The organism is Halomicronema sp. CCY15110, assembly GCF_016888165.1.
Taxonomy (GTDB): domain Bacteria; phylum Cyanobacteriota; class Cyanobacteriia; order Phormidesmidales; family Phormidesmidaceae; genus Halomicronema.
The window spans coordinates 1-57,671 of the sequence record NZ_JACSWC010000441.1 but is presented as its reverse complement, the minus strand read 5'-3'; the positions used below and the strand labels follow the sequence as shown (position 1 = coordinate 57,671).

Annotated in this window: 45 protein-coding genes (1 of these 45 running past the window's edge); 22 read left to right on the top strand and 23 right to left on the bottom strand. The window is 54.7% G+C overall.

Going from position 1 to position 57,671, the window contains the following annotated elements; all coding sequences use genetic code 11:
* The 3 genes from hpsE to JUK32_RS27045 form a co-directional block, all read right to left on the bottom strand.
* On the bottom strand, window positions 1-617 hold the 5' portion of the coding sequence (gene hpsE, locus JUK32_RS27055; protein WP_204142001.1) for a hormogonium polysaccharide biosynthesis glycosyltransferase HpsE. It extends 337 nt beyond the left edge of the window; the window shows 617 of its 954 coding nt (coding positions 1-617); it begins with the start codon at window positions 615-617; its stop codon lies beyond the left edge, outside the window.
* 599 nt (window positions 618-1,216) lie between these two features.
* On the bottom strand, window positions 1,217-1,651 hold the full coding sequence (locus tag JUK32_RS27050; protein ID WP_204142000.1) for a YggT family protein: 435 nt from the start codon (window positions 1,649-1,651) through the stop codon (window positions 1,217-1,219).
* A gap of 396 nt (window positions 1,652-2,047) precedes the next feature.
* Window positions 2,048-2,746, bottom strand: a complete 699-nt coding sequence (locus JUK32_RS27045; protein ID WP_239113154.1) for an AAA family ATPase — start codon at window positions 2,744-2,746, stop codon at window positions 2,048-2,050.
* Between the two features lie 107 nt (window positions 2,747-2,853).
* Here JUK32_RS27045 and JUK32_RS27040 point away from each other — a divergent pair, with 107 nt between their 5' ends.
* The 7 genes from JUK32_RS27040 (at window position 2,854) to JUK32_RS27010 (ending at window position 11,136) form a co-directional block, all read left to right on the top strand.
* Entirely contained in the window at window positions 2,854-4,086 is a 1,233-nt protein-coding gene (locus JUK32_RS27040; RefSeq protein WP_204141999.1) for a glycosyltransferase family 4 protein, read from the top strand.
* Window positions 4,083-4,997: an NAD(P)-dependent oxidoreductase gene (locus tag JUK32_RS27035; protein WP_204141998.1), complete on the top strand. Its 915-nt coding sequence runs from the start codon at window positions 4,083-4,085 to the stop codon at window positions 4,995-4,997. Before JUK32_RS27040 ends, JUK32_RS27035 begins: the two co-directional genes overlap by 4 nt.
* Complete coding sequence (locus tag JUK32_RS27030; protein WP_204141997.1) at window positions 4,994-6,007, top strand: glycosyltransferase family 4 protein; 1,014 nt, start codon at window positions 4,994-4,996, stop codon at window positions 6,005-6,007. The genes JUK32_RS27035 and JUK32_RS27030 overlap by 4 nt, the downstream gene beginning before the upstream one ends.
* Before the next feature lie 119 nt (window positions 6,008-6,126).
* Window positions 6,127-6,519 carry a nuclease A inhibitor family protein gene (locus tag JUK32_RS27025; RefSeq protein ID WP_204141996.1) on the top strand — a complete coding sequence of 131 codons (393 nt, stop codon included), beginning with the start codon at window positions 6,127-6,129 and terminating at the stop codon, window positions 6,517-6,519.
* Window positions 6,520-6,648: 129 nt separating this feature from the next.
* The gene (rpiA, locus tag JUK32_RS27020; RefSeq protein WP_204141995.1) at window positions 6,649-7,356 is read left to right on the top strand and encodes a ribose-5-phosphate isomerase RpiA; all 708 of its coding nucleotides are present in this window, start codon (window positions 6,649-6,651) and stop codon (window positions 7,354-7,356) included.
* 120 nt (window positions 7,357-7,476) lie between these two features.
* Entirely contained in the window at window positions 7,477-8,658 is a 1,182-nt protein-coding gene (locus JUK32_RS27015; RefSeq protein WP_204141994.1) for an aldo/keto reductase, read from the top strand.
* 336 nt (window positions 8,659-8,994) lie between these two features.
* A complete protein-coding gene (locus JUK32_RS27010) occupies window positions 8,995-11,136 on the top strand; it encodes a flavin-dependent dehydrogenase (RefSeq protein WP_204141993.1) in 2,142 nt (713 codons plus the stop codon).
* A 179-nt stretch (window positions 11,137-11,315) separates the two neighbouring features.
* Here JUK32_RS27010 and JUK32_RS27005 read toward each other — a convergent pair whose 3' ends face one another.
* The 3 genes from JUK32_RS27005 to JUK32_RS26995 form a co-directional block, all read right to left on the bottom strand.
* Window positions 11,316-13,256: an AMIN domain-containing protein gene (locus tag JUK32_RS27005; RefSeq protein ID WP_204141992.1), complete on the bottom strand. Its 1,941-nt coding sequence runs from the start codon at window positions 13,254-13,256 to the stop codon at window positions 11,316-11,318.
* 268 nt (window positions 13,257-13,524) lie between these two features.
* Window positions 13,525-13,962 (bottom strand): protein tyrosine phosphatase family protein, encoded by a 438-nt coding sequence (locus tag JUK32_RS27000; protein WP_204141991.1) that lies wholly within the window; start codon window positions 13,960-13,962, stop codon window positions 13,525-13,527.
* Between the two features lie 9 nt (window positions 13,963-13,971).
* On the bottom strand, window positions 13,972-14,754 hold the full coding sequence (locus JUK32_RS26995) for an MOSC domain-containing protein (protein WP_204141990.1): 783 nt from the start codon (window positions 14,752-14,754) through the stop codon (window positions 13,972-13,974).
* A 240-nt stretch (window positions 14,755-14,994) separates the two neighbouring features.
* On the opposite strand from JUK32_RS26995, the gene JUK32_RS26990 reads away from it, so the two are divergent.
* On the top strand, window positions 14,995-15,651 hold the full coding sequence (locus JUK32_RS26990; protein WP_204141989.1) for a PEP-CTERM sorting domain-containing protein: 657 nt from the start codon (window positions 14,995-14,997) through the stop codon (window positions 15,649-15,651).
* 179 nt (window positions 15,652-15,830) lie between these two features.
* Here the strand turns inward: JUK32_RS26990 and pyk are convergent, their stop codons facing one another.
* Window positions 15,831-17,612: a pyruvate kinase gene (gene pyk / locus JUK32_RS26985; protein WP_204141988.1), complete on the bottom strand. Its 1,782-nt coding sequence runs from the start codon at window positions 17,610-17,612 to the stop codon at window positions 15,831-15,833.
* A 565-nt stretch (window positions 17,613-18,177) separates the two neighbouring features.
* On the opposite strand from pyk, the gene crtR reads away from it, so the two are divergent.
* The 4 genes from crtR (at window position 18,178) to JUK32_RS26965 (ending at window position 22,843) form a co-directional block, all read left to right on the top strand.
* Entirely contained in the window at window positions 18,178-19,095 is a 918-nt protein-coding gene (crtR, locus tag JUK32_RS26980; protein WP_204141987.1) for a beta-carotene hydroxylase, read from the top strand.
* Between the two features lie 122 nt (window positions 19,096-19,217).
* Entirely contained in the window at window positions 19,218-19,895 is a 678-nt protein-coding gene (locus tag JUK32_RS26975) for a DUF2301 domain-containing membrane protein (protein ID WP_204141986.1), read from the top strand.
* 175 nt (window positions 19,896-20,070) lie between these two features.
* Window positions 20,071-21,288, top strand: coding sequence for a DNA-processing protein DprA (gene dprA / locus JUK32_RS26970; protein ID WP_239113152.1), 1,218 nt, complete (start codon window positions 20,071-20,073; stop codon window positions 21,286-21,288).
* A 145-nt stretch (window positions 21,289-21,433) separates the two neighbouring features.
* On the top strand, window positions 21,434-22,843 hold the full coding sequence (locus JUK32_RS26965) for a 1-acyl-sn-glycerol-3-phosphate acyltransferase (protein ID WP_204141985.1): 1,410 nt from the start codon (window positions 21,434-21,436) through the stop codon (window positions 22,841-22,843).
* Here the strand turns inward: JUK32_RS26965 and JUK32_RS26960 are convergent.
* The 5 genes from JUK32_RS26960 to sppA form a co-directional block, all read right to left on the bottom strand.
* Window positions 22,815-23,408 (bottom strand): DUF1802 family protein, encoded by a 594-nt coding sequence (locus JUK32_RS26960; RefSeq protein ID WP_204141984.1) that lies wholly within the window; start codon window positions 23,406-23,408, stop codon window positions 22,815-22,817. The two genes, JUK32_RS26965 and JUK32_RS26960, sit on opposite strands and share 29 nt — an antisense overlap.
* Window positions 23,409-23,468: 60 nt before the next feature.
* On the bottom strand, window positions 23,469-24,209 hold the full coding sequence (locus JUK32_RS26955; RefSeq protein WP_204141983.1) for an HAD family hydrolase: 741 nt from the start codon (window positions 24,207-24,209) through the stop codon (window positions 23,469-23,471).
* 99 nt (window positions 24,210-24,308) lie between these two features.
* The gene (locus JUK32_RS26950) at window positions 24,309-25,292 is read right to left on the bottom strand and encodes a 30S ribosomal protein S1 (protein WP_204141982.1); all 984 of its coding nucleotides are present in this window, start codon (window positions 25,290-25,292) and stop codon (window positions 24,309-24,311) included.
* A 530-nt stretch (window positions 25,293-25,822) separates the two neighbouring features.
* Window positions 25,823-26,242: a chorismate mutase gene (aroH, locus tag JUK32_RS26945; protein ID WP_239113151.1), complete on the bottom strand. Its 420-nt coding sequence runs from the start codon at window positions 26,240-26,242 to the stop codon at window positions 25,823-25,825.
* A 415-nt stretch (window positions 26,243-26,657) separates the two neighbouring features.
* A complete protein-coding gene (gene sppA / locus JUK32_RS26940; protein WP_204141980.1) occupies window positions 26,658-27,509 on the bottom strand; it encodes a signal peptide peptidase SppA in 852 nt (283 codons plus the stop codon).
* Window positions 27,510-27,737: 228 nt separating this feature from the next.
* Here sppA and JUK32_RS26935 point away from each other — a divergent pair, with 228 nt between their 5' ends.
* Both JUK32_RS26935 and JUK32_RS26930 read left to right on the top strand, forming a co-directional pair.
* A complete protein-coding gene (locus JUK32_RS26935; RefSeq protein ID WP_204141979.1) occupies window positions 27,738-28,754 on the top strand; it encodes a DMT family transporter in 1,017 nt (338 codons plus the stop codon).
* Between the two features lie 615 nt (window positions 28,755-29,369).
* Window positions 29,370-30,674 carry a S41 family peptidase gene (locus JUK32_RS26930; RefSeq protein WP_204141978.1) on the top strand — a complete coding sequence of 435 codons (1,305 nt, stop codon included), beginning with the start codon at window positions 29,370-29,372 and terminating at the stop codon, window positions 30,672-30,674.
* Between the two features lie 179 nt (window positions 30,675-30,853).
* Here JUK32_RS26930 and JUK32_RS26925 read toward each other — a convergent pair whose 3' ends face one another.
* Window positions 30,854-31,957: an ElyC/SanA/YdcF family protein gene (locus tag JUK32_RS26925; RefSeq protein ID WP_204141977.1), complete on the bottom strand. Its 1,104-nt coding sequence runs from the start codon at window positions 31,955-31,957 to the stop codon at window positions 30,854-30,856.
* 227 nt (window positions 31,958-32,184) lie between these two features.
* On the opposite strand from JUK32_RS26925, the gene larB reads away from it, so the two are divergent.
* The gene (gene larB / locus JUK32_RS26920) at window positions 32,185-32,973 is read left to right on the top strand and encodes a nickel pincer cofactor biosynthesis protein LarB (protein WP_204141976.1); all 789 of its coding nucleotides are present in this window, start codon (window positions 32,185-32,187) and stop codon (window positions 32,971-32,973) included.
* A 33-nt stretch (window positions 32,974-33,006) separates the two neighbouring features.
* Here the strand turns inward: larB and JUK32_RS26915 are convergent, their stop codons facing one another.
* The 5 genes from JUK32_RS26915 to JUK32_RS26895 all read right to left on the bottom strand — a co-directional run bounded on the left by JUK32_RS26915 (window position 33,007) and on the right by JUK32_RS26895 (window position 37,511).
* Window positions 33,007-33,495: a GNAT family N-acetyltransferase gene (locus tag JUK32_RS26915; protein WP_204141975.1), complete on the bottom strand. Its 489-nt coding sequence runs from the start codon at window positions 33,493-33,495 to the stop codon at window positions 33,007-33,009.
* A gap of 12 nt (window positions 33,496-33,507) precedes the next feature.
* A complete protein-coding gene (locus JUK32_RS26910; RefSeq protein ID WP_204141974.1) occupies window positions 33,508-33,804 on the bottom strand; it encodes a hypothetical protein in 297 nt (98 codons plus the stop codon).
* A gap of 73 nt (window positions 33,805-33,877) precedes the next feature.
* The gene (locus JUK32_RS26905; protein ID WP_204141973.1) at window positions 33,878-35,422 is read right to left on the bottom strand and encodes a bifunctional aminoglycoside phosphotransferase/ATP-binding protein; all 1,545 of its coding nucleotides are present in this window, start codon (window positions 35,420-35,422) and stop codon (window positions 33,878-33,880) included.
* Window positions 35,423-35,491: 69 nt separating this feature from the next.
* Window positions 35,492-36,118, bottom strand: a complete 627-nt coding sequence (locus JUK32_RS26900; RefSeq protein WP_204141972.1) for a 50S ribosomal protein L25/general stress protein Ctc — start codon at window positions 36,116-36,118, stop codon at window positions 35,492-35,494.
* Window positions 36,119-36,173: 55 nt separating this feature from the next.
* Complete coding sequence (locus tag JUK32_RS26895) at window positions 36,174-37,511, bottom strand: adenylosuccinate synthase (RefSeq protein WP_204141971.1); 1,338 nt, start codon at window positions 37,509-37,511, stop codon at window positions 36,174-36,176.
* Between the two features lie 304 nt (window positions 37,512-37,815).
* On the opposite strand from JUK32_RS26895, the gene JUK32_RS26890 reads away from it, so the two are divergent.
* The 3 genes from JUK32_RS26890 (at window position 37,816) to JUK32_RS26880 (ending at window position 41,434) form a co-directional block, all read left to right on the top strand.
* Entirely contained in the window at window positions 37,816-38,877 is a 1,062-nt protein-coding gene (locus JUK32_RS26890; RefSeq protein ID WP_204141970.1) for an adenosine deaminase, read from the top strand.
* A 177-nt stretch (window positions 38,878-39,054) separates the two neighbouring features.
* On the top strand, window positions 39,055-40,863 hold the full coding sequence (aspS, locus tag JUK32_RS26885; RefSeq protein WP_204141969.1) for an aspartate--tRNA ligase: 1,809 nt from the start codon (window positions 39,055-39,057) through the stop codon (window positions 40,861-40,863).
* 172 nt (window positions 40,864-41,035) lie between these two features.
* Window positions 41,036-41,434: a DUF6464 family protein gene (locus JUK32_RS26880; RefSeq protein WP_239113149.1), complete on the top strand. Its 399-nt coding sequence runs from the start codon at window positions 41,036-41,038 to the stop codon at window positions 41,432-41,434.
* Between the two features lie 204 nt (window positions 41,435-41,638).
* Here JUK32_RS26880 and JUK32_RS26875 read toward each other — a convergent pair whose 3' ends face one another.
* Together JUK32_RS26875 and JUK32_RS26870 are read right to left on the bottom strand one after the other, a co-directional pair.
* Entirely contained in the window at window positions 41,639-42,385 is a 747-nt protein-coding gene (locus JUK32_RS26875) for a circadian clock KaiB family protein (protein ID WP_204141967.1), read from the bottom strand.
* Between the two features lie 12 nt (window positions 42,386-42,397).
* A complete protein-coding gene (locus tag JUK32_RS26870; protein ID WP_204141966.1) occupies window positions 42,398-43,612 on the bottom strand; it encodes a type IV pilus twitching motility protein PilT in 1,215 nt (404 codons plus the stop codon).
* A 296-nt stretch (window positions 43,613-43,908) separates the two neighbouring features.
* Between JUK32_RS26870 and rpsB the strand changes: the two genes are divergently transcribed.
* The 3 genes from rpsB (at window position 43,909) to JUK32_RS26855 (ending at window position 46,875) form a co-directional block, all read left to right on the top strand.
* Window positions 43,909-44,697 carry a 30S ribosomal protein S2 gene (rpsB, locus tag JUK32_RS26865; RefSeq protein ID WP_204141965.1) on the top strand — a complete coding sequence of 263 codons (789 nt, stop codon included), beginning with the start codon at window positions 43,909-43,911 and terminating at the stop codon, window positions 44,695-44,697.
* 59 nt (window positions 44,698-44,756) lie between these two features.
* Window positions 44,757-45,416, top strand: coding sequence for a translation elongation factor Ts (tsf, locus tag JUK32_RS26860; RefSeq protein ID WP_204141964.1), 660 nt, complete (start codon window positions 44,757-44,759; stop codon window positions 45,414-45,416).
* A gap of 328 nt (window positions 45,417-45,744) precedes the next feature.
* A complete protein-coding gene (locus JUK32_RS26855; protein ID WP_204141963.1) occupies window positions 45,745-46,875 on the top strand; it encodes a hypothetical protein in 1,131 nt (376 codons plus the stop codon).
* Window positions 46,876-47,238: 363 nt separating this feature from the next.
* On the opposite strand, the gene gcvH is transcribed toward JUK32_RS26855, so the two are convergent.
* The 3 genes from gcvH to JUK32_RS26840 form a co-directional block, all read right to left on the bottom strand.
* Window positions 47,239-47,634, bottom strand: a complete 396-nt coding sequence (gcvH, locus tag JUK32_RS26850) for a glycine cleavage system protein GcvH (RefSeq protein ID WP_204141962.1) — start codon at window positions 47,632-47,634, stop codon at window positions 47,239-47,241.
* An 80-nt stretch (window positions 47,635-47,714) separates the two neighbouring features.
* Window positions 47,715-48,815 (bottom strand): glycine cleavage system aminomethyltransferase GcvT, encoded by a 1,101-nt coding sequence (gene gcvT, locus JUK32_RS26845; protein ID WP_204141961.1) that lies wholly within the window; start codon window positions 48,813-48,815, stop codon window positions 47,715-47,717.
* Window positions 48,816-49,001: 186 nt separating this feature from the next.
* Window positions 49,002-50,288, bottom strand: coding sequence for a Glu/Leu/Phe/Val dehydrogenase (locus tag JUK32_RS26840; RefSeq protein WP_204141960.1), 1,287 nt, complete (start codon window positions 50,286-50,288; stop codon window positions 49,002-49,004).
* Window positions 50,289-50,580: 292 nt separating this feature from the next.
* On the opposite strand from JUK32_RS26840, the gene JUK32_RS26835 reads away from it, so the two are divergent.
* Complete coding sequence (locus tag JUK32_RS26835; RefSeq protein ID WP_204141959.1) at window positions 50,581-57,444, top strand: PAS domain S-box protein; 6,864 nt, start codon at window positions 50,581-50,583, stop codon at window positions 57,442-57,444.
* Window positions 57,445-57,671: the final 227 nt, after the last annotated feature.

Sequence of the window (57,671 nt, the reverse complement as noted above, 5' to 3'; positions counted from 1 at the left end):
ATATGGACGATGGCTTCAAGATCTTCCCCGCCAATTAATGAGGCTCCTATCCTTCCAGACAAAGAAAGACGATCTGGCACATGCTTCAGCCATATTTCTTTTTTCACTACTAAGCCTGCACCGGGTGGTAACATTCGTCTTTCTGGTAAATATTGAAAGGGCTTCCGTCCTTTTTCGACGACTGCTAACAAGTGTTTGACTTTATTTAAGTATGATGGCGGCGATGCCCCAAATTTTCCGTGAATTTGACCTCCGAAAGCCCCGACCTGAGGATGTGTTTCCGCAAACGAAATAGCTCTATTAACCCAATTCGGGAACAATAAGTTATCGTCATCTACAAAAGCCACTAAATCTGCAACAGCTTCCTTTAAAGCTCTTGTTCTCGCAAAAGCAAGCCCTTGTTTTTGTTCGGCCACATATCTCACATTGCAAATTCCCTGAAAGGCTAACTGGTGCTCTTGCACGACCTTAGGAGTACTGTCTTTACTTGCATTATCAACTATTAAGATTTCCCAGTCTTCTGGTGTTACATCCGTTTGTTTTGCTAAACACTCGAAAACCTTTGGCAAACGTGACTCGCCGTTATATGTACACACAGAGATGGTGATTTTGGTCATTCCTATTGCCTCTACATATTATTAGTTGGAATCTCGGTTTTGTAGAAACTACGACCTTTAGTAAGCTTTGGCGTTAAGGAAATATGTGTCGCTCTAGACATTCTAAACGTAGATACAGCGGTTCCTGAGTCTGTGAGGTACAGTTCAAGTCTTGAAGTCCTTTTCACGCTTGAGTTTCAGCTCTAAATTAGTACCTCACCCAGCGGGAAACGCTATAGAGTTTCTCCAAAAAATTGGGCTGCTGCTCGCACAAGAAAGACTACGCTTGGCATCCTTTATGTAAAAGATGTCAAGCGTAGTCTTATAAGCGGGAACAATCTCGGGACGATTGCATTTCGAGTGAAGAGATTGCCACAGGGATTTAGCTTCTATCGTATCCCAGGCGATTCAAATCCCACAACGTTTTCTGCTCGGTCGAGGTGCGAATGTAGAGCAATTTTTGTTAAGAATAGTAAATCCCAGGCTAGGAACAACACCAGAGTAAGTGGTGGGTCCTAGCCGTGTAAGGACGTATTTGAATGATTGACCAAGTATCCGATATTACCAAGCATGATGTTTAGTTTGCTTGGCAGACGATAGCTATATGCTCTGCCTCTACGTCATCTGTGGGTGGGGGCGGGGCCTTGGAAATAGTTAACTAAGGCGATCGCTAACCCACCAAGTAAGCCATAAACGGCCATCGCTACCAGGATGTTTAAGTCAAAAATGCGTGAGGCATCCGAGTTTGTGGGACTGATAAACAAGGTGGAAAAAGGTCTCATGAACGGAGCCGACAAATTCATCATGAAGCTAGCGAACATATTGTCCAAATTGGCGAGCGATATTCGCAGTAAAAAGCGAATCGCCAACAAAATTTCTAGCGCTCCAACGAGCAAAGCAATCGAGTTACGGATCCAAGCTAGGGTGCGATAGCGATTAGCGGCTTTTAATCGCTGCTTTTCTTGCTGCAGGTGTAGCGCTTCACGTTCTTGTTGCAGTTTTTGTCGTTGTTCGCGTTCAGCAGAGTTTTGGGGACCATTGGGGGGCTGATTCATGATGCTTTATAAGAAGTGTAATGATTGACAAATGGATTGAATTTGAGCGTTAGTCGATTTGATATTAGCGGAGAACATGTCATCGGTAGTCGCCATAAACGGTTTCTAGTAGCACTTTTCGAGTGCCGCCGCTTTTCAAGTACCGCTGCTTGCGCCATGGTTCTACTCACAGGGCTTTTGACAGTGTCGAGACGAGGGCTGAGCGAAGCTGCAGTCCAGATTGATGGATCACTTGGGCGGCTGATCGCACATAAGTTCGTGCCCTGCGTCATCCCATATCTTCAAGAAACTCAAGTGACTAAGGAGCAGCGATATATTCACCAGCATAAGAATTCTAGGGGACGCCATCGGATTTTTTAGGGTTTCTCTACATTCCCAGGAAACCGAGGGCCTGCTTTAGTCACGGGTTGATGCCGGGGGCTGTGTGGGCGATCGCCAGCGGGTGATTTCTTGGCCCAATTGCTCGAATTCAGTGGAGGCTTCGATCGCTGATTTCCCGGCCAAATCAAAGACTGTGGCCCGTTGCCCAAAGGTATCAGCTACGACTTGGCGCTGGTGAATGATGGTTTCAAAGGTTGGCACTTTGGCTTTTTTGAGAATGGCGATCGCTTCCTCCTTGAGGCGAGTACCCTTCACCGCTCGCGATAGCAACACCCGGGCGTCAGGGAGACCTTGGCGGGCTTTACGAATTTTCCAGGCGAGACGAATGGCATCTGCCGCGCTGCGCAAATCGACGCCCGTGGGCTGGCAAGGAATAATCGCCAGATCGGCACAGGCCAGGATCGCTTTAGTGGCATCGGACAAGCCCGCTGGCCCATCGATAATGCAGTAGTCATATTGCGGGGCAAGGTTGGGTACCTGCTGGCGCAATGCTTGCGATGATTGGACGACCTGATAGGGAATCTGAACGTCGATCAGTCCCTTAAGCCAGATCGAAGACGATCGCTGGGCATCGGCATCAATCACGCAGACGGTGTGCCCCTGACGCTGGAGCCAATAGGCCAAATGCACTGAAGTGGTGCTCTTGGCACATCCCCCTTTTTGATTGACTACGGCCAAAATCGTCACGGACTCACCACTCGCTAGATGCTGCATATGTACTGCATTATGTGGGGCGATCGCAATATTCAGGTCAACGAATCGTCGCAGTCAGCATGTCGCTGACTGGCTGGGGCCTGACTCAGCCACTGAACTGTGCGACCGTGTCTAGACTGATCTCTGAGCTAAACGGGGAAAACCCTAGTGGGCATGGCAAAATTAGCTGTACTTTGGCCGCCGCCGCCCGCTTACCATCGATATTAGTTATTGAACGTGCTCGATTAATTGTGAGAATTTTGTTTGTGATTACCCGCGCCGATACCGTGGGCGGGGCTCAGGTGCATGTGCGGGATCTGGCGCAAGCCTTGATACGCGATCGCCACCAAGTCTTAGTCGTGACCGGACAAGCGGGCGACTATACCCAAACGTTGATCGAGCGGGGGATTCCACAAACGTCCATTGCTCACTTTGGTCGAGCCATCAATCCGTTGCCTGATGTCCAAACCCTCTGGACGCTGCGGCAGATTATGCGCACCTTCCAGCCGGATCTGGTGAGCACCCACTCTAGCAAGGCGGGGCTACTGGGCCGCCTCGCCAGTCGATTCAACCGGGTGCCCTGCCTGTTCACCGCCCATGGCTGGGCGTTTACCCCCGGTGTGCCGGCTCGACGGCGACAACTCTATCGGGCCATTGAGCGATTGGCAGAACCCTGGGCCGCCAAAATCATTTGCGTCTCTGAATACGATCGCCAACTCGGCCTCCAGTGCGGCATGAGTGCCCACCGCCTGATCACCGTGCATAACGGCATGCCCCAAGTGGCGAATCAGTACCGGGCTGAGCCCAGTCGCAGTGAACCGGTCGTGATGACGATGGTGGCCCGGTTTGATCAGCAAAAAGATCATGGCACCCTGATTCGGGCACTGGTTGGGGTTCCCGGTCTCCAACTCAACCTAATTGGGGATGGCCCCACGTTGCCGACGATGCAAGCGCTCGTAGCGGACTTAGGGCTGACATCGCAGGTGAAATTTCTCGGCTTTCGCGCCGATATTGCCGCCTGTCTCGCCGAATCTCAGATTTTCGTGCTCATTTCTCATTGGGAAGGCTTTCCTCGCACCATCATCGAAGCCATGCGGGCGGGGCTGCCAGTAGTCGCCACCCAAGTGGGCGGCGTTGCCGAAGCGGTACTGGATGGGGTGACGGGGTTTTGCATTCCCCCTGAGGATGAGACAATGCTGCGGCAGCGGTTGCAGCAGCTCATGCAAGCTGCCTCGTTACGGCAAGACATGGGGGCGGCTGGTCGCCAGCGATATCAAACACAATTTACGTTTGAGCGGATGTATACCGAAACGTATCAAGTTTATGAATCTGTATTGTCAGGCAGTGGGGCCACTTCATGAAGACGCCGCTGCTGCTGACGGGGGGCACTGGCTTCATGGGGCAATTGCTGGTGCAGGCTCTGGGTCGCGAAGTGCCGGAGCAAGCGATCGTCTGTGTGACTCGGTCAGCTGACGGCCATGAACAATTGCGGGCGTTGCACCCGCAGCTCACGTTTGTGATGGGGGATACCGCGATCGCGAGCAGTTGGGACGCCGCCCTTATCCAATATCAACCGGAAACCGTCATGCATTTGGTGCAACTGCGGCAGGTGCCGACCCTGTTAGCCAGTTTGCAGCGCGCTCAGTTGACCCCGCGCCTCATCATCATTGGGACGACGGGCGTGTACTCTCGCTACAACCAATATTCCCAGGAATATCGCGAAGCGGAAGCGGGTTTGCAGCGGTATGGCGGGGCCTATTGTTTGTTCCGCCCCACCATGATTTATGGCTCCCCCCGAGACAAAAACTTGCATAAGCTCATTCGGTTTTGCGATCGCTACGGGGGCTTTCCGGTCTTCGGGTCGGGACAGAGCTTATTGCAACCCGTCCATGCCGGTGATTTGGCCCAAGCCCTGCTAACCGCTTACTTAAATCCAGACATCACCGGAGGGTACGATCTCAGCGGCGGTAGCGTCGTTAGCTTTTTGGAATTACTAGCCCTCGTCGAAAAACTTTTGCAGAAGCCCGTGCGCCCGCTCAAAATTCCCTACAATCTGGGCGTATGGTCAGCCACCCTACTGGAATCGGTACTGGGGCGGCGATCGCCCGTGCGACGCGAACAAATTTTGCGCTTGCAGGAAGATAAGGCCTATTCCCATGACGCAGCGACCGCAGCCTTTGGCTATCAGCCGCGATCGCTCGAAGCGGGTCTGACCGAAGAAGTCGAATTGCTGCGAGCCTCAGGACTCATCAAACCGTCAGGCAAAACATGATCGGGATCTTGCTATCTATCGGTGTTAGTGGCAGCGCCGCCTGGGCGTTGACCGGATGGTTGCGCCAGCGCTTTCGTCAGAACTGGTTAGATGTGCCCAACGATCGCAGTTCCCACACGCAACCGACGCCACGCGGGGGGGGCTTGGGTTTCTGTGTCGCCTTCCTCGGTAGCATGCTTCTGGCTTGGTTGGGACATCTGCTGTGGCCGCTGCTATTTGCCCCGTTAAGCCCCCCACCGCTAGCAGTGGCGGCGGTCATGCTGCCACTGGCGATCGTCGGGCTGGTGGATGATCGCTACAACCTGTCGGCGAAAATTCGTTACGCGGTGCAATTAGGATCAGCGGCGATCGCCCTCCTCTGTTTTGGCCCCCTGCCCCCACCGGACTTTTCCCTGACGCCACTGCCGGGAATTTTGCTGGGCAGCATCACCCTCATTGGCTTTACGGCGTTGGTCAATTTCTACAACTTTATGGATGGGTTGGATGGCTTGGTGGCGAGTGTCACCGCTGCCCAGTTGGCATTTCTGGCGGTGTATTTGCAACAACCGCTGTGGTGGCTGATGGTGGCGGCATTGTTGGGCTTTCTCAGGTGGAACTGGTCGCCCGCCAAAATCTTTATGGGGGACGTGGGTAGTACGGTGTTGGGGGCCTGTGTGGCGATCGCGCTGATTGCCCCCACGGCTGATCCCACACGAAGTTGGTCAGCGATCGCCATTACCTTACCCCTCACCGCCGATGCGGTTTACACCCTAAGCCGTCGTTTACTCAAGGGCGAAAATATCTTTCAGGCCCACCGCACCCACCTGTACCAACGCTTGCAGCAATCAGGCTGGAGTCATCGCCAGGTCGCGGGCACGTATCTCGGCTATACCGCGATCGTTGCGGGCTTAATCTGGTTCGGCCAAGGCATGGGCAGTCTCGCGGCGGCGGGCTTGAGTGGATTGCTGATTTTATTGGGTGAGCGCTATCTGCAACGGCAACCGAAACCCGCCGAACCTGCCAGTTCGTGAACGGCAGCCGCTAGGCTGACGACAGCTCGCTACACCATGCCCCCCCGGCTAAATGCACGGTGGCAAGTCTTCTAAGATCAACAATCAGCGAGCGAGCGACGATCACGCAAACCTGGGACATGACTGGCAACCAACTGATTTCTCAACTCAAACAGCACATTGATGGGCTGTGGCTACCGAGCGAAACTGAAGCCCCGTGGACAGTGCCCACTTGGACGCTGACGACGGGCGACCCAGCCGAGCTGTTGCAGGTTTTGCGACGCCCGACTCAAACGCCAGTGGCAGAAATCGCCTTACCCACTTTGATGGCGCAAGTGCAGCGCCGCTGTCAGGGCTATGGCGAAGCGGGCAAGGCGATCGCTCAACGCCATCGGGATTTGTTTGAGTTCTTGGAAACAACGGGTGATCGCTGGCGGGTGTTTCGGGTGGGCGAGGTCACGGTGAATATTGTGGTCGTTGGGGAGACGGCGGCGGGCTATGTGGCGTTGCAGACGCAGAGTGTGGAGACGTGAGCCCGAGAGTGGCAGGGTGCGAGGGTGTGAGGGTGTGAGGGTGTGAGGGTGACTGAACACGGGGGCTAGAAACGGTGCCCACTTTGGGTCATGCTATTAGCGCACGCAATTCCAGTTGGGAGATCACTGATGGCAGAGATGGATCCGGTTAAGTTGATGAAGCAAGAGGTGGGCAGAGCCGCTGCCGCCAAAGTGAAATCAGATACGGTGGTGGGCTTGGGCACAGGGTCAACCACGGCCTTTGCGATTCAGTTTTTGGGCGATCGCCTCGCGTCTGGAGACCTCAAAAATATTAAAGGTGTGCCGACTTCGTTTCAGGCGTCGGTGTTAGCAAAAAAGTATGGCATTCCGCTGACGACGCTGGACGAGGTGGACAAGATTGATATTGCGATCGACGGAGCGGATGAAGTCGATCCCCAGTTCAACCTGATCAAGGGCGGCGGGGCGGCGCACACCCGCGAAAAAATTGTGGATGGCTTGGCCGAACAATTCATCGTGGTGGTGGATAGCTCCAAATTGGTGGAAAAGTTGGGATCGACTTTTGCGTTGCCCGTCGAGGTGCTGCCGATGGCGGTCGCCCCTGTGACCCGCGCCTTGACTGCGTTGGGCGCATCGGTAGACCTGCGCATGGGCGTCAAGAAGGATGGCCCCGTGATTACGGATCAGGGCAACATGGTGTTGGATGCCAAATTTGACGCGATCGCCAATCCGGCGGAGATGGAAGCCCACATCAACAACATTCCGGGTGTGTTGGAGAACGGTCTGTTTGTCGGCGTCGCAACGGAAGTGCTGGTCGGCGAAGTCAAAGACGGCCAAGCTTCGGTACGTAGCCTGTAGCTAGCGTGCTCGATTAGTGGGTGAGGACGACTGGGTTGACTGTTTGCCCTCACCCGCCATCGTGAATCTCGTTACGATAAATTCAATCAATTTACCCGATCACTTGATTTCTCCAGAATGATGCAATATCGACGCTTTGGCCGCACGGAACTCCAGATGCCGGTATTTTCTTGTGGAGGAATGCGCTACCAACACGCCTGGAACGATGTGCCGGAGTCGCAAATTCCCCGCAAGAATCAAGAAAACTTGGCAGCCACCATTCAGCGATCGCTGGCCATCGGCATCAACCATATTGAAACGGCGCGCGGTTATGGCACCTCGGAAGTGCAGTTGGGCAAAGTTTTGCCGACCTTCCCCCGCGAGCAACTCATCGTGCAAACCAAGGTATCGCCCAAGCCCGATGCCAAAGAGTTCCGCATGACCCTGAAACAGTCATTGCAGAATTTGCAGTTGGACTACATTGACCTACTGGGCATCCACGGCATCAATACCCCTGAGACGTTGGCATGGGCCATTCGCCCCGGTGGCTGTCTGGACGAAGCTCGCCAGCTGCAAAAGCAAGGCCGCATTCGCCACATTGGCTTTTCGACCCACGGCCCCACTCAGGTGATTGTCGATGCCATCAACACGGGCGAGTTCGACTATGTGAACCTGCACTGGTACTACATCAATCAGGACAATTGGCCCGCGATCGCCGCCGCCACGCAGCAAGACATGGGCGTTTTCATCATCAGCCCGACAGATAAAGGGGGGCATCTGTACAATCCGCCCCCAAAGCTGGTGGATTTGTGCGCGCCGCTGAGTCCCATCGTGTTCAACGATTTGTTTTGCCTCAGCCATCCCCAAGTCCACACCCTGAGTTTGGGGGCCGCCCAACCCACCGATTTTGACGAACATCTGAAAGTGCTGCCCCTGCTAGCGGATGCAGATACCATCTTGCCCCCGATCTTGCAGCGGTTAGAACAAGCTGCCATTGACGCACTGGGGGCCGACTGGTTGCGCACCTGGAAGTTGGGACTCCCCAGCCCTGAGCAAACGCCAGGGAACATCAACATTCCGATCATTCTCTGGCTGCGCAATCTGCTCGAAGCCTTTGACCTGCAGGAATATGCCGAAGCGCGATACAACCTGTTGGGCAACGGTGGGCACTGGTTTCCTGGCAACCAGGCAGACAAGCTTGATGAGGTCGATCTGCGGGGTGCGATCGCCCAAAGTCCCCACGCCGAAAAAATTCCGGCTTTCTTAGCCGAGACCCACCAACGACTCCAGGGCAAAGCCATCCAGCGGCTATCCAGTTCTTAGTCGGTGGGTGTCATCAGTAGTGAGCCCCCAACGGAATGCGCGATGTTCACACTAAATGCTCAGCATTGTTGGCATTGAATTATTACGCCAGAGCCTCGTTCCCCAAGGGGCGCGACAGGCAGAGACTTTGTGCAGTTGCCGTCGCCTCGAAAATTGAGGTTGCTGAAGATTGCCGAGGCGTCCCCGCGAAAGCCCCCTGAGAGAGGAACCCTTAAGGTTTAATGTAAGAGACATCACAATATCCTAGAACGACTGTGATGGCCTTTAGGGAAGTCACCTGTTTCTATTCCTTTACATCCGCCTGATCTTAAAAAACGCCCGACTGAATCTGTCCTGATGAAAGAACTGCTTTATTTAGAGGTGCCCACCCCCGATACGCTGTCGGTACGGGCCTGGCTACAGGAACAATGGCAATCCTCCCGAGGGACGGCGATCGCGACCGTTGACGGGGTGCGGCTTGAGTTTGGTTCTCAGGCTGATCCCGCCGCTCTGCCCTCGGCTCTGTCCGTGTTTGTGTGGTCATTGCAGCGCACCACCTATCTGAAGGTCTTTCGTTGGGGCGATCGCGCGATCCCGCAAGAAGCGTCCCTGCTCAAGCAATTAGAGCGATCGATCCGCATCGCTTTTCCGCCGACTTATCCCGAGTTGCCCCCCTTCAACCCCGCTGAGGAGACGATCTTCGCAGCGTTGACGCCCCATTTCCCAAAAACAGTTCAATATTTCCAGCGGATGCCCAATGGCGAAGCTGATTTGCAACGGGTCTATTGGTGGGAACAACGGTGGCGCGACAGCGTGCGATCGCCCAAAACGCCGAAACAAGTAATTTTCCGCAGTGCCGAACTCGAAGCAGCGTCCGCTGGTGACGCGGAATCGTTTGACCTGATCTATGTCGGCGGCGCTCTGGGCGTCATTCATGCTGCCGTCATGGCGAATCTGGGTTATCGGGTGTTGCTGATCGAGCGATTGCCCTTTGGCCGCATGAATCGCGAGTGGAATATTTCTCGGCAAGAATTTCAGAGTCTAATTGATCTCGGACTCTTTACGGAAGAGGAGTTCGAAGCGCTCATTGCCCGTGAATACGAAGACGGGTTCAACAAGTTTTTTGACGCGAATAACCCGACAGTGGCGAAATCACCCGTGTTGCATACGCCGACGGTGCTCAACATTGCCCTCAATTCGGAAGCGCTGCTGAAACGCTGCGGCGAAAAGCTGCTCGCGGCGGGAGGCACCATCTGGGATGAAACGGACTTTGAACAGGCGCACGTCAGCGAGCAGGCCGTCGCCGTCGAAACTCGGCACCGCTCGACGGGGGAGGCGAGAACGATCCAGGGGCGCTTGCTCATCGATGCCATGGGCACGGCATCGCCCATCGCCTGGCAGCTCAATCATGGTCGCGCCTTTGATAGCGTCTGTCCCACTGTGGGGGCCTGTATTTCCGGCGGCTTTGCCCCTGCCGTCTGGGATTCCACCTACGGGGATGTTTTGTTTAGCCACGGTGATATTTCGCGCGGGCGGCAATTGATTTGGGAGCTATTCCCGGCCCAGGGTGATGAGGTGACGATTTATCTGTTCCACTATCACCAAGTCAACTCTGAGAACCCCGGCTCACTGCTGACGATGTACGAAGACTTTTTCCATATCCTGCCGGAATATCGGCGGTGCAGTCTGGACAAACTCACTTGGCGCAAGCCCACCTTTGGCTACATTCCCGGTTACTTTGCCCAAGGTAAGGACGATCGCACCGTCGCGTTTGATCGGTTAGTGGCGATCGGCGATGCCGCCTCGCTACAGTCGCCACTCGTGTTCACCGGCTTTGGGTCGCTGATTAGAAATCTGCCCCGACTGACCCACCTCCTCGACCTAGCCCTGCGGCACGATCTGCTCAAAGCTCAGCATCTAAACCAAATTCGCGCCTTTCAAAGCAATGTCGCGATTACCTGGCTCTTTTCCAAAGGCATGATGGTGCCGACGGGGGAAGCGATTCCACCCGCCCGCATTAATTCCATGCTCAATACCTTTTTTGGGATTTTGGCAGGAGAGGACGCTGAAGTTGCCGATCGCTTCATCAAAGATCGCGCCACCTGGAGCGAATTCAACCGCATGGCCCTCACCGCCGCCACCAAAAACCCGGCACTGCTGTGGTGGATTTGGCAACTTGCAGGTGCTAATGATCTTCTGCGCTGGATGGCCAGCTATCTCAACTACACCTGGCAAACCTTCATTCTGTGGCTGTTTAGCTGGTTTCCCACCTGGCTCAGCGGCAATGAACAATGGCTAGAACAAGTCAGCCCAAGTCTGTTCTTTTGGATGATGGCTCAGAGCTACCATCTTACCTACGGCATGGGGACGCCGCCGCCAAGCCAACGCATCAAGATTCACCCTCAGCTTCTCCCAGAGGACGAACCGTTGAGTAGTCGTCAGCCCAAGCAGCCGCCCCGGGCCCCGATAAATCGCAGTGCAGTACCGCAGTCTGATTAAGCAGGATTCATCCTGAGACTGTGAGGAGCAATCACTCGTCGGCAGACTCTGACACGTCCGTTTGGGCTTGCCCCCCATCCAGGCGAATAGGCCCTGGTTTGATGGGTTTTAGGCACCCTGAATTCATCGCGAAAATTGCGAGTAACCTTCAACAGTTGCCCTTGCGAAGGACACATTACCTAAGGCCGAGATGGTGATGGCGGCAATGGCTCTCCAAAAGGCAGCGGGCCGCTACCCTGAGGAATGGACGGTGGCGGCGGAATGGACGGTAGTTCACGCTCCTGCAGGGCTTCAGTGGCTGCTTCAGACGCCGCTTCGTCAGGAGTCAAAAAAGGTGGAGCCGCGATCGCTGCTGTCGTCACCCTTTCAGACCGAGGCGCAACATTAGACGGCACTGATGGTGCTGACGGGGCCACTGCTCCCGTTGGCGGCCTGACGTCACTGGGGGCGATCGCGCGATTCCCCGGCTCGCGCCAATGATCTGGCGGGGTGGGCAGCGTCGGCATGGCTAGCGAGTTGGCGGCCACCACCTCTGGAACCTCCCGGCGAGCCGTCTCCGCGACGGGTGGGCGGATGGTCGATTCCACTGGCAACCCCTCAGCGCGCGCGGTTTCTACGCCTGGCGGGCGAATGGATGATTCCACCGGCAGCGTCTCACTGGAAGTAGCGGTGGCTACCGGGGGGCGGACGGTTGATGCCGCAGGTAACCCCTCAGCACGAGCCGTCGGCGTAACGGGGGGGCGGATAGATGATTCCGCAGGTAAGGCTTCCGGGCCAGTCGCGGTGGCGACAGGCGGGCGAATGGTTGATTCCGGCGGCAAGGTAGTCGCCACAGACGAAGACTCAGTGGGGCGACTAGGCGAGCTCGGCGGACGCACTTGATCAGGCGCAATGCCGCCTACGGTGGCTACAGGAGCGGCCGTCGGTGGCGGGGCCACACTCGGGCGACTGGCAGGCGGGTTTGTCACCACTGGGGGCGCAGCCGGAGCACTGGCGCTACCGGGGGGACGCACTTGATTCGCCGCGCTGGCAGTGGATGACGGTGACGGTGGATTCGGCTGGGGGGCGACGCTGGTCGGCGCGGCGGGCACCGTGGCCAACGGTGGCACCGCAACGGCGGGAGCAGGCGTGCTGTCGGCCTCTGCCAACGACGGTACTGAGACGGTCGATGACGGTCCCGTCGCAACGGGATTTAGGGGCAGTTCTGCGGGGGGCTGGTCACTCAGGTCGTCGTTGATAGCTCCCGCCAAGACCGCTGCATCCGTACTCGCACCAGCCAGCGGATCGGGACCGGTCGGCAAAGCTTGCACCGCTCCAGTCGTTGCCGACGTGGCAATATCTGGCAGCGACGGGGTTGCGAGTTGGGGGGCGGCGACGGGCTCGGCGGACGACTCGGGAATCGGCGTCACCGGTAGCTCGATCGCAGCAGTCTCGGCTTCAGCCGCGATCGCTCCCGCTTCAGTCGCCCCTTCATCACTGGCGGTTGCTGCGGCCAGTTCAGGGGATGTCGCCTCTGGGGCCTCGGTCATTGCGTCAGGTGCTGGCGTTTCTGCGATCGCAGGCGCGGGTTCCGCCACCCTCGTGGCTGGGGATGCGGACTCTGAAGCAGTTCCATCAGATGGTTCAGAGGGAACCGCGTTGCCTCCCCCAGGCGTCACCGCAATCGGTGCCGTTGGTGTATCTTGCAGCAGCGGTTGCAGCACCCACTCCGTTTGGCCGTTGCCTAAGTCTGTTGCCATCAACTCCGCATGGCGCGGATCGAGGCGGGTGTTGGGAGCCAATTCGAGGACGAGGCGCGAGCCTCCCGCCACCTCCGTCAGCCGAATGTTGCGCACCGCACCGCTATATTGCTCGGAAGCGGTGACGCTGCCCAAGGTGGTGTTGGGAATCTCCAAAACAATACGCGCTGGCTCAGCGAGCAAAAAGAAGTCAGGCGTCACACCATTCGGTAACGTCAGGCTAACCGCTTGACTCGCCGGATCAAACATCCAGTCGTTGAGGACGATCGCTCTGGCCGGGGCCACGATCGCCATTGGACTCATCATCCCCGCGATTGCGGTGGCGGATAAGGCCCAGGTGCCAAATCTAGATTTAGGATTTTGTCGGTTCCGGGGTTGCATGCGTTTTTCCCCACAGTTTCCCTTCCCCACAAGGATATGCGGATTTTCCACAAATGCAACCCTAATTTTTCATCACGCTAGATATAGTTGTCGTGGCTAAAAAATGGCAGGCTAAAAGCAACGTTGCAGTCATGGGCCACGCCAGCCCGCAAAGTTTGCCGTTTTGGAGTTACCAGCGCTGACGCTCTGTCCTCCCCAAAAGTTCCTGCCTGGTTCACAGCTCAGTCCGAGGACATGAGGGGGAAGGATGGAGCGATCGCCATCCAGTTCATTCTCCCAACACCGCCTCCATGAAGTGTTGCCAAGTGGCATTCGGTTGCCAAATCTTGGCTAAATCAGCCGCTGCCGCCGCTTGAGACACCCCTCTGAGCCGACGATACAGATACACAAAGGCGGAAACCCGCATATTCATCGCACAGTGGACGAACACTTTTTGCTCGCCATACTGGGACATCACGGTGGCAAATTGCTGAAAGTCCCGTAAAGTCGGGTGCTCCCACTCCACCGGAATCGGGCAATACGTCATCCCCTGCGCTTCCACCACGGCCTGCTCATCCGGCAGGGCATTGGTCGAGGTGGGCATGGCCAGATTGATCACGACGGCAAAGTCGGCCTGGGCGATCGCGGCAAACTGGTCAGCCGTTGGTTGTCCAGCGGTCGCCAAGCGATCGGAAATGGGCAAATAGTTGTAAATATCCGTCAGCATAAGGGAGCGCTATTCTATGAGCGTGACCGAGTCACCTACTTTTAACGGTTGTAACACTGAATTGGGCGACCGGCGGGTATTGACGGCGAGGCGATAGAAATGGTTAAAGCGCGATCGCGCCACCGCTGCGGGCAACGTCGCGGCCCGCTGGGCATTAAAGATTTTTTGAAAGCGCTGGGTGACATCGCCAGTTTGCGGATCGCGCGTCGGCACAACGCAGCGCTGACAGGGATTGATCCCCCAAAACGTGACCGCACCAATCTGAAACGGCACGGGCTCCCCCGATTCGGAAAATAGCCGATCTTCCCAAAAGGCAGGCACGCCACCGATCTCCAGGTTCGAGCGAAAGCGTCGCCGCGTTTCGGCCAAGCTCAGACCGTACCAGTCAGCCACAGTTTGCAGCGTCGCTGTACTAACCACCGTCGGCCCTGGGGAATCGGTGTCGTCTGGAAAGCCCATATCACCGTTGTATTGCAAGGTCACCGGTTGCCCCAAATAATCGCTACACCACGCTTCGAAGTCAGCGGTTTGCTCTCGGAGATGAAAGGTGGCAGCGGATGTGGGCTCATTGACCCAAACCGAAATCTGGCTGAGATCGCCTGAGAACTGCGATCGCACTCGATGAATGCTGGCAAACCGCTTGCCGTTAACGAATTTGCCCGAGGTATCCATCAGCGTGAAAATGCGATCGCTCTGCAATGCCCCACTCGCCAGCACCGCGATCGTGTCTACCGCCACGCCATCAAACGACTTCAGCGGATAAATATCAATCCGAGCAAGATAGGGAACCATCACCATACCTACCGAGTGTTAGAAATTGTCCCAGTTCATCGTTGTTTTCAAAGAACACGGACTGATTCAGTAAAAATGATTACCAACGTCAACTTGCCATGTAGCGCTCGAAGGTTTGTGTAAGGAGTCTATCAAGGCAACGCTCAAGACCTGGTAAGTACCATTCCGTGAGAATACGATTTTGCTGAAGGGTAGCGATAGATCTACCAAGACAAAATACACGTTATCTAAGTATTTCTCATGAAAACCTTTGCGAAACTCTCCGGTCTACTCTGTACGACTGTCGCTATTTGCTCCGTTGCTTCCACCGCCGCTGCTGACAACCTCGTCACCAATGGGGGGTTTGAAAATCCCAACCTGGCACCTGGCACCTGGTCTTGGTTCGATGAAGATACTGATGTTGAAGGTTGGAAACTGCTTAACGAAGACAGCACCATTGAGATTCGTAACAACGTTTCTGGCACAGCTTACGAAGGCAATCAATTTGCCGAAATCGACAGCCATCGTTATACAGCTAAAGCCGGTGAATCTATGGGCTTTTTCCAGGACATCATGACCACAGTTGGCAAAAAGTACAAGCTGTCTTTTGCCTTTGGGCCGCGTAACAACGTCAATGGTGACAACTTGTTCAAGGTCACCTTTGGCGACATGTGGAAAGAGATGGATGCTGGCAACAGCAATGGTGGTTGGCAACTGTTTAGCGACACTATTACTGCGACTTCAGATACCACCCGCCTACAGTTTGAACTTATGGGTAAATACGATACCCTCGGGGCCAATATCGATGATGTTCACGTGACTGCAGTCCCCGAGCCGTTCTCCCTGCTTGGCCTGGCGGCGATTGGCACAGTGGGCGCAGCAGGAATCGCTCGTAAGCGTCAAGCCGCACAAGGTTAAAGTCGCTGCGCAAAGACATCGCTGATTGAACAAAGCACGAAGGAGTAAGCGCAATCGCTGTACCCCCTCGTGCTTCGTCAGTTAAAACCACCGATTTGCTGGAGCGAGCACACCCCAGCATGCTTGAATCTATTGTGTGAAACTTACAAACCCCAAAGGTCAATCGTGGCTAGACTCGGTCAGTTTGCGCCTGCTTTAATAGACCCTAACGCTCCGGAATAAACGAGTCCTCGGCGAGTGTCTAGCGTCAAAATCGTGCCGTCGCGGATTACCTCTGTGGCTCCTTTAACGCCCACAATGACGGGAATACCCAAGCGTAGCCCTAGTACCGCCGCATGACCTGTCGGGTTGCTATCTTCTGTCACGATGCCGCCCGCTTGCCGAATCGCTTCCACAAAATCAGCGCTCGTGTCGCGCACCACCAAAATTTCTCCTGGGTTGAAATCCGTCACATCCAGTCCCGAGTGGGCTACCCGCGCCCGACCACTCACCGACCCCTCGCCAATGCCCACGCCATTGCCCAGCACTGCCGTGACAATATCGACCTTGATTAAGTCCGTCGAGCCCGAGACCCCCTGCAAGGTCCCCGCCGTCATCACCACCAGGTCACCCTCTCGCAAAAAGCCCTTTTCCTGGGCCACATTCATCGCCGCCTGAAAGGTTTGGCTCGCTGAGGGCAAATCCAGCACAATCAAAGGGCGCACGCCCCAGACCAACTGCAACTGGCGAGAAACATCCACATGGGGCGTCACCGCCAAAATTGGCGTCTTGGGCCGAAACTTGGAGACGTTGCGCGCCGTCGCCCCCGACTTCGTTAGCGTCATAATCGCGGCCGAATTGAGCTGGGATGAAATGCGCGCCACTGCTTGACTGATGGCATTCGGAATCGATCGCGGCGAGCCCACCATCTCTTGGGCTTCGTGGCCAAAATTCTCCTGCTCCGTGCGCAGCGCCACCTGGGCCATCGTCTTCACCGCCTCAACGGGATATTTGCCCACTGCCGTCTCGTTGGACAGCATGACGGCGTCAGTGCCGTCCAAAATCGCATTAGCAATGTCCGACACTTCGGCTCGCGTGGGTCGCGGATTATTGACCATACTGTCGAGCATCTGGGTCGCGGTAATGACTGGAATGCCTAAACGATTAGACGTGCTAATGAGCCGCTTCTGCAAAATCGGCACTTCTTCTGGCGGCAGCTCTACTCCCAAGTCGCCCCGCGCCACCATCACCCCGTCCGAGAGGGACAGAATGGCGTCCATTTGCTCGATCGCTTCGTGTTTTTCAATCTTGACGATCACGGGCACGCGCTTCCCCGCATTCGCAATCAGTTCCTTGATCTCCAAAACGTCTTGGGGATTGCGGACAAAACTCAGGGCAACCCAGTCCACCCCTTGGTCTAGGCCAAAGACGAGATCCTTCTTATCTTTTTCCGTCAGCGCCTTAATGGAGAGGTAAACGCCGGGAAAGTTCACCCCTTTGTTATTCGACAAGACACCGCCCACCACTACGCGGCAATGTAGATCGCCTTTTTCCGGCTCCACCGACTCCACGACCATTTCGACTTTGCCATCGTCCAGCAAAATCGTGGCCCTATTGGGCACTTCTCGGGCCAGCGGTTCGTAGGTCACAGAACTCATGCGAGACGAGCCCGGCACCGCCCGACTGGTCAGCGTAAATTCATCGCCCTTATTGAGATGAATCGAACCATCTTCAAAGCGCCCCAGGCGAATCTTGGGGCCTTGCAAATCTTGCAAAATGCCGACGGGCTGATTGAGCTCAAACGAGACTTGGCGGATTAGCTTGACGCTGCGCTGGTGATCTTCGTGGGTGCCGTGGGAAAAGTTGAGCCGTAGGGTTGTAGCCCCAGCTTCGATCAGCGATCGCAATACTTCGGGCTTTTGAGTGGCAGGGCCGATCGTTGCCACAATCTTGGTGCGTCGCAAAGCATTTCGAAGTTGCATAGCCGTTCTACGGAAAGGAATGAAGTGAAATTACGAACCTGAGAGCGCCGTGAAATCTAATCGCTTCGTAGCAGTTCTCTACATATAAGCCTACGGGATAGTAGCACGTTAACTCCGCTTCCTGGTGTCAACGCCTGGCAATCCCCCTGGTCCACCAACTGCTCAGGCGGGCCGCCTCAGCAGGGGTCAAAATATTGGCGTCAAAAAATTCGGGGTCGCCCGCCCTGGTGACGTACCCAGTCTGTACACCACCCTCACGAGATCGGCAGCTCGCCCAATCCAGATTTTGTGGTAGATACCGCTGCCTGAGATCCAGATCGGGGCCGTTGAAACGTAGCAGTCTCGGTTACCGTTGGAGTAGGCGCATTATGGCTCCTTGTGGGGCCACGATTTCTCGTCCCCATGAGTTGCGCCCTCACCGTGAAGCCCCCTTAGCAGAACGTCGAGATCGGCTAGTCGAAAGCTCCCAAAGGCGTTGAGAGACTAAATGAGACGATGTCACAAAACTTTATTGTTGCCCCTAAGTACCGTATACTACCGAAGTTAGATTAAAGGAGCTTTGCGTATGTCGGTGGCTGGTGGTCTGCCCCTGACAGTTCCCAAAACTGTGCCCTCTAGCTATCTCAAGGCAGACGATGGCTTGAGTCCTAACTTATTAATGCTACTGACCTCAGTAGTCTTGATTGCGACTTCAACCATGGGCTACTTTCTCTGGGGATGGTTTGGCTGGTGCGTGTTTTTAATGAATGTGCTGGCACTGCATTTGGCGGGCACCGTTATCCATGACGCTTCACACAACGCTGCACATCGTAATCGTGTGGTGAATGCGGTGTTGGGCCATGGCAGCGCGTTGATTCTTGGGTTCTCCTTTCCTGTATTTACGCGGGTGCATTTGCAGCATCACGCCCACGTCAACGATCCCCAAAATGACCCCGATCATTTCGTCTCCACGGGCGGGCCATTGTGGTTGATTGCGGCGCGCTTTTTTTATCACGAAATTTATTTTTTTCAACGGCGGCTTTGGCGCAAGTGGGAGCTGCTGGAATGGTTCCTGGGTCGCTTGGCGGTGGGACTCCTGGTGTTTACCGCCGTTCAGTTAGATTTTCTGGGCTACATTTTCAATTACTGGTTTTCGCCCGCATTGGTGGTGGGCATTGCGCTGGGCCTCTTTTTTGACTATTTGCCCCATCGGCCTTTTGAGGAGCGCGATCGCTGGAAAAACGCCCGTGTTTATCCCAGTGGCATTTTAAATCTCCTCATCATGGGCCAAAACTACCATCTGATTCATCACCTGTGGCCGTCGATTCCCTGGTATCGCTACAAGCCAGCTTATGAGGTCATGAAGCCGCTGCTTGATTCCAAAGGATCACCTCAGTCGCTCGGCATCCTCAACGGCACAAAAGACTTTTTTGGTTTTTTGTATGACGTCGTGCTCGGCATTCGCTTCCATTCCCATAAGTCAACTCAAGAACCGGATTCCTAATCGGCTGAGGGGGAATTTAGTCGACTTTACGAGTCCCTGGGGAGTCAGCCGTTAGGATAGAGAGCAGTAGTCCTGCAAGACTTGGTCAGCGGACTGACACTTTTGAGTTGATGGCACTGGGCATGACGACTAACACGGAACCAACCTTAGAACCCGTAATTTACGAAGGGCAATTTGGCACCTTCACGGTTGATGCGAGCGATCGCAAAGAAGTGATCCAATATCGTGCTGGCCTCGCGATCGCGGCGGGCAGCTTTGCCCTGGGCACGGCAGGTATTCTCTGGCGCGGCGATGTGGACTGGGTCGTACAAAGTATCAGCGGACTCTACACCCTATTTTGGTTGGCTTTGGGCTACAGCCTATTCAAGATCCATATTTACTTGCGTCCCCTGCATCGGCTGTTGCAGGCGTTTTGGTTGATTGGTGGGGTGGCGTCTTTAGCGATCGCTCACTTCTCGCCCGAGCCCTTTGCCCAGACCGTGTTCGACTATCCCGCCACGATTTGGGGCATTGGCTTTACCTTTGCCGCATTGAACGGAATTTATTTTAAAGAGGCGTTCTGCTTTAACCGGATTGAGACCAAAGTGATGACGCCGCTGGTTCCCCTCTTGCTCCTCGGGCATCTATTTCAGTTTTTGCCCATCCAGTGGGAAGCCGGATTACTCGCGCTTTGGGCCGCTAACTTTCTGCTATTTGCCTTACGGAAATCGGTGCAGCCTTGTCCTGATGATATTGGTGACAAAAGCGTCTTCGCCTACCTGGAACAGCAGCGCCAACAGCCGACGACCAGCCCTTCCTAAAAGGCGTCATCAGTCAATTTCAGCAACCTTTGGGAGCAAGCGGTCGCGCGCGCGCATTCACTCCACCAGCGAGCCAGCGAGGGACAGTTGCCCTTTTGCCAAAAGGATTTGACGGCTAAATAATGACGCGCCCTAGGCAATGAAGCCGCTGGGCTGAAGGTTGACCTGACGCGGCATGATGCCGCCGACCTACCTGAGGCGATCGCGTGGTACTCGTGGCCCGCATCTCGGGCATTCTAACCCCAGGGTTGAAACCGACATCGGGGGCATCGCATTGTCGCAGGAAAAATCGTCGCAGGAAAGCATACTGTGGTTTGCCTGGAGCCAAATTCACGGCTTAGGGCCAATTTTACAAAAGCGCCTGGCGCAACATTTCGGCTCCTTGGCATTGGCGTGGGAAGCCCCGCCGGATGAGCTCTTGGCGGTGGAGGGCATTGGCCTCAAGCTGGCGTGGGCGATCGCCGAACACCGCCCGCAAATCGATCTGGAGACTACCAGCCCCGCCACCGAAAACTTCATCACGCCTGCCGACGCCGCTTACCCCGCTCTGCTATACGAAATTCCGGATCCGCCGCCAATTCTTTACTACCAGGGTGATTTAGCCTTACTGTCAGCCTGTCAGCAACGGCCAGCGGTGGGCATTGTAGGCACTCGCAGCCCTTCAGAGTATGGCAAACGGTGGACTCGCCGTCTCACGAAAACCTTGTGTCGCGCCGGGTTTTTGATCATCTCTGGCCTGGCCGATGGTATTGACCGCATCGCCCATGAAAGCTGCCTGGAAGCTCAGGGTGAAACCATTGCCGTTTTGGGCACGGGGGTTGACGTGTTTTATCCCTACCGCAATCGAGATTTATATCGAGCGATTGGTCAATCAGGGCTGCTGCTGAGTGAATATCCCCCCGGCACCCAACCTGAAAAAGCGCATTTTCCCCAGCGCAACCGCATTATTGCCGGGTTGAGCCGGGCCACCTTAGTCACGGAAGCCCCGCGCAAATCTGGGGCACTGATTACCGCCAAGTTAGCGAACGATTACGGTCGCGACGTGTTTGCCCTCCCGGGTTCCCTCGACAACATTCGCGGCCACGGCTGTTTAGACATTTTGAGTCAGGGGGCGCAGATGATTTTGCGCGAAGATACGCTGGTGCAAGCGTTAGGAGAAATTCCTGTGGAGCCGTCGCTGCCGATCGCTCCGGCCCCGCCGCCTGATTTACCGCCGCTCTTATTGACCGTGTTTCAAGCGGTGACTGCCGAACCGCGATCACTGGATGCGATCGTTCAGCAGGTCAATGAACTGTCCACAGGCGATATTCTCAGCGCCCTGACACAGCTAGAACTCATGGGGCTCATTAGCAGCATACCGGGCACGCAACAGTATCAACTCGGCGCGGAGTAAACGGGTACCCTTCACCTTGTTTCTGGTTTCTGGTTTCAATCCACAGTCTGTTACATGGAGTCGCACCAAGCGATCGCCTCCCTTACACTAGCGGACAAGCCCGCTGCCGCCGTTCAACTCCAACCTAATTCCGCGTGACCAGAACATGACCCAAACAGTTCACTCCGCTCAGCCCCCGCTGGATTTTCTGCCTCCCAATTTTGATCCCAAAGTACTGTGGCTGATGAAAACGGCGCTGCCAGTCTGGATGCGCTGGAAAAGTAGCGTCAAAGCGCTCAACCTTCAAGGGGCGGAAGTACTGGTTGACCTCTTTCACCAATTTGCGGCGCAAGAAGCCCGATTTCTCATCGCGTTTCGTCACCCCAGCCCCGACGACGCCTACTGTCTGATGAACCTGCTGTGGAACCAGCTCCCCCAAATTGCCCAAGAACTGGGCCGCCCCCTGCCCCAAACGCCCCACGTTCACTTCATCTACGATCGCGGCATTCCCCTCTGGGCGGGCGACTGGATCGGGAGTTTGTATTCGCGATTAGGCGGCACCTCCATTCAGCGGGGCAAGGTCGACCGCCAGGGGCTCAAATCAGCCCGTAACTTATTTGCCAATGGACAGTTCCCGATGGCGGCAGCGCCCGAAGGGGCCAACAACGGTCATAGTGAAATCGTCAGTCCGTTTGAGCCGGGGATCGCTCAACTGGGTTTTTGGTGTGTGGATGATGTGCAAAAAGCCCAGCGCTCGGAAGCGGTCTTCATTGTTCCCTTGGGCATTCAATATTTTTACCAGGATGCTCCCTGGCAACCCCTTGCGGCTCTGCTGGCCCAGCTAGAGACCGAAGTGGGAATCACAGCGTCAACCACGGCATCGAGCTTGCCCGCTGAGCCAGAGGCGATCGCCCAAGCCCTCTATCCCCGTTTGGTCAACCTCGGCTGGCGGCTACTCGAAATGATGGAATCCTACTACAGCGATTTCTTTGAAGCGTCGTTTATGCCTGCCGAAACGACCCTTAATCAATCGGCCAATGAGCTGGCGGAGCGGTTAAATCGCTTACTCAATGCCGCCCTACAAACGGCTGAGTCGTTTTTTCAAATTCCCGCCCAGGGCTCCGTCATTGACCGCTGCCGCAAAATTGAGCAAGCCGGTTGGGACTGGATTTATCGAGAAGATTTGCGCCCGGATAAGGTCCTGTCGCCCGTCGAGCGGGGGCTGGCCGATCGCATCGCCGAAGAAGCCACGTTGAGAATGTGGCATATGCGCCTGGTGGAGAGCTTTGTCGCGGTCACGGGCGAATATGTCCAGGCCAAACCCTCGGTCGAGCGCTTTGCGGAAACGCTGCTACTGCTGCGCGATACCATTGCTCGCATTAAAGGCGACAATCCGTTTCCGCGTCCAACTTTGGGCGATCAACTCGCTTATCTCTCAGTTGGGGAACCGTTGTCGGTGAGCGATCGCTGGCCAGCTTACAAGGCCAACCGCCGCCAAGCGATCGCTGGCCTCACCAACGATTTGCAAACTGCGGTGCAAGTCCTCATCACGGCGGAGAAACCGCCGACACCGTAACGGGCGCGATCGCCGTGATCAACTCATTTATCCGCTGCTGATAAGCCGCCACCGTCAAGACCGGGGTGCTGGCAGGCAAGGTCGCCAGCGTTGGCAACTGCACCCAGGAGCGGCAGCCGCCATAACGTTGTTCATCGGTCAGGGTGAGCGGCGTGGCAAAGCGATGCACTCGCAAGCAGAGGGCGTAGGCTGGGCGTTCCGGTTTCCAGGCCAAGCGATCGCTCAGCCAATCATCCGTCCAAATGTGAAAGGGATGGAGTCGTTGAACGATGTCTGGCCCCGTCAACGCCAGTTGATGGCTAATTTCCACCCAACCCGGCAAAGTCAGCTCATCGCCCACTTGGGGTACCGTCTGCAACTTGACTCGGGAATGCCAGGGGGCTCGCAGGGCCTCAGTGGCCTGATGCTCGTAGGTGGGAAATAGGATGGTGCGATCGCTCGGTACTTCGAACACGGGCTGCGCCTCCCGGATGCCGCCCTTGCGAATCAGGACGATTAACTCTCTCGCTAACAGAGCTTCCACTGCGACGGCCCATTCTTTCAAGGCCCAGGTAATTTTGCTCAAAATGGTGCCTCCTGCCGTGACGCCAGTGTCATTGCCTCAAGATTAGCGCGATGGTTTCAGTTAGGGCAGCAACTGTAACGCCTGGGGAGTCGTCAAGACGGCGTCCGCGTCCGCGATCGCGGGACTGCCCCCCCAGGTAACGCTGACAAATCCGGCGCATTGGCCATTGTGAGCCAACTGTTGATCTAAGGCTGAGTCGCCAATGACCAAACAGGCGTCGGGGGAGACGCCTAGCCGCTCGGAGGCAGTCCACACCACTTGTGGATCGGGTTTCACGGGCGGCGCTTCACTCCCTGCGCTCCACGCGATTGTGGCCGCCAGATTGTAACAGTCCAGAAAATCTTGAATGTTCGCAGTGGTGTCTCCTGACAAGACCGCCATCAAGAGTCCTTGTCGTTGTGCCTGCTGTAGTAGTGCCGGAATGCCCTCGAACGGTGGCGTCCACTCAGCTTTGCGGGTAACGTGGCGATCGCTCTCCGCAAAACTCGACTGCACCCGTTGCAGCGAGGCAGCCCACGCATGGCCCTGAGCCGCTACATAAGCAGCCGCCGCAATTTCGTTTTCATAGCGAGTGCCGACCGCCATCAGTCCAGCGGGATCATAACGATCCGCCGCACAGCCAAAAGCCGCCATCAGATCATCGTAAATACCAGGAAGCTGTTGGTTTAGGTGGTGCGATCGTCGCTTCGCCAGTTCTTTTAGAAAGCCGTGCGAATCGGCCAAGGTGCCATCCTTGTCCCACAAAATGGCCGAAATATTTTGGAATTGCTGATCGCCACAGCACACGGTCAAACCAGCCATTTCATCTCCAAAAGCATGCCATCCAATCCTAAAGGGCCATCAAAAAAGGGCCGTAGCTCATCGCTACAGCCCTCGAACTTCCACCTGATTCAGATGAACCTATTCTTCAGAATCAGAGAAATCATCGTCAACATACTCGCTAGTGTCGTCACCAGCTGATTGAGCGGCTTCCTCTTCGGCTTTTTTCGCCATCGCTTCGCGATACTTTTCAGCCATTTCTTCCGCTTTGTCGAAGACCAAGTCGGGGTTTTTGACCATATCGCCCGGTTCCGGCTCTAGCTGCTTAGTCGACAGCGAAATCCGACCGCGCTCGGCGTCAAGGTCAATAATCATGACTTTGATTTCATCATTCACGTTGAAGACGCTGTGAGGGGTATCAATGTGGTCATGGGAAATCTCAGAAATGTGCAGCAGACCGCTGACGCCTCCGATGTCAATAAAGGCACCGTAGGGTTTCAAGCCGCGCACCGTACCGAGTACGACTTCGCCCACTTCCAAACCGTTCATCTTGCGCTCAACTAAGGCACGACGATGGCTGAGAACGAGGCGATTACGCTCTTCGTCCACTTCCAAAAACTTCAGGGGCAGCTCTTCGGCCACCAAGTCTTCCTTCGGCTTCCGGGTGCTGATGTGAGAACCGGGAATAAAGCCGCGCAGTCCCTCAATGCGTACCAATGCACCGCCACGGTTGGTCGCGAACACTTCGGAACGAACGGTCGCGTCTTCTTGTTGCAACTGGCGCACTCGCTCCCAAGCACGCATGTACTCAATGCGGCGAATTGACAGCGTGAGCTGACCATCTTCGTTCTCATCGGTGAGAATAAAGAACTCACGGGTTTCGTCGGATTGCAGAACCTCTTCCGGGCCTTCCACACGGTTGATGGACATTTCCTGGATGGGAATGTAGGCGGCAGTTTTAGCACCGATATCAATGAGTGCGCCTCGGGGCTCTAAGCTGAAAACTGTGCCAGCAACGGTATCACCGGGATTAAAGTGATAGTCGTACTTATCTAACAGTGCTGCGAAATCTTCGTGGGTAAACCCAATATCTGGGCCCTTTTCCTGCTCTACCTGATTGACCATGCTAATGTTTACCTACCGTTTTCTCCGTGATGAGTTTTCTCCTCAGTTCGCAAGGGACCGAGCAAAATGGGTTGAGACCCATAAAGTTGTCTCACTTCTAAGCAGACGAGGTTAGCGGGAGACTAATCTCTCGCAAGAGTTACGATTATACCCGAAAACATTGGCCTTCGGGTCTAAAACTTGTTTGCTACTCTCTGTATCGCTGGTCTGCAAACGGCTTCAACCAATTTCTAGTCGGCCCGCCATCACTGCGATCGCGGCATCACTTTTCTGCCGCGTCGGCACATCTCAGATGGTCGAATTCATGAATTCGCCGAAGGTCGGCATCTTCCCTACGAGCAGGAAGGCCAACGGTAAAAGGCCGATAAAGCATTGCTCTTAAAGGCTTTGCCACGACCCAGCTAAGCCTATTGCCTTGTTACATACTCGATATTCTTGTCTTTGCTCCCGGTTGAAGTTGCCAGAAAGTCGTTCAGAGTTGGCCAGGACGTGAGGGCAAAAGTGCCTCAAAATGGCTCGGCGGCTTGTCCCTACTCACGCCGTGAAGGTACCGAAACGGGCCGATCATCAAGATCAGGACGTAGGTTTCTGGCTTCTCGCAGATACACATGCCCGACTGGCTCATGCAGGACTGGCACCTGTGCATGCATCAACACGCGAATGCAGCGCGGCAAGCTACCCGCTACGTGCATATGCTGCACGTCTAGCAGGGGGACGGCATCCCAACCGGGACGCTGGCGAGCCGCCGCTGCCGGAAACAAAGCGTCTAAATCTTGAGTGACGGAAAACGTGACGCTAATCAAATATTCAGGGCTGAGGCGATTTTGCGATTCAATCGCGTCTAATAGCTCATGGGTCGCATCGGCGATCGCTTCAGCCGAGTTTTGAGACACAGTGATGGCACCCCGGATCCCTTGAATTCGCCAACCCACATTTATTTCCTCCAACATGCCTTACCAGAATATTAAGTACTCTTTATTTTTGAAATATCAAACACGGAATTAATTAGCGTCAATCCTAGCAGTCTCTACCGCAGCAAATCGTATTGGCTGGACTCAGGAACACGTTGTCCAGAATTTGAGGGGGCTTGGGGACGACCCAGCATCCCAACGAAACTGGTTGAGAGGGCGATTGATGTTCACCTGGGCTGCCTGGGCAACTCGCGATCGCTCTTGGCAACCCACACTCGTGCAGCGTCAAGCCTAAAACTTAGGGCTTGCTCCTGGAGGGAGCCACTGCGTGAATGACCAGCTCAGCCCGAACGCCCAGTTCTCGCTCATCCTGAGTTTGTCGTAGGCCGTGCCTGCCCGCAGGGCAAGGATATTGGCGAGCGTGATCACCCTGAAATCAAACACTGACAGAACACTAGGGACGATAAAGCCACAAGGGCAAACCCGAGGTCGAGATTTCAAACTCTAGCCAATTGGTGACCGTTTGCAAGTTAGTTGAGGCTTCTGGAAAGAGTTGCGTCAACATCGACTGACTCCGACCCGGCAAAAACTTTTGCAGCCCCGTCTTTTTCGCTTCAATCTTTTTCACAGGGGCTTTGTCAGGGTCTAAGCCCGCCAGTTCAGCGGCCCAGCGGCGCGCGTCCTCTTCAGTCCCCAACCGATCAACCACGCCTAGCTCCAGCGCTTGTTCGCCGGTAAAGATGCGGCCATCGGCAAATTCGCGCACCACTTCTTCTGCCAAGCCCCTGGCCTGGGCCACGGTTTTGACAAATTGACCGTAGCTGATATCAATTAGTTCTTGCAAAATTGACTGCTCAGCATCGGTAAGTTCACGATCAAAAGCCAGAATGTCCTTGTATGGTCCGGATTTAATGACTTTGAAAGAAACGCCCACCCGGTCTAGTAGCCGTTCCAGGTTATTGCCGCGCAGAATGACGCCAATGCTGCCGGTAATCGTACCGGGGTTAGAGACGATGTGCTTTGCGCCCATGCCGATGTAGACACCGCCCGAAGCCGAGATATTGCCGAAGCTGGCCACGACAGGAATTTCCTTGTCTTGGAGCCGCAGCAAGGCGTTATAGATTTCTTGAGAGTCGCCGACCGTTCCCCCCGGGCTATCAATTCGCAGCAACACAGCCGGAAACTTCTTTTCGATGACTTGCTCCAGCGCTTCTAAAACATTTTTGCGAGTGGTGCCAGCGATCGCGCCACTGACTTCAATGCGGGCGATCGACTGTTGAGCACGAGATTTAAATGGCCAAATCATAGATGGGGCAGGCTAAGTGAAGGTGATGAGTTTGCAGTATTTGCCAAAACTGAAGCCACCGTTGGTAACGGATAGCTTGCTTAATAACAAACGTTTATCGCCCATTGTACCCGCCTGACTGAACCCTCTGAGCAACGCCGGGAGAATGGGGGCGCTGGCTAGGGACTTCAAGTTTCTTTATATTGAAGTAACGTTTGTTCAACAGTTTGGCGATCGCTCACTCCGCCCATGGCCTTAAACCTATCGACGACTAAGCCTCTCTTGCGGCTGCCGATCATCGTTTCGCCCTTTTTTCTGTGGGGCACGGCGATGGTGGCGATGAAGGGAGTGATCCCCGACACGGCTCCTTTCTTTTTAGCGACGATGCGACTGTTACCCGCTGGGGTGCTGGTGCTGATCTTCGCGCTGCTGATGGGCCGGAGTTTTCAAGTCAGTGGGCGGGGATGGTTTTGGATTGCCTTGTTCGGTCTGGTGGATGGAGCCCTGTTTCAAGGATTTCTAGCCCAGGGCTTGGTCCGGACTGGCGCAGGATTGGGGTCGGTGATGATTGATTCGCAGCCCCTGGCGGTAGCGTTAATGGCGCGATGGCTATTCCAAGAGCAGGTCGGCGCTTTGGGCTGGCTAGGGCTGGCGATCGGGCTGGCTGGGATCACCTTGCTCGGACTGCCCGACGAGTGGCTGATTAGTGTTTTTCAAGGCAATTTTACGTTGTCGGAGTTGCCCGCCGATGGCCTGATGCTGCTGCGGTTACTCTTTGACCAGGGCGAATGGTTAATGCTGATGGCCGCGCTATCGATGGCGGTGGGCACCATTTTGATTCGCTATGTCTCGCAAGAAGCCGATCCAGTGGTCGCGACGGGGTGGCACATGGTGCTGGGAGGACTCCCGCTAGCTGCCCTATCCCTGGTGGGCGAGCAGCAACCTTGGGTGGGCATCAGCCTGACGGGTTGGGGCGCGATCGCCTACTCCACTATTTTGGGCAGTGCCCTCGCCTACGGGGTGTTTTTCTGGTTGGCGTCTCGCGGCAACCTCACCAGTCTCAGCGCTCTCACCTTCCTGACACCCGTGTTTGCCCTCTTGTTTGGCAATCTTTTTTTGGGCGAGGTGCTGAGTTCGATTCAAACCTTTGGGGTGTCGCTAACGATTGTCAGCATTTATTTGATTAATCAGCGCGAAACCTTGACCCAGTGGGTGTTGGGTAAGTGGCAACTCATTAATAAACCGCCCGTTGAATCCAACAGTTAAGGGATCGGCGAGAAAATAAGATCCCGGTGTTGATGGGTTGGTGAGGTGGTGGGTAGGCGGGACAGATTCAAGTTGCGAGCATGTCCCTAAAACAATCGGGCACAGGCCAAGTAGTTGACGTCAACTGTATGTGTTTAGCGTCAAGCTACCGCCGATCCCCCTCTATCCCCCTTGAAAAGGGGGACTTCTAACCCATGACTTACGAGCCCCCTTTCTAAGGGGGCGGCGACAGCGGGGGATCTTACGGAACGCTAAACAGATACCGTCAACTACTTGGCCTGTGAAGCGGACGAGAGCTGACAAAGTGCGATATTTGCGCTGGGGCGATCGCGCTTCACATCGCAACTTCAGCAGTGCAGCAGGGTGGCCTAGCGCCCCGCCGCAACTCTCTCAAAAATAAATAATGAATACAGTCTAAGAATTGGAACACCGGGTCACCGTTGCCTAGCTTTTTTGGCTAGACTAACTTTCAACAGTTTTGGACAGTTTGATCAGCCCTGACAAGCTGGTTAAGTGCTTGGGCGCTGATACCGCCGCTGCTAATCACTCTCTAAATTTTTAATTTCGCCATTTATACCTATGACCCGCGCTGTGAACCGACGAGTTTCTTCGCTGATGACTGTTGCTAAGGGAGCGATCGCCACGTCGCTACTGACAGCTTTATCCACTGTGGCACCTACGTTTCAAGCGGTGGCTGAGGCCGCAGAACTGGCCGAAGACAGTCCCAAAGCGGTGCTGGATGAAGCATGGCAGCTAGTTCATCAGGAATACGTCGATTCCACTTTTAATCAAACGGATTGGTTGGCCGTCCGGCAGCGCTTGCTCGATCGCGATTACACGTCTACAGAAGCTGCCTATGATGCTTTGCGCGATGAGTTGCGCCGTTTGGACGATCCCTACACGCGGTTCTTGGATCCTCGCGAGTATGCGGAAATTTCGGACCAAACCGCTGGCGAGGTCTCGGGCGTCGGGTTACAGGTGCAGCGTGATGCGCAGACCCGCACCATTGTAGTGACCACGGTGCTGGACGATTCACCCGCAGCCGAACGGGGATTGCGCGTGGGCGATCGCATTTTGCTAGTGGATGGACAATCAGTGGATCGGCTCAGTGCCAGCGGCGTGGCACAACTGTTGCGGGGGGATGAAAACTCCCAAGTAACGGTGACCTATTCCCGCAATAGCAGCGATCCCCAATCGGTGATTTTGACGCGAGCCCGCTTGGAATTACCGACGGTTGCCCACGACCTCAAGCAAGTCAATGGCTACCGCATTGGCTACATTCGGTTAGATGAATTTAGTGGTCACGCGACCGAACAAATGGTGGAAGCGATCGAAACGCTGTCTGATCAACAGGCCGAGGCGTTTGTCTTAGACTTGCGGGGCAATCCCGGCGGGCTACTTTCGGCCAGCATTGAAATTAGCCGCCTGTGGCTCCAGCGAGGCCCCATTGTCCGCACCCTTGACCGCAACGGCGACCCCTCCGAGATTACGGCCAATCGTTCCGCGTTGACGGATTTGCCGATGGCAGTGTTGGTGAATAACCGCTCTGCCAGTTCTAGCGAAATTTTGACGGGGGCTTTGCAAGATAATAACCGGGCAACGGTGGTCGGCACGACGACCTATGGCAAAGCACTGGTGCAGTCGCTCTATGGTCTATCGGATGGTTCCGGTCTGGCAGTGACGATCGCCCATTACTACACGCCCAATGGCACGGATATCAGCCAAAAGGGCATTACGCCCGATATTGAAGTGCAGTTGAGCAACAGCGAAGAACGTGACCTCTTCCGTGATCTGACTCGCTTGGCGTCTGAACAGGATCCCCAGTTTATTCAAGCGGTTGAATCTCTAGCGCCGACCATCCAAAGCGATCGCTCCATGCCAACAACGCCGCAGCAGGTGGGGCGATCGCCTGACGAATAACCCTCACAACTCTGGTTTATCCGATGAGGATGAAGGGTGTGGGGTGATCGTTTCTAGCCACGCGCTCGCCATTAGCATAGCGGCTCCCCTGCGCCAGTCTCCATCCTCCCAACAACTCATCTCTTCATCCAGAGCCTTCGCGTAGCAGGTTATTTACCGCTTTTCCCTTAAGGGGTTGCTTAAGGCACTAACTCGACTACCTCATTCCACCGCACGTTGAAGCCGGGTAGCCAGCCCCGCAAAAAGTAGTAAAACGACGTCAGCACTTCGTTCCAATAGCGACTGGTGAGGCGTAGAGCTTCGACACTGGGAACCAAGTCTGATAGTTGTGCGAGGGTATCGCCAGTGGGGCTGCTGCTGCCATATAGATTGGTCGGCCAAGCAATCACTTGTAGCCTCTCTTTTTCGAACGTGAGGGCGGCGCGGCGCATCGACAGAGCGGGAGCGACTAACGCCACCCGCTGGGTATCGCGCTGGGGCAAATCTGGATCGGGTAAAGTCCCCCGCTCTTCTAACAAGCCTCTCACGTCGCGCATGGCACCATGAATATTCATGCCAGCATCACCCACCGAGATACTGGCGGCTGGCACCCCGCCATTGATGAGGATTTGGCGTAATGTATTTTCTTTGGCGGCTTTTTCTTCTGCGGAGCCGTACAAGGGGCCAGCGGTTACATACACCAGCGGCGTGCTGCCCTGGGCTCGCAAGCGCCCCTCTAACCGGGCGGCACTGGCCAGGCGAGTCACTAAGATAGGGTCAAGTGCAACCTCGCTATCAATCTGATTAGGAAAGGTCTCTAAGGGCGCGATTAAGTCTACATTGTCCGCGATCACGACCTCAACGACGACTTGACCCAGGGGAATCGTCGTGGGAATGCCCGTCGGGCAGACATCTTCGCAAATGCCCTGTTGCACCCGGTAGGCTTCTTGCACCGCTTGTTCGGCCTGGTTCACGATGGTACGGGCAAAGAGCGGCACACTGGTTACCAGCAAGATAACCAAGGCCACCCAGACATATCGACTTTTTATTTTCTTGTCGGCGAGGGCTAAAATCAGCAGCCCCAAGGTCGCCCCGAGTGGCGTCAACGGCAGCGAAATAATTTGCCAAATCGAACCAATGGTGTCGTCGTTGGGGTCAATGAATGACAGCACAAACAACGTCAAAATAATGGCTCCCCCAAACCACGTCAAAAAGTTGCGGGGGATAAATTTCAGCAGCACGTACCAGATGAACAGCCCCATGGCCGCCCATACCAAAATGCGAGTAAGCAGTTCTAAAACCATGCTGCGCGGGAAAAGCTGAAAACGGCGATCGCTCACCCACCCTCAACGCACTGCAATTGCCTGTGGCAGATAGGCGGCCCTGCAAATGGAATGATACATGCGTTCAATCTTTCTGGCACACTTCAGGGTGTTTTGCCGATCACGACCTCTTTGCCCACGCCCATCGGGGACAGCCCGTAACCCACGCCATCGCGATACGCTAGACAGGTTGCAGTTAGGAATCTTGAGTGACACAGCCAGAGGCGTTGCGGCAGTTATTAGAGGCGATCGCTCAGGGGCAAGTGAGCCCGCAGTCGGCGTTTGAAAAGCTCAAATATTTAGAGTTTGAGCCGATTGATGAGTTTGCCAAGGTGGATCATCATCGATCGCTGCGCACGGGCTTTCCCGAGGTGATTTGGGGACCGGGGAAAACAGTCGAACAGATTGTGGCGATTATGCGAGCGATGCGCGATCGCACCCCCGTGGTCATGGCCACCCGCATCGACTCCGATATAGCGCAACAAATTCGGGGGCTGCTACCAGAGGTCATGTATTTTGAAACCGCCAGAATTTGTGCGCTAGTGCCCATGAATCGTCAACCGCAGCATCCCGGCATCATGGGCATTTTGACGGCGGGCACGGCGGATTTGCCCGTGGCGGAAGAGGCGGCAATCACCGCAGAACTCTCCGGGTTTAACGTGCTGCGGCTGTGGGATGTGGGGGTCGCCGGCATTCACCGCTTGTTGCGCCATCGCGATATGGTGGCCCAAGCCGATGTGCTGATTGTGGTGGCGGGTATGGAAGGGGCATTGCCTAGCGTGGTGGCGGGCTTCTCGGATGTGCCCATTGTGGCGGTGCCGACCAGTGTGGGCTATGGTGCCAATTTCGGCGGGGTGTCGGCATTGCTCACCATGCTCAACTCTTGTGCCACGGGGATCGGCGTGGTGAATATCGATAACGGCTTTGGAGCAGCGATGCTGGCAGGACAGATTTTGCGGACTGCTCAACGCCTTCAGGAAAAAGGCGATCGCTTCTAGAGAACCGATTCGGCTGAAACATGCAGCACAGTCTCACGCCTCAAACCAACGCACAAAGAACCGATTGCAACTATTGTGGCCGGAGTCGCCCAGGGGCGTTTTGACGGGCTCAAAGCCCGATTTTTGATACAGGGCGATCGCGCTGTGCATGGCGTCAAAAGTTTCTAAGTAGCAGCCGCGATATCGCAAGGTGATAGCTGCATCGAGTAATCGCTGCATCAGGTGTCGTCCAATGCCTTGTCCGCGAAATCCGGGCAAGAGATACATTTTTTGCAGCTCGCACAGGTGTGCCTGTTCACAGGGGAACGGCGCGATCCCGGCACCGCCAATCACCTGATTGGCGTGAGTCACGACGTAGTACAGAGCGCGATCGCCCACATAAGCATTAGACAAATGGTCGAGTTCGGGATCAGCCCAGGCAAAGCCGGGACGATTAGCCCCAAACTCCGTCAAAACTTGGCGAATGATGGCGGCAATGGCAGCATCATCCGATGGCTGAATTTCGCGAATCTCGAACGTCATAGCAGCGATAAATTAGCGCGGACCAGGATAGCGGCGATCGCGGCGGGTAAAGAGCTTCAAAAATGGCAGGCGATTTTGGACCTGTCCAGGATTGAGTTTTTCGCCCAGTTTGTTGAGGGCATTGGGTTCAGCTGTGGGGGGGGCAGGCTCGCCACCGGGAGTTTGCCACCAGGCCGACACCGTTCCCCCGGCCAACCCCGCGATCGCCCCAAAGATGATGCTGGGGACAATTTCGTAGCCCAACAACAAAAAGGCGAGCAAAAATACCAGCCACAGTTTCAACGCAACGGGAAAGATTTTGTCAGTCACAATTGACCCGCAGATCGACAGACTTGCCGAACGGCCCGACTCCATGCCGGTGGCAGCAGACCGTTCAACTCATTTACGCCTCTACTATAGTCGCCAATTGAGCAGGCAACGGTTGAGTGGTATCAACCCGTTTCACATACGGCTGCTCTTCAGCGGTGAATGGCTCTAACTGTTGGTTGGCGAGGACAGCAACGGTCGCATCGGCAATATCGCCCTGGCGATCGCGCACCCGCTGCTCTAACACCTTTGTCGGCGCGTCACAGTGAACCAGGGTTAGAGGAACGTTGTGGGTCTGAGCTTGGGCGATCGCCAGTTGTCGAGTGGCGACGCGATCGAACTTCGCATCCAAAATCACGGTATAGCCCAAACTCGCCAGCAAGCCTCCGAGTGCGGTCAGCCGGGCGTAGGTTTTTTGAGACATCTCCGGCGTGTAGAGACTGTCGTCGCCCCGCTCCCGCAGAGGCACTCCGGCCAGGTGCTTGCGGACGGCATCCGAGCGAATGTAAATGCCTCCGAGCTGACGGCTCAATGCTTGAGCGATAGTGCTTTTGCCCGCCCCAGACAGCCCTGACATTACCAGTAACCGACCGGCTTGGGGCTGCACATAAGACCAGGCCAGCGTGTAATACTTCGCCGCCTTGTCCGAGGCCGCTTGTTTGGTGGCCTCATCAATTGAGGGATCGCCCAACAAAAACGAGGTGACCTTGGCCCGCACGTAGGATTGGCGGCTGACGTACAGCGGCAACACTTGCAGTCCTTCCCAATCGCCGGTGCATTCAACATAGTGGCTTAAAAAGATGGCCGCTAAATCCTGCCGTCCTTGCACCGTCAAATCCATGATGATGTAAGCGATGTCAAACATGACATCCACAAACCGGAACGGCTCGTTGAACTCGATGCAGTCAAACAGGAGGAGTTCGTCTTGCCAGTAGCAAATATTGTTGAGGTGTAAGTCACCGTGGCAGGCCCGAATCTTGCCCTGATCCAGCCGCTGTTGCAGCAGCGCTGATTGCGTCGCAAAAAACTCGTCGGTGTAGACTTTCGTGTCGTCAAACTGTTGTTGAGTTTGCGGGCCACCAATGAAACCGACCGTCTGCTCATAGTTTTCGTCGATCGACTGGCGAACATTCTCAACGGTGCCAAAGTTGCGAATGTAGTCACTGGTTTCGGCTTTGAGGTGAAAGTCGGCGATCACCTCGGCGAGCTGCCGCAACAAGTCCTCAGACAGTTTCCCTTGCTCAAAAAGGTGACTCAGCAGCGTCGATTGCGGAAACTGCCGCATCTTGACGGTATATTCCACGATTTCGCCCGCTCCAGCAGTTCCCAAGGCGTAGCGATCGCCCTGCTGCGCGATCGGCAACGCTTCTAGATATATAGGGGCCGCCGCTCGCTGATTCAGCCGGAGTTCTTCCGCACAAAAATGTTGTCGCTTCTCCAAGGTCGAATAGTTGAGGAAGCCAAAATCCAATGGCTTTTTCACTTTGTACGCAAAGTCCCCAGTCAGCAACACATAAGACACGTGAGTTTGCATTAACCGAATGGGGGGCTTCACCGCATGGGGATAAAACTCCGGTTGGAGCATTTGTGCAATCAGCGGGGGCAAAGATGAGTCAGCCATAAATACCTAATCTTTTGGCAATAAAAAACCAGGGATAAACATCCCTGGTTTCGTCGTAATCAATCAAAATTACTCTGCGGCGGGTTCAGTAGCGGTGACGGGGCTGACCGCAGTTGCCGCAGAGTCATCACTCGTGACCGTTCTCGGCGCGGCTACATTCACCAGAGTCTGGTCGGTTTCCGCGATCGCCTCAACCCCTGCCGGTAGTTTCAGGTCACTAATGTGAAGGTTCTCACCCACCGCTAGACCAGAAACATCGATATCCAGAGTTTCCGGAATGGCACCAGGCGCACAGCGAATCGCTAACTCAGACACCATGATGTCCAGTGTGCCCCCTTCATCCTTAACTCCCGTGGCCGTACCTGTGTAGTTAACCCGCACCACCACATCTACACTGGACTGACTCGCGATGGAAAAGAAGCTCAAATGGTAGAGCATGTCTTTCCAAGGATGAGTCTGCACTTCGCGCAACAATGCCTGACCGTTCCAAGGCATTTCGGGCACAGTGACGTTAATCAGTGTGTTGTTGACCGAAGCGCTGCGCACCAAGCGCTCTGCTGAGCGCTGATCGACAGTGAGAGAAACCGCAGTATCGCCGTCATGTCCATAAAGAACAGCGGGAATTTGTCCCTCGCGGCGCAAGGCTCTGGGATTAACGCTAGCATCGCGTTTCTGACACTCAATTGACAGTTTCATAGGACTTACTTACAACTTCAACAGGATTTCTGTGGGCAAACAAACAAACGAACAATCAAGCTACTTGAGAGGCACTACCATTTTCATAAAGCAGAGCTCTTTTGGGGCCGTGGATGGGGTCTTCCACGATGATGGTCTGGTCACGACTGGCCCCCAGCGACACAATCGCGATAGGGACTTCCATTAACTCAGCCAAAAACTTGAGATAGTCCAGCGCCTGGGGCGGCAGGTCTTCGAGCAATCGACAAGCAGCGGTGGATTGCCGCCAACCCGGAAGAGTAGTGTATATCGGTTCGCACTGCGCAAACAACCGTCCACTACTGGGTAATTCTTTATGAATTTCCCCATCGATTTTGTACGCCGTGCAAACTTGGATTTCGTCTAACTCATCCAGCACATCGAGCTTCGTGATCGCTAAGCAGTCAATCCCGTTAATGCGCACGGCATAGCGACCAATCACGGCATCAAACCAGCCACAGCGTCGCCGCCGTCCGGTCGTAGTGCCAAACTCCGCCCCCAACTCGCAGAGCTTATCGCCTAGGCCGCCGATCAATTCGGTCGGAAACGGCCCTTCACCCACGCGGGTCGTGTAGGCTTTGGCAACGCCAATCACGCGATCGATCATGGTCGGCCCGACGCCAGAGCCAATGCAGGCTCCCCCGGCCACGGGATTAGAAGAAGTGACGTAGGGATACGTGCCATGATCAAGGTCAAGTAGCGTACCTTGCGCCCCTTCAAAGAGAATGTTTTTGCGATCGCGAATCGCTTGATCAATCAACAAAGAGCCATCGACCACATGGGGACGCAGCCGATCAGCATAGCCCTTGTACTCTTCGATGACCGCCTTCGGATCAAGCGGTTCTAGGCCATACAGCTTTTCGAGGACAACATTCTTGTATTGGATCGTCCACTCAATTTGCTCATCGAGCCCGTCCATACCCACAAGGTCAATCATGCGGATGCCGACCCGCTCAGACTTATCGGCATAGGTCGGGCCAATGCCGCGACGGGTCGTACCGATTTTTTTGCTGCCGCGCCGCTCTTCCGAGGCTTGGTCTAACAAACGGTGATACGGCATCGTCACATGCGCTGCTTCAGAAATGAATAACTTTTGGGTCGAAATGCCGAACCCCTCCAGCATGTCCAATTCTTTAATAATTTCGCGCGGATCAACGACAGTGCCACTACCAATGACACACTCGGTATCGGGATACAAAATGCCCGAAGGAATCAAGTGCAGCTTAAAAATCTGACCTTGAACAACGACCGTATGACCTGCATTTACGCCGCCCTGATAACGGACGACTACGTGAGCCGATCGGCTCAAGAGGTCAGTGACTTTCCCTTTCCCTTCGTCGCCCCACTGGGCACCAATTACTACGACGTTTGCCAATGTCTTAAGGTCTTCTGTTCACACAAATGATCATTATCCGCAAATTTTTGCAAGCCTGTCAAGATTTCATTTTTTCAGCTCAAGTTAGATCATTGCTGTGTCAGTCAATCCGCGATTTAGTCGTTGCTGACTGTACACCAACAGGATTTCCGCCCTGCGGCTTCAACCTGAGGTGAATTGACAAAATTCAAGCTAAACGTATGAGTTTAAAACGGTAATGCGTTGTTTGCGCTAAAACGGTAGATAACTTCCAAGATGTTTTACAGTTCTTTACGCTTTTATTCATTTCATTCCAGGGGTTTTCATGAGTTTGTATGCTGAATTACACCGTCATTTGGGCGGTTCTGTTGTACCTAGAGTCTTGTGGCGCTATTTTGAGCGCAATCGCCCGGATGTGTCCGATCGCTTCGCGGATTATCCCGATTTTGAATCGTTCTACACCCGCCCTCGTAACACCCTCGCTGAGTATTTAGAGCTGCATACTCTGGTGGAAAGTGTTCAGACCCACGAGGCATTGCCCTATTTTGTGTATCGATTGATTCGGGGCGCTTACATCTTTGAAAACCTGGCTTACTTAGAGTTGAGATATACCCCCTATCTCAGAACCCCTGAGCATTTGCCCCAGCATGAACGCATCGACAAGATGGCAGAAATTATTGAGGTGGTAGGGCAAACCAGTCAGCAATCGGAATATCCGATCGTGACGAAGCAGATTCTCTGTATGCATTCCAAGTTGCCCTATGAGGTAAACCAGGCAATTGTGGAACTGGCGGCTCAATATCCCCAGTATGTTTGTGCCGTAGATTTGGCCGGAGGCGATGCCAAGTATGGGGAGCGCATGGACGAATATATTGCGCTGTACGCCCACGCTCGGGACTTAGGCATCAGCACTACAGGCCACGTGTTTGAAACCCAAGATGGCTGTCATCCGGAGCTACTGCCTTACCTCATGCGCATCGGTCACGGCATTCAGATTCCCCTCCAGCGTCCCGACTTGTTGCGAGAGGTCGCAGCGCGAGGGCAATGCCTGGAAGTGTGCCCGACCACTTATCTCAAAACCGGCACATTAGATGACTTGCGACAGTTAAAAGTGGTCTTCGATCGCTGCTTTGATGCTGGCGTTGATATTGCCATCTGCACCGACAACGCAGGATTGCACAATGTGCGTTTGCCCTTTGAGTATGAAAATTTGCTAACTCAAGACATCATCGGTTTCGATGAGTTACAAGCCTGCCAAGCAGCCGCTTTTCGCCATGCCTTTGCCTGGCCTCACGAGCGCCAGCCTGGTTCCGTCATCGAATCGATGCTGCGGCGACAACAACTCACTAGCCTGCTAGAAGAAGTAGACGAACCAGCGGTGCATTAGTAGCACCTGTCACCACGGAGGAGAGAAGTCGCGTTGATCGACCGCTCTTCTCTGCTTAGGGCATACCTCGTCCCGCGACGACAAAATCTGCGCCAGAGGGTGCGACAGGTGGCATGATCCTAGATAATGGGTAGGTTTTGTAATTATCTGTTGCGTTCAACCAGCACTAAGCACATCATGCGTACCCATTACTGCGGCCACCTGCGAGCCTCCCATACCGGCGAAACTGTCACCCTGTTTGGTTGGGTCGATCGCCGTCGTGATCATGGGGGCGTGATTTTCGTGGATTTACGCGATCGCACGGGTATTGTCCAAATCGTAAGCGACCCCGAGCGTACACCAGGGTCTTTTGAAACCGCTAATGACCTGCGGAACGAATATGTCGTGCGCATCACTGGCAAAGTCAGCCAGCGTCAAGACGGGGCCGTCAACCCCAAGCTGCCCACTGGCGAAATTGAAATCTACGCTGATGAGATTGAATTGCTGAATGCTGTGCGCAAGCAATTGCCCTTCCAAGTGTCTACAGCGGAAGCTGAGTCAGTTAGGGAAGAACTGCGCCTACGGTATCGGTATCTCGATTTACGTCGCGAGCGCATGGCCCAAAATCTACAAACTCGCCATGCCGTCGTCAAAGCGATTCGTCGCTTTTTAGAAGACGCCGAGCACTTCATGGAGGTGGAGACGCCGATTTTGACGCGATCGACGCCTGAGGGGGCGCGCGACTTCATCCTGCCGTCGCGGGTCAATGAGGGTGAATGGTTTGCCCTGCCCCAGTCACCGCAGTTGTTTAAGCAAATTTTGATGGTGTCGGGGGTCGATCGCTATTACCAGATTGCCCGGTGTTTCCGCGACGAAGACTTGCGGGCCGATCGCCAGCCCGAATTCACTCAACTCGACATGGAGATGAGCTTTCTCACCCAGGACGAAATTCTCGACCTGAACGAACGGCTGGTGGGTCACATTTTCCAAACGGTGCAAGGGATTGACGTGCCTCGTCCATTTCCTAGACTGACCTATGCAGAAGCCATGGATCGGTATGGCACCGACAAACCCGACACCCGCTACGGCCTGGAACTGGTGGAGGTGTCTGACCTAGTGGCCAATTCTGGTTTCAAGGTCTTTTCGGGAGCGGTGAAATCTGGCGGCATGGTCAAAGTGTTGCCCATTCCTAACGGCAACGATGTCATCTCAAATGTGCGCATTAAACCTGGCGGCGATCTTTTCAAAGTCGCAGCAGAAGCAGGAGCCAAGGGCTTGGCCTATATCCGCGTACGGGAGAGTGGCGAAATTGACACCATTGGTGCCATTAAAGATAACCTCAGCGCCGAGCAAAAGCAGGAACTGCTAAGCCGTACTGGTGCTCAACCCGGCACCCTACTTTTGTTTGGGGCTGGCCCCGATGACATTGTGAATCCCACTTTGGATCGGGTGCGGCAGGCGATCGCTAAAGAAATGAACCTGATTCCCGCCGACCAACTCAACTTGCTGTGGGTGACCGATTTCCCCATGTTTGAGTGGAATGCCGACGAACAGCGGCTAGAAGCCTTGCATCATCCGTTTACGGCTCCTCGACCCAGCGATATCGGCGATCTAAAAACGGCCCTCGCCCAAGCCTACGATCTGGTGCTGAATGGTTATGAAATCGGCGGCGGCAGCTTGCGTATTTATCAACCCGAGGTGCAGCGCCAGGTGTTTGAAACCATTGGCCTCTCTACTGAAGAAGCCCAAGAAAAATTTGGCTTTTTGCTGGAAGCGTTTGAATATGGCACGCCACCCCACGGCGGCATCGCCTATGGCTTGGATCGCCTGGTGATGCTGATGGCGGGCGAAGAGTCCATTCGGGATGCGATCGCGTTTCCAAAAACCCAACAGGCCCGATGCTTGCTCACCGAGGCTCCTTCGACCGTGGATGCCCAGCAGCTCAAAGAATTGCATGTGGCTTCGACCTATCGACCTAAGCCCAAGTCCGAGGCCGCAGATAGCTAACTCCAATCAACGGGAAAACCCTTGATGTCGGGGCTTTTCTGCCGCCAAGTTTTCACAACTTTACAACAAGTCATAAGGATTACTACAAATACATAAAGCTGAGACCGTTCGCTCTCAACATCACGATAGGATTTGGTTAATCGATGTCCGAGACGAGTCTGTTAGAACCCTTATGCTCATAGTTTTGTTGATTTTTGGTCTCAGTTTAGTGCCTGCCTTAATCTCGACGTGGATTAGTCTGCGCTCGCGTGGACAGGTGCAGGCGGAATTCGGGCGGGCCATGGAAGCAGCAGCTCGGGGTGGTTTGAAAGCAGCCATTCAGCGCGATCGCGACCTGAACTATGTCGAGGGCATTGGTTACGTCATTGGCGATTTTAGCTGTGAGATGAATGCACGATCGCCCTATCTACGCTGCGCCATGAACCCTTGCGGCCCCTGCCATGGGTGCCAGTATTACGAAGCACCGGTTATCCGAGAGGTCATCAAGACGCCTCCAGTCACGACCAATGCCTGTCCAATTCCGCCTATGCCTAATACTTGCCCCTTACCCGCTTTTTCCAGCGTGGCCTAACATCTCCCCTCGTTGTTGAAGAGCCACCTCATCACTCAAAAGTTTCGATCAGTCAGCCGATTCCATTGCTCTATAGCTAGCACTCCGGCCCAGGTCACCCCTGGGTCTTTGTTTTGGTTCGCGATGCCCCCAAACCGCCATCTTGGTAGCGATCGCATCATGGGCAGCGGTGGAGTGAGACGCTGCTGCCTTGACGACAAGACGTTAGGGATCCCTCAATAGCGTCAAAATCGCCCGCGGATTATCCAACTCGCCAACCAAGCGCCGCATGGGTAACGGCGCAGCCCGCACCAATGTGGGTGTCGCTGTTACTTGATCAGCTTCCGCCTGTTCAGGATGCTTGGAAACGTCGATCATTTGCAGGGTATACGGTTGGCGGCGGCCCCCTTCTAACACTCTCTGTAACGTGGTGAGAATTTGCTCAGTCGCGGCGGAATAACCAGACACAAATAGCTTTAAGACGGTTCCGGTCGTCTCATTGGGGAGTTCAGCGGTGCCTGTCGGTTGATCCGTCAGGGCAGGTGATGCCGATAGATCCAGCACTAAATTATGGTTTTCCCAAAGTTGCGGAAAGCGCGATCGATAAGTTTCTAACACCGATAAATCGAGACCATCGGGGTCAAAGCGCAGGCGCGTCCACTCTAGATTGCCCAAGTCAAAAATGGCATTCAAGAGTCCCTGATAATGATAGACAAAGGGATAAGCCTCAGCGGCAATATGAGTCGTTGCCGTGGCGGTATTTTGCCAGCAATCCACCGTCGCGGTAAATGCCGGCACCAGAAAGTGCGGCGACTCCGGCAATCCTAGCTGCTCTTGTAAAGCGCCACAAAGATTCAGGTGCCACTGCACTCGTTTCTCATAATCGCGGCAATAAACTACATCCCCCCCCGGCGTAAAGACCGCAATGCCTTTGAACGCCGGAGGAGGTAGTGAATGAATCGAACTCGACATCAGTACAGAACTCTAAACCCGACCTCTGAGCATCTGCGCCATTTCATTTTGTCGGGGGGACATTTCCAGCGCCGTTTCCTCAGTAATTCGCCCCGTTTCATAGAGCGCATACAAGGACTGGTTCATGGTACACATGCCGTCAAAGCCGCACTTCGGCATCAGGGCTTCAATTTCATCCAAGTCCCCCCGGATGATGTAGTCCTTAATGGCGTCAGTGTTGATCAGAATGTCGTGGAAGGCAGCACGTTTGCCGTCGGTGGTGCGGCACAGCCCCTGGGCAATCACCGCCACGAGCGATTCCGCTAGCGAAATCCGCACGGGGGTTTGTTGGTCGGGTTCATACAGGTTCAGAATCCGCTCGACGGTTTTGACCGCACTGTTGGTGTGCAGCGTCCCCACTACCAAGTGTCCGGTTTGGGCGGCTTTCATCGCCGTGTTGACGGTTTCTTTATCCCGCATTTCACCCACGAGGATGATGTCTGGGTCTTCCCGCAGGGAGGCTTTCAACGCATTTTTAAATTCCAGGGTGTGGCGGCCCACTTCGCGGTGCTTGATCAGCGATTTGCGACTTTGATGCACAAATTCGACCGGATCCTCAATGGTGATGATGTTTTTCGTCATCTCCTTGTTGATGTAGTCAATCATCGCCGCCATCGTGGTGGATTTACCCGACCCAGTGGGGCCAGTTACCAACACCAGGCCCTTGTGGTAATGGCAAATATCTCGAAACACGCTGGGCAGATTGAGCTGCTCCATGCTCAAGATCTTGTTGGGAATCAAACGAATAACGAGCGATGGCCCGGTTAACGTATCAAAGATATTGATCCGAATGCGGGAGAAATCAAACTGGCCCGCGCCGTCAAAGTCCAAGGTCTGCTTGAACTGTTGAATTTCTTCTGGCTTGAGCACTTCGGCGAGCCAGCCGTAAAACGTCGGTTCATCGATAACGGGATAATCGGAGGTGGCAATCTGACCGCGATCGCGAAAACGGGGCACTTCTCCAACCCCCAAGTGAATATCCGAAAATCCCTTATCAAAGGCTTCGCGGCAAATTTGCTCCAGCGACAGCGTCGATTTAGCAGGAGTCGTGGGTGGGGGCGGCGCACTGCGGCGAGGTGCCGCCGCACTTGGCGGCGCGGGGGGTCTACCGGCTGCTGCCCGACTGGGCGGGGGCGGGGGCGGCATCCGCGAGGGCACCGCAGGTGGACGTTGAGATTCGGCAGACATAGGACGCTTTCCGTAGATTTACAAATATCTCACGAGGGACATTGCCGACGCAGTGGCCGATGCCCTTGACCATTTTTGATCACCCATAGGTTTCCCTATTGTGCAGCTGAATTTTCGCTCTGGGGTACTCACTTGTGGACTTTGTTACGCCGCTCCCAAATAATTGCCCTCATTGCTACAGACAAGCCCTTCCCATGTTACCTTTGTAAAGTTGTCTAAAATCGCACGCTCGACTTTTTGGGTGTCTTAACGAAGACTGTCGGGCGGAGGTTAAACCCGAAAGGAGTCAAAAAAATATGCCTGTAGTATCTTTGCCCCAGTTATTAGAGTCTGGGGTTCACTTTGGTCACCAGACCCGACGCTGGAATCCCAAGATGTCTCAGTACATCTTTACGTCTCGTAATGGGGTTCACATCATCGATTTGGTGCAAACCGCTCAGCTCATGGACGAGGCGTTTGTCTACGTGCGTGAGGCCGCGGCCAAGGGCCAAAAGTTTTTATTCATCGGCACAAAGCGTCAGTCTGCTGGCATCATCGCGCAGGAAGCGACGCGCTGTGGTGCTAACTATGTTAACCAGCGCTGGCTGGGGGGCATGTTGACCAACTGGGAAACGATTAAAACCCGGTGCGATCGCCTCAAAGAATTGGAAAAAATGCAAGAAACGGGCGCACTGGCCCTCCGCCCGAAAAAAGAGGCGGCAGTGCTGCGTCGTGAACTAGAAAAGCTGCAAAAGTATCTGGGCGGTCTGAAAACGATGCGTCGTCCCCCCGATGTCGCGCTGATCATCGACACGCGACGGGAGTACAACGCCGTTCAGGAATGTAAGAAGCTTGATATCCCCATCGTGTCATTGCTGGATACGAATTGTGATCCAGACGACGTAGATATTCCGATTCCAGCCAACGATGATGCCATTCGCTCGATTAAGCTAATTGTGGGTCGCTTGGCCGATGCCATTTACGAAGGAGCCCACGGCAGAGTCGATTCGGGCGCAATCTACGACGACTATGACGGGGCAGAAGCCGATTTCGACGGCGAAGACGAGATTCCGTCTGCTGATAGCCAGGATGATTCTGAAGAATAAATCCAGCGATCGCGTTACACGATCATTCATGAAGCAACTAAGTAAGCAACGAGGGTAACATGGCAGAAATTCCTGCAAAGTTGGTGAAAGAACTGCGCGGAAAAACCGGCGCAGGCATGATGGATTGTAAGAAAGCGCTGAAAGAGACTGAAGGCGACTTAGAAAAAGCCGTGGAATGGCTGCGCCAAAAGGGCATCTCTTCTGCGGCCAAGAAAGAAGGTCGGGTTGCCGCCGAAGGCCTCGTTCATAGCTACATCCACGTGGGTGCTCGCATTGGTGTCTTAGTGGAGGTCAACTGCGAGACTGACTTCGTTGCCAAAGGTGACGACTTCAAAAGTTTGGCCCAAGATGTGGCGATGCAGATTGCTGCTTGTCCAAACGTGGAATACGTCAAAGTTGATGAAATTCCCCAAGAGTGGATTGAGAAAGAGAAGGCCATTGAAATGGGCCGCGAAGATTTGGCGGAAAAGCCAGAAAATATTCGCGAGAAAATTGTTCAAGGCCGAATTGATAAGCGACTGAAAGAACTGTCTCTAGTGGATCAGCCGTTCATCAAAGATCAAAACATCACTGTAGATGAGTTGGTGAAAAAGACAGTTGCCCAGCTCGGGGAAAACATTCGGATTCGACGCTTTGCGCGGTTTGTTCTGGGTGAAGGCATCGAGAAAGAAGAGGTCGATTTCGCTGCCGAAGTTGCTGCCCAAACTGGCGGCAAGTGACGCCCTTGGGTGTGGTTGTGAAGTTATAGCGAGCCAGGTAAGTTGTTAATTGCTGACCTGGCTTTTTTATGACATTACGTTGGCTAGGTTCAAACAGGCCAAGCACCCGTGCCCATTGACAGGGGAACCTGAGGCAATATGAGGTCATCAAGATCCGCCGTTCAACGTCGGGGTTGCATAATGACTTTCGGACGAATATCTTGCAGCTCGTTTTCCGGTTCGCCTGTTCACGGTTGAATTGGTCGCTGAAGTTGTATCTAACTCAAGATGCTGGCAACTGCTCCTGATTCAAGTTGCGAACATCTGCCGCTATTGTGATTGAAACCTCATGGCCAGAAGCCTTGACCAAATTGCGACAGACCTCGCCAAATTAGACGCTTCCACCCAAGATCTTGATCAAGCTCTACAAACGGTTTACCAAAGCTATTTAGGGATCATTGGTCAAGCCGTCAAACGCCAGTTAATTCTGGCCGCGTACCACCTATGTACGCAGGCATATCCAGAAGAGTTTATTGCGCTCACGGTGGCACAGCGCGAGCAGCTACAAACCGGTTTACGTCAGCTGGCGGCCCAAGGACAAGACCAAATTGCTCAACTAGGCCAAGTCAGCAATCTCGCTGACTTGGCGGCACAACTCGAAGAAGCGGTAGTTGCCAAATACGGAGCCTTTGCCTCAAACACCGATGACGACGATGACGATGATCCGCAAACGGCATCGCCTGATGAGTCCTCTCCACTGGCTGACTTGCCGCCCCCCGCAGAGACATCGACCGTAGAGTCTGCTGACTCATCGTCGATGGTTTCAGAGCCAGCGGCTGCACAGGCTGCCTCGACGCCGGGCTCGTCTGCAGCGGCGGCAGAACAGTCTGATTTTGATGCTGCTTCTGAAGAAGCGGCGGTGATGCTACAGCGGCTGAGTACATCACTGTCCCTATTTTCGATTCTGGAAGCCGAGCCCCTCACCCCGATCAGCCTCGCCAAACGCCATGTGCTCTTAGAACGTCATCTGCGGGCAATTTTGCGAACCCTTTCGAGCTTGGCCAATCACTTACTCAAGCAGGCGAATGTTTTGCCAGATCTGCCAGACATGGTGATTGCCGCGGCGACTGAAGCGGACGGTGATAGTCCAGGGCCAAGTCAACCTAATTTAGTCAGTGTGCTAGTTGAGATGGCCGATCGCCGTGATGACCTTCAAGACGATGACGACGAAGTGCTTGATGACGACGACGCCTTTGAGAGTGACGAAGAGCCCGAGCATGAGATGACTCACCTGGTGGCGATTAATTTGCGCTTAGCAGATGTGGAATTTGCCGATGCCCAGGCCGCGTTGTGGCGCGGGCGCTTGCAGGAGACCCTGTATAAGCTCAAACGTCTCGGTCGTCGGTATCGCACGCTGCGGCAAGAGCAAGCCCGGGCAGAGGCAGAACATGCTTGGCGGGCCATCTGGTTTGACGACTAAGGCACTTGCAATGTTGTCCTGCTGGCAAGCGATATCGGGCCTGCTTCAACGGCAATCGGTTTTGAGGGACGGGGGTTGGGCTGGTGATCTGTGTTAATCGAGCACCGACTGGATTCATCGGCTCGGTGAACGCAGCGTCACCCTCGCGATCGCCTTATTTCAGGCTTCAAACGCGGTCCACGCTGCCCCTTGGATTTTTCTGGTCAGGCGATGGGTGACACCAGGGCAGCACACTGCAGAAGCGTGGTTCTAGCTCCTACAGCCAACTGGATTCACCGCAGGACTAGGCAGTCGAGTCTAAATTGCTCCCAGGGCCTTGACCATTCTGCCACTCAGTCACCCGACTGCCTAGTCACGCCTGAGCTAGCTCCCTTCAACTTGATCGCGATACTCATCGGCCGACATGGCATCGTCTAGATCTTCCAGATTTTCGGCTTTGATTTTGATCAGCCAGGCATCGCCGTAGGGGTCATCCACAATCTGCTCAGGGGAATCCACGATCGCTTCATTCCGCTCCAGCACATCGCCATTTACCGGGGATTTCAAATCTTCCACCGCTTTCACTGACTCCACCGTGCCAAAGGTTTCGCCTTTTTCGACGGTATCACCCACGTCCGGCAATTCTAAAAAGACGATGTCGCCCAGCTGATCTAAGGCAAAGGCGGAAATCCCGATCGTCACGATCGCGTCATCTTCATCAACCCGCGCATATTCGTGGGTGTCCAGGTACTTCAAATCATCGGGAAACTCAAGGGCCATGACCGTTCTCTCTTGTAATCACGCGCTGTTGCCAGTGTCGCACGCCTGTTAGCGTATTTATCAACCCCAGTTGTGTCAACTCATGACGTTTTGCGTTTATAAAAAGGTTTTTTCACGACTTGAGCGGGAAACGTCTTGCCGCGAATTTCGACCGCTAGGGATTGTCCCACTTTGCCCAGGTTAGCGGGGACGTAGGCTAAGGCGATGGGGTAGCCCAACGTTGGTGACAAGGTACCACTGGTGACAATGCCCACGGCTGCCCCATCCTGCATAACGGGATAATCGTGACGGGCGATGTTGCGCCCCTCCATCTGTAGCCCCACTAAGCGCCGCGCCACGCCGTCCGTACTTTGCTGCTCTAGCACTTGACGACCGATAAACTCGCCCGCCCCATCTAGGTGAACGAGCCACTTCAGTCCCGCTTCTAGCGGGGTGGTGTCGTCAGTGATGTCTTGACCATACAAGGCCATGGCGGCTTCGAGGCGCAGGGTGTCGCGAGCGCCGAGACCGCAAGGCATGACGCCATTTTCGACGAGGGTTTGCCAGAGTGCTTGCCCACCGTCGGCGCTCATCATTACTTCAAAGCCGTCTTCGCCGGTGTAGCCAGTGCGGGCCAGAAACGCGGGTTGGCCCAACACGGTGCCTTCGATGTGGCCAAACCGACCGACTTTGTCGAGATCTTCGGCGGTGAGGCGCTGCAATTGGGCCACCGCTTCCGGGCCTTGGACAGCGATGAGGGCGCGATCGCGCGACACATCCTCAAACGCGATATCAGCTGACAAATGCTCCGTCATCCAAGCTTTGTCTTTGTCGGTGGTGGCCGCATTCACAATGATGGCGACCCGCTCGCGGCCATCCAACTCGGTGCCCTGAGAGTAGATGATCAGGTCGTCAATGATGCCCCCTTGGGGATTCAGCAGCACGGTATATTGGGCTTCCCCCGGCGTCAGGCGGCTGAGGTCGGACGGCACTAGCGTTTGCAAGGCGGCCAGCACGCCCTGCCCCCGCAAAAAGAACTTGCCCATGTGCGATATGTCGAACAGACCCGCCGCTGTGCGCACGGCCTGATGCTCTTGTTTAATACCGCTGTACTGCACGGGCATTTCCCAGCCGGCAAATTCGGTGAAGCGGGCTTTGAGATTGGCGGAAAGGTCGTAAAGGGGCGTACGCAAAGAGGTCATGGGCGATGGAGGGATAGGTCGATCGCTCTTGATTGTAAGGGGTATTCCGCCCCCTGGCTGCTGGGGACTGGTTTCGCGTCACGCGGCTACTGAGCCCCCTGAATACCCTTGGCAAGGGGGCGGGGGCTCCAACAAGCACGCTCAGCAGCTACGTGTCTCGACGCCGCCGGGGGCTGGAAGTCGGGGTTAGCTGACGTAGTAGTCGCGGGTGCCACGGGCGCTGTGGGCTTCCTCTAACCTTTCGAGGGCGTGGACATAGGCGGCGGTGCGCGGGGGAATGGCGAGGTTTTGGGCAATGCGCCAGATTTTTTCCGCTTCCTCAATTATTTTAGTTTTGAGCCGATCGCTGACCTCGGCTTCAGTCCAGTACAAGCCACTGCGATTTTGCACCCACTCGTAGTAGCTGACGATAACGCCTCCCGCATTCACCAAAATGTCGGGAAACACATATACCCCTTTGTCTTCGAGAATGCGATCGCCCTCTGAGGTAATCGGCCCGTTCGCCACTTCAAAGATATATTTGGCCTGCACCAGGGGGGCATTGTCGGCGGTGATTTGGTTTTCCAACGCAGCGGGAATCAAAATATCCACATCCAGCGTGAGGAGATCTTCATTGGTGATAGTTTCTTGACCATCGACTAAATTACACACCGTACCTTCGCAATACACCGCTTGTAGGCTGCGGGTCGAGGCTTTGAACTGTTGCAAACTGGGAATATCGAGGCCGCGATCGCAATACACCCCCCCGCGCGAGTCGCTGACGGCGACCACCTTATAGCCTGCATCAAAGAGTAACCGCGCAATCACGCTGCCCGCATTGCCAAACCCCTGCACCGCGACGGTGGTTTCGGCGGGGATCCGGTCAAACTTGGACAACATCGCCTGGAGCACATAAAACGCCCCAGTGCCAGTGGCCCGATCGCGCCCCTGACTGCCGCCCATGCCCAACGGCTTGCCCGTGATCACCGCTGGGCATAATTGGCGACGAATGATGCTGTACTGATCCATCATCCAGCCCATAATCATCGGGTTGGTGTAGACATCCGGTGCCGGAATGTCGATATCCGGGCCAATGAAATCGGCGATCGCATCCACATAGCCCCGGCTGAGTCGTTCCAACTCAAACTTCGAAAGTTCCTTGGGATTGAGCGTAATCCCACCTTTTGCCCCACCAAAGGGCAGATTGACCGCCGCGCATTTGAAGGTCATCCAAAACGCGAGGGACTGCACCTCATCCATGCTGACCTTGGGGTGAAAGCGGATGCCCCCTTTGGTCGGCCCCCGCGTATCGTCATAGCGCACCCGATAGCCCTCAAACACCCGCAGCGAGCCGTCATCCATCCGCACAGGAATCGAAACCTTGAGACTGGCTTTGGGAAACTGCAACCGCTCGCTGGCATCCTCGGAAATCTGCACATGTTTCAGCGCCCGCGCCAGTCGCCGATTTGCATCCGACAATAATGAAGCTGTCATGATACCTCTTTTCATCGCCAACGATGACCCCTAGTGGCAACGATGTAGGAGCCATGATGTGGCTGAATAAATTGTGATTGGATAATGTCATTGTCCCGTCTACAGTCAGGGCATTTGAATGTATCCAGATGAATTGTCACTGGAGTCTACAAAACTTAAAGGCTGTCGCCCCTGAGTCGGCCAGAGCTCTACAATCTGGGCATACTAGCTACGCTAAGCGGCTAAATACATTAGCAAGCTTGGTTACCACATCCGTAGTATTTCGGATGTTGAGTAAACCCTATAGGCCCTCATGTCTAATCTCAATCGTGAGTCTCAACCCGTTGATGAGCGCTCTTGGTTATCCGCAGGAAAGTCCTCGTTTTTCTTGCCTTTGAGCCTGACTTTATCGCGTGAACATCTGGGTCAGCTATTTGATGAGTTGTCGGTTGCCGGACTCCTGATTAATCCACAGGGTCGATTTTTGGCCGCTAATCAACAAGCGTGCGACTTATTCGGTGTTGGCCCACAAAAGTTGCTGGAGCGATCGCTCCAGCAACTTTTAGTCACCGCTGAAACACCAAACAGTGATGCGTTAATGCCCCCCATTCAGGCATCTTGCCATGGACTTCTGACCTTGCAGAATGACCATGGGCAACCGCAATCATTACATTTTTCAGTAATTGCGAATGTGGGGGAGGATATCCATTTATTAATGTTGCAAGAAAGTCAGCCAAACATCTTTCAGGGATTACAGTTGGCGGCGGCGATCGCCCCTTCGCTACCGCCCGAGAATGCCTGTTATGCGCTCGCGGATACCGCTGCCCAACTGCACTTACAAAGTGTCGCGCTGAGCGCCTGTGCCGATGCCGTTGTCATTACCGATCGCCACGGCACGATTGAATGGGCGAATCCCGCGTTTACTCAACTCACGGGCTATAGCCTGGATGAGGCGATCGGGTGTAATCCGCGTGAGTTGGTCAATTCTGGGCAACAGGATCCAGCCTTCTTTCGACAGCTTTGGCAAATCATTACGGCGGGAGAGGTGTGGCGCGGCGAAATCATTAACCGTCGCAAAGATCAGACCCACTATGTCGAAGCCATGACCATCACGCCGGTATATAACCAGGCCGCAGAAATCACTCATTTCATTGCCATTAAACAAGACATTACCGAGCGCAAAATTGCGGAACAACGCCAACAAGAACTCACCGCCCAGGTTAATCACTATGTGCAAGCCTTAGAACAAATGAATCAGGCATTGCGACTGAGTGAGCAACGATATCGCCACGTCATCGATACCCAAACGGAACTGATTTGTCGATTAACGTCAGACGGCACGCTGACCTTTGTCAACGAAGCGTATTGTCGCTTTTTTCAGCGCTCGTCCGCTGAGTTAATGGGGAGTAACTTTATTGACCTCGTGCCCCCTGAGCATCAGGCGCAGGTGAGGCAACAAATCGTCGAATTGCAGCAGCTTTCGAGCGATCGCCCCATCGTGACCCATGAGCATATGGTGATCGGGGCCACCGGCCAGAGGGCATGGCACCAGTGGGTGAATCAGGCCTTTTTTGATGCGCAAGGGCAGCTGATCGAGATTCAGGCGAGTGGCCGCAACATTACCGACTATAAGCAGGCCGAGCAAACCCTGCGCGATCGCGAGCAACAGCTCAATCTTTTTTTCATGCAATCGCTAGACGGCTTCTTTTTCATGATGCTGGACGAGCCGATTGCATGGCACGACAGCGTCGACATCAATGCCGTCCTCGATTACATCTTGGCTCACCAGCACATTACAAAAGCTAATCAAGCCTTCTGCCAGCAATATGGGCTGAGCCAAATTGATCACATTCTGGGGTGGACCCCCAACGACTTCTTTGCCCACGATCGCCCCACGGGTCGCGCCATTTTTCGACAGTTATTTGACGAGGGTCGTCTCCATATCGACACCCATGAGCGGCGGGTTGACGGTACCCCCATCTGGATTGAAGGGGACTATCTGTGTCTGTATGACGATGCCGGGCGCATCACTGGGATCTTTGGCGTTCAGCGCGATGTCACCCAATTGCGGGATGCCGTTGCCAACTTGGCCGAGAGCGAACAACACTATCGGCTGTTGGTCGAAAACCAAACTGATTTCATTCTGCAACTCGCGCCTGATCGCACGTTACTGTTTGCCAGTCCGTCCTACTGTCAACTCTTCGACAAAACGCTGGCGGAGTTGATTGAGACGGACTTTCGTCCCCCTGGCCATCCCGATGATCACGCCGCCGTCCAGCAACAGTGGGACGCCCTGTGGCAACCGCCCCACAAGAGTCGCTTAGAGCAACGCACCCTCACTAACCAGGGCTGGCGGTGGTTGTCTTGGTCGAACCAAGCCGTGTTGGATAAGGCCGGACAGGTGACGACGATCGTCGCCGTGGGGCGCGACATCACCGATCGCAAACAGGCTGAGCAGGACTTGCAACGCTCTGAACAGCGGTTTCGCAATGTGTTGGAAACGCTGGCGATGGTCGCCATCATGACCGACTCGCAGGGCAATATTTTATTCGCCAATGACTATGTGCTATCCCTGACGGGTTGGCAGCGCGATGAGGTGATCGGCCAAAACTGGTTCACGATGTTTTTGCCGATAGAAATCCGGTCAGAGTTACAAGCGATTTTTAATCAGACCATCAATCAAGCAGATTTTCCGACTTATTACGAAAATGAAATCGTCACGCGAACGGGCGATCGCCGCCTCATCGCCTGGAATAATACTGTGCAGCACAATGACCAGGATGAGGTCATTAATTTCACTTGCATTGGCGAAGACATTACTGAGCGCAAACAGGCCGAGCGGGAAATTCGCGACCTCTCGCAGCGTCTGGCGCTCGCCACCACATCTGCCGCGCTGGGCGTTTGGGAACTGGACTACACCACGGGTCAGTGTGTGTGGGACGAACGAGTGCGGCAAATCCATGGCCTAACTGCCGACCTAGAGCCGCCCAACTTTGAAACTTGGCTGAGCACGTATCTACATCCTGAAGATAGCCATCAGATGGAGGCCTTGGAAACAGCATTGCATCAGGGCGAGAATCAGCTCCAACTAGAATTTCGGATTAGACAAGCCGACGGCGAAATTCGCAATCTCGAAGCGCATCTGACAGTGGTGCGCAATCTGGATGGCGCGGTACAACGACTCATTGGCTTAAATCGGGATATTAGCGATCGCAAAGCCAGCGAACACAGCATTCGGCAACTGTCGAGTCGCTTGCGCCTGGCTACCCAGTCGGGCCGCATTGGCATTTGGGAGTTCGCCCCTGATACTAATACGCTGTGGTTTGACGCCCGCATGTCAGAAATTTATGGCCGGGAACCCATCGCCAAAGACATTGCTTACGACGATTGGGCGGCGAGTATTCATCCTGAGGACGTGCACGTTTTAGACCGCGAATTGGCTGACCTGCGTGGCGATGCCACCGAAATGCACAAGCACTATCGGATTATTCGCCCCAATGGTGAGGTGCGCTACGTCGAAGACCACGCCATCATCATTCGCGATGCCCGCGGGCAAGTGCAGAAGATGATCGGCATCAATCTCGACGTGACGGAACGCGCCGTGGGCGAGCAGGCCATGCGGGAAACGTCGCAGCGCCTCGCGATCGCCAGCGAAGCCGCACAACTCGGCATTTGGGACTGGGATATGGTCACCCAAACCCTGACGTGGGATGAGCGGCAGCATACGATTCACGGCCTGTCTCCTGGTGAGTTTGAGGGCACCTACGAAGCCTGGCAGCGCTTAGTCCACCCCGATGATTGGCCCGGCTTGCTGGCCACGTCAAAGGCTGCACTACAGAGGGATGCCATTTACAGTGTCGAGTTTCGGATTATCCGGGCTGATGGGGCAGTGCGATATCTCGAGACCTATGCGCAGATTTTGCGCGATGCGGCGGGGCAGCCCATTCGCATGATTGGTGTGAATCGCGATATTAGCGATCGCCACCAAAAAGAAATCATCTTGCAGGAGACGACCCAGCGCCTCACCCTCGCGACTGAAGCCGCTCACCTCGGGATTTGGGAATGGGACATCGCCAGCGATCGCACCTTTTGGGATGAGCAGATGTACGAGATTTACGGCATCACCGTCGCCGAGCATTCGGGTCGCCATCAAGACTGGTACGCCATGGTGCATCCTGACGATCTGGCCATCGTCCAAGGCGAAATTGCAGCGCAGCAGTCAGAACAACCGGGTTTTCATTCGGAGTTTCGCATTATTCACCCCACTGGCGAGATCCGCCATATTGAGGCCCACGGCTACTTTGTTCGCGATGCTAACGGACAGGTGGTGCGGGTCATTGGGGTGAATGAGGATATTAGCGATCGCAAGCAATCGGCACTGGAGCTCGTCGAAGCCCATGAAATTCTCCATGCCCTGATGCACAATTCCCCCGCCATCATCGAACTGTATGACGAAACCGGGCGCTATCACAAAGTCAACGCCATCACGGCTGAATTTTTAGGCAAACCCGCCACTGCGATTGAAGGACACTACTTTTCTGACCTGCATTCTCATGAAGTAGCTGCTCTCTTCATGTCACGGGTTCAGCAATTGGTCGCGACCCAGCAACCCCTAGTGATCGAAGACCGCCTACAAAAAGACGGCCAAGAGCGCATCTTACAGTCCGTGCTGTTTCCCGTATTGTCACGGCCCGATCAGCCCCAACTTTTGGGATTAGTGGCCACCGACATTACCGATCTCGTCACTGCGCAAGACCGACTACGCCAGCAGGCTGAGCGCGAGCGACTGCTGCGCGAGCTGACCGCAAACATTCGCCACAGCCTCGATCTCGACACCATTTTGCAGACAGCGGTGATACGGATTCGCGAATTTCTGCACACCGATCGCGTCCTCATTTATCAGTTCGCCCCCGATTGGAGTGGCGATATCACCGTGGAGTCGGTCGGTACCGAGTGGATCTCGGTATTAGGCGAAACGCTGCGCGATCCCTGTTTTGCCGATAAGTGGACAGAGTCTTATCGCCAGGGACACATCAGCCAAATTACCGATGTCAGCACCGCCGATGTTTTGCCCTGCTATCGCGAGTTCTTGCAGCATTATCAGATCCAGGCGAATCTGGTGCTGCCCCTCGTGGTGAATGAGCAGCTGTGGGGCTTGTTGTGCATTCACCAATGCCGTAGTCCTCGGCATTGGCAACCCGACGAAGTCGAGTTTGTGAAGCAATTATGTGAGCAAGTCGAAATTGCGGTCCAGCAAGCTCAGCTGCTCGCTACCTCGCAACGAATTGCCCAGCAAGAGCAACTGCTGAATGAAATTGTTAACAGCATTCGCGACAGCCTGGACTTGCAGGAAATTTTGGAGCAGACGACTCAAACTCTGTTAACCGTGTTTCAAGCGGGGCGTTGTGCGATTTCACTGCGCATGACAGACGACGATACTTTGGAATATTGGGCATCGTCTGCGCAACCCGGCCTAGCTTCGTTGCAGGGGCAGCAAGTGAGCGGGCAGGACTGTCTCCTCATCGCGGCAGTCTCCTCGCAAGCGGCTCCAGTGGCCAGTCATGACGTCACGCAGGATCCTCGCCTCACCGCAGTTGTGGATATTTTGTCACAACTCGACATCGGGGCCATGTTGACGGTGGCGATTCGTGACCAAAATCAGTTCAAGGGTCTCCTCTGCATACATCATCCCGTGGCGCGACAATGGACTGACCAGGAATGTGCGCTGATTAAACAAGTGGCCGACCAGTTGGCGATCGCCATTCAGCAGGCGGAGCTGTATCAACAGGCCCAAGCCGAGTTGCAGCAACGGCAGCGACTCGAAGATCAGTTGCGACATGATGCCCTGCACGATGCCCTCACTGGCCTGCCCAACCGCGCTCTATTTTTAGAGCGGCTGCAACTGGCCCTGCGGCGCTATCAGCGCCACCAGCGCGACCCCGTCGAGGTGCCGCCAACCCACGCCTCCACCGAGTTTGCCGTCCTATTTCTTGACCTCGATCGCTTCAAGGTCATCAATGACAGTCTCGGCCATGCCGTGGGCGATCAGCTATTACAGCTAGTAGCAGAACGGCTCACCAATTGTTTGCGAGACATCGACATTGCGGCCCGGTTAGGGGGCGATGAATTTGTGGTGTTACTCGAAGATCTCGCGGAGCCGCAGTTTGCCATTGAGGTGGCTCGGCGCATTCACAATGTGTTGGAATTACCGATTTTTCTCGACGATCGCGAAATCTTTATTCGCGCCAGTATTGGCATCACGTTTAGCAGCAATTACCATACTGCGCCGGAGCAAATCGTGCAAAATGCCGATATTGCCATGTATGAAGCGAAGAAAGGCAGCCACGAATATGTGGTGTTTGATGCCTCCATGCATGCGATCGCCCTAGAGCAGATGACGCTGGAACATGATCTGCGCCATGCGATTAACCGTGAAGAATTTCGGCTCCATTTTCAACCGATTGTCGCCCTCTCAACGGGGCGCATTGTGGGGTTCGAAGCATTGGTGCGGTGGCAGCATCCCACCCGAGGGCTCCTCTATCCAGGAGCCTTTGTCGAAGTTGCCGAAGATACCGGACTCATCGCCGCTATTGACCTGTGGGTTTTGAATCAGGCTTGCCAACAGCTCCGTCGGTGGCAGCAGATGGAGCCAGAGTTTCAAGACATAACGATGAGTGTCAATTTGTCGGGGCGGCAATTTTCGCAACCCGATCTCATCCAGCAAATTGACCATGCCCTAGCTGCCGCAAATTTGGCCGGGCGATCGCTCAAGCTCGAGATTACCGAGAGTGTCTTAATTACCAATAGCGCCCTCGCGGTGCAAACCCTGAATGAATTTCGGGCGCGCGATATTGCCGTCTGCATGGATGATTTTGGTACCGGCTATTCATCCCTCAGCTATTTGCACCAATTTCCGGTCGATATTTTAAAGATCGATAAATCGTTCATCTTGAATCTTAATGCTCGCCAGTCTAATCCGCGTGATTATGAAATTGTGAAAGCGATCATTAACCTGGCCCTTAATCTCAATTTAGTAGTCATTGCCGAAGGCATCGAAAATCACGATGTTCTGGTGTACTTGCAGAAAAACAAATGTCAATTTGGCCAGGGCTATTACTTTGCGCCAGCCCTCGCCACGCAAGGGGCCACAGCTCTCCTGCGGCGACCTCCTTTTTAAGGTCATCCCTTATACACAAGTTGGTGCATCGCTTGTCGGGGAAAGGTTGCAGCGATCTGTTGCGGCAGTTTTATGGGCTGTTGTAGAACCTCTCCTAAGCCCTCCGGGCAGGCTACGCCCACGCCAGGAGAGGAACCGGCAGCCTTGATAAACCTCTCCTTGGTAAGGCTACTAAGTACACATAAATCCCTCCTGGGCTAGTGACCATCCCTGAAAGATGGCCTCAA

Coding starts and splice junctions, on each gene's coding strand:
- JUK32_RS27050 (WP_204142000.1), bottom strand. CDS start 1,651: ATGAATCAGCCCCCCAATGGTCCCCAAAACTCTGCTGAACGCGAACAA.
- JUK32_RS27045 (WP_239113154.1), bottom strand. CDS start 2,746: ATGCAGCATCTAGCGAGTGGTGAGTCCGTGACGATTTTGGCCGTAGTC.
- JUK32_RS27035 (WP_204141998.1), top strand. CDS start 4,083: ATGAAGACGCCGCTGCTGCTGACGGGGGGCACTGGCTTCATGGGGCAA.
- JUK32_RS27030 (WP_204141997.1), top strand. CDS start 4,994: ATGATCGGGATCTTGCTATCTATCGGTGTTAGTGGCAGCGCCGCCTGG.
- JUK32_RS27025 (WP_204141996.1), top strand. CDS start 6,127: ATGACTGGCAACCAACTGATTTCTCAACTCAAACAGCACATTGATGGG.
- rpiA (WP_204141995.1), top strand. CDS start 6,649: ATGGCAGAGATGGATCCGGTTAAGTTGATGAAGCAAGAGGTGGGCAGA.
- JUK32_RS27015 (WP_204141994.1), top strand. CDS start 7,477: ATGCAATATCGACGCTTTGGCCGCACGGAACTCCAGATGCCGGTATTT.
- JUK32_RS27010 (WP_204141993.1), top strand. CDS start 8,995: ATGAAAGAACTGCTTTATTTAGAGGTGCCCACCCCCGATACGCTGTCG.
- JUK32_RS27005 (WP_204141992.1), bottom strand. CDS start 13,256: ATGCAACCCCGGAACCGACAAAATCCTAAATCTAGATTTGGCACCTGG.
- JUK32_RS27000 (WP_204141991.1), bottom strand. CDS start 13,962: ATGCTGACGGATATTTACAACTATTTGCCCATTTCCGATCGCTTGGCG.
- JUK32_RS26995 (WP_204141990.1), bottom strand. CDS start 14,754: ATGGTTCCCTATCTTGCTCGGATTGATATTTATCCGCTGAAGTCGTTT.
- JUK32_RS26990 (WP_204141989.1), top strand. CDS start 14,995: ATGAAAACCTTTGCGAAACTCTCCGGTCTACTCTGTACGACTGTCGCT.
- pyk (WP_204141988.1), bottom strand. CDS start 17,612: ATGCAACTTCGAAATGCTTTGCGACGCACCAAGATTGTGGCAACGATC.
- crtR (WP_204141987.1), top strand. CDS start 18,178: ATGTCGGTGGCTGGTGGTCTGCCCCTGACAGTTCCCAAAACTGTGCCC.
- JUK32_RS26975 (WP_204141986.1), top strand. CDS start 19,218: ATGACGACTAACACGGAACCAACCTTAGAACCCGTAATTTACGAAGGG.
- dprA (WP_239113152.1), top strand. CDS start 20,071: ATGATGCCGCCGACCTACCTGAGGCGATCGCGTGGTACTCGTGGCCCG.
- JUK32_RS26965 (WP_204141985.1), top strand. CDS start 21,434: ATGACCCAAACAGTTCACTCCGCTCAGCCCCCGCTGGATTTTCTGCCT.
- JUK32_RS26955 (WP_204141983.1), bottom strand. CDS start 24,209: ATGGCTGGTTTGACCGTGTGCTGTGGCGATCAGCAATTCCAAAATATT.
- JUK32_RS26950 (WP_204141982.1), bottom strand. CDS start 25,292: ATGGTCAATCAGGTAGAGCAGGAAAAGGGCCCAGATATTGGGTTTACC.
- aroH (WP_239113151.1), bottom strand. CDS start 26,242: ATGTTGGAGGAAATAAATGTGGGTTGGCGAATTCAAGGGATCCGGGGT.
- sppA (WP_204141980.1), bottom strand. CDS start 27,509: ATGATTTGGCCATTTAAATCTCGTGCTCAACAGTCGATCGCCCGCATT.
- JUK32_RS26935 (WP_204141979.1), top strand. CDS start 27,738: ATGGCCTTAAACCTATCGACGACTAAGCCTCTCTTGCGGCTGCCGATC.
- JUK32_RS26930 (WP_204141978.1), top strand. CDS start 29,370: ATGACTGTTGCTAAGGGAGCGATCGCCACGTCGCTACTGACAGCTTTA.
- JUK32_RS26925 (WP_204141977.1), bottom strand. CDS start 31,957: ATGGTTTTAGAACTGCTTACTCGCATTTTGGTATGGGCGGCCATGGGG.
- JUK32_RS26915 (WP_204141975.1), bottom strand. CDS start 33,495: ATGACGTTCGAGATTCGCGAAATTCAGCCATCGGATGATGCTGCCATT.
- JUK32_RS26905 (WP_204141973.1), bottom strand. CDS start 35,422: ATGGCTGACTCATCTTTGCCCCCGCTGATTGCACAAATGCTCCAACCG.
- JUK32_RS26900 (WP_204141972.1), bottom strand. CDS start 36,118: ATGAAACTGTCAATTGAGTGTCAGAAACGCGATGCTAGCGTTAATCCC.
- JUK32_RS26890 (WP_204141970.1), top strand. CDS start 37,816: ATGAGTTTGTATGCTGAATTACACCGTCATTTGGGCGGTTCTGTTGTA.
- aspS (WP_204141969.1), top strand. CDS start 39,055: ATGCGTACCCATTACTGCGGCCACCTGCGAGCCTCCCATACCGGCGAA.
- JUK32_RS26880 (WP_239113149.1), top strand. CDS start 41,036: ATGCTCATAGTTTTGTTGATTTTTGGTCTCAGTTTAGTGCCTGCCTTA.
- JUK32_RS26875 (WP_204141967.1), bottom strand. CDS start 42,385: ATGTCGAGTTCGATTCATTCACTACCTCCTCCGGCGTTCAAAGGCATT.
- JUK32_RS26870 (WP_204141966.1), bottom strand. CDS start 43,612: ATGTCTGCCGAATCTCAACGTCCACCTGCGGTGCCCTCGCGGATGCCG.
- rpsB (WP_204141965.1), top strand. CDS start 43,909: ATGCCTGTAGTATCTTTGCCCCAGTTATTAGAGTCTGGGGTTCACTTT.
- tsf (WP_204141964.1), top strand. CDS start 44,757: ATGGCAGAAATTCCTGCAAAGTTGGTGAAAGAACTGCGCGGAAAAACC.
- JUK32_RS26855 (WP_204141963.1), top strand. CDS start 45,745: ATGGCCAGAAGCCTTGACCAAATTGCGACAGACCTCGCCAAATTAGAC.
- gcvH (WP_204141962.1), bottom strand. CDS start 47,634: ATGGCCCTTGAGTTTCCCGATGATTTGAAGTACCTGGACACCCACGAA.
- gcvT (WP_204141961.1), bottom strand. CDS start 48,815: ATGACCTCTTTGCGTACGCCCCTTTACGACCTTTCCGCCAATCTCAAA.
- JUK32_RS26840 (WP_204141960.1), bottom strand. CDS start 50,288: ATGACAGCTTCATTATTGTCGGATGCAAATCGGCGACTGGCGCGGGCG.
- JUK32_RS26835 (WP_204141959.1), top strand. CDS start 50,581: ATGTCTAATCTCAATCGTGAGTCTCAACCCGTTGATGAGCGCTCTTGG.